This window comes from Erythrobacter donghaensis (assembly GCF_001557325.1).
GTDB classification, from domain to species: Bacteria; Pseudomonadota; Alphaproteobacteria; order Sphingomonadales; family Sphingomonadaceae; genus Erythrobacter; species Erythrobacter donghaensis_B.
The window spans coordinates 1-53,085 of the sequence record NZ_LSJS01000151.1 but is presented as its reverse complement, the minus strand read 5'-3'; the positions used below and the strand labels follow the sequence as shown (position 1 = coordinate 53,085).

Below are 53,085 nucleotides of genomic sequence, written 5' to 3'. Positions count from 1 at the left end.
ATCGTCGAGGCCGGTAACGGCAAGGTCACCAAGACCGAGACTTGGGGCCTCAAGTCGCTCGCCTACAAGATCGAGCGCAACCGCAAGGCGCACTTCGTGCTGCTCAACATCGATGCCCCCGGCAACGTCGTCGCCGAGCTCGAGCGCCAGACCCGCATCAACGAAGACATCATCCGCTACATGACCATCCGCGTGGAAGAGCACGAGGAAGGCCCCAGCGTGATGATGCGCAAGAACGAACGCGAGCGTAAGCGCCGCGAAACCCGTGAGGAGCGCGACTGATGGCCCGCCCGTTTTTCCGCCGCCGCAAGTCCTGCCCCTTCGCGGCCAAGGACGCCCCCAAGATCGATTACAAGGACGTGCGCCTGCTGCAGGGCTTCATGTCCGAGCGTGGCAAGATCGTGCCTTCGCGCATCACCGCCGTCTCGGCGAAGAAGCAGCGTGAACTGGCCCAGGCGATCAAGCGCGCGCGCCAGATCGGCCTGCTGCCGTTCATCGTGAAGTAAGAGGAGAAAGAGACATGGACATCATTCTCCTCGAGCGCATCGAAAAGCTCGGCTCGATCGGTGACGTCGTCACCGTGAAGGACGGCTATGCGCGCAACTTCCTGCTGCCGCAGAAGAAGGCCCTTCGCGCCAACGAAGCCAACCGCAAGGTCTTCGAGGCTAACCGCGAGCGTCTCGAAAAGGAAAACGCCGAGCGTCGCACCGTCGCCGAAGCCCAGGGCGAGAAGGTCGCGGGCGCGGAAGTGGTGCTGATCCGCGCCGCCTCGAACGCCGGCCAGCTCTATGGTTCGGTCAGCGTGCGCGACATCGTCGCCGGGCTTTCGGAACAGGGCCATAGCGTCGACAAGCGCATGGTCATCCTCGGCGCGCCGATCAAGACCATCGGCATGCATGACGTGACGATCGCTCTCCACCCCGAAGTGCGCGTCACGGTCAAGGCCAACGTTGCCCGCTCGGACGACGAAGCCAAGCTCCAGAGCGAAGGCGTCGACGTGCTGGCGGCGATGTTCGCCGACGAACAGCGCGAGATTGAGGAACAGGCCGAAGCGACCCGCATCGACACCAGCCTCGAGCCCGGCGAGATCCCGGCCGAGCTGCTCGAAGGCGGCGAGGACGCGTAAGACATTCGGTCCCAACCGGCCCCACACACAGCAAGGGCGCGAAGATCACCTCGATCTTCGCGCCCTTCTTGTAAACGGCGTCCGCAATCGCGAAGATGCTGCCACACAACGATAACAAGAAAGGAGCAGAGAAAACTGCCATGATCGACATTCCCGCTATCCTCAGCCAGCTTCAGCAGCACTATGACGACGCGGTGCGCACCTTGCGCGAGGACGTCATCGCCTTCGGGAAGAACGGCACTCTGCCGGCCCCCGCCAAGCGCGCCGACGGCTCTTATGCCTATCCGCAGATCACCTTGCGCTACGCCGGCGTGGGCGAGCCGAAGGATCGTAGCCGCGCTTTCGGACGGCTCGAGGCCCCGGGCACCTATTCGACCACCGTCACCCGCCCCGATCGCTTCGCGCAATACCTGACCGAGCAGCTTGCGCTGATCGCGGAGGAATACGAGGTCGAGGTCACCGTCAGCCGCTCGCGCCAGGAAATCCCTTTCCCCTATGTGCTCGACGGCGAGGCGGGCGCAGCGATGGTCGGCATCGCCCCGCGCGAGATCGCGGCGCACTTCCCCGCGACCGATCTCGCCCTGATCGGCGATGAACTGGCCGACGGGATCGAGGTCGACGGCGACCATGACATGCCGCTTTCGCTGTTCGATGGCCTGCGCACCGATTACTCGCTCGCGCGGCTGAAGCACTACACCGGGAGCGAGGTCAGCGACTTCCAGGACTTCGTGCTGTTCACCAATTATCACCGCTATGTCGATGAGTTCGTGAACTGGGGCGCGCAGGCGATCGGCACCGACGGCTATGTCGCGCTGACAGGCGCAGCCGGGCTCGATATCCGCCAGCCCACGCCCCACGCGCAGGATCAGCTCAACGACACCGCCTGGCGCAAGCACCAGATGCCCGCCTATCACCTGATCCGTGAGGACGGGAGCGGGATCACGCTGGTCAACATCGGCGTCGGCCCCTCCAATGCCAAGAACATCTGCGATCACCTCGCGGTGCTGCGTCCGCATGCGTGGATGATGATCGGCCACTGCGGGGGGCTGCGCTCGACCCAGAAGATCGGCGACTTCGTGCTCGCCCACGCCTACCTGCGCGACGATCACGTGCTCGACGCGGTGCTGCCGCCCGAAATCCCGATCCCGCCGATTGCCGAAGTCCAGCAGGCGATGGCGCTCGCGGCCGAGCAGGTCTCGGGCGTGCAGGGCGCCAACCTCAAGCAGCGCATGCGCACCGGGACGGTCGTCACCACCGACGATCGCAACTGGGAGCTGCGCTATTCCTCGTCAGCGACCCGCTTCTCGCAGAGCCGCGCGATCGCGATCGACATGGAGAGCGCGACCATCGCCACCCAAGGCTACCGCTTCCGGGTGCCCTACGGGACGCTGCTGTGCGTATCCGACAAGCCGCTCCACGGCGAGATCAAGCTGCCGGGGCAGGCAAACAAGTTCTACGAGGAAACGATCGCCGCGCACCTGCAGATCGGCATCGTCGCGGTCGCCCGCCTGCGCGACGAGGGTGACCGGCTGCACTCGCGCAAGCTGCGCGCGTTCAACGAACCGCCGTTCCGCTAGGCGGAACGGACGGGGGCAACGAACCGCCGTTCCGTTAAGGTGTGTAGGGCGGCGCCCCCCGCGCCGCCCTAACCTCGGCTCACAGGTCGTCCCTGTCGCCCGAGAGCTCGATTTCCTTGTCGTCGGCGGTCTCGGCGGCGATGTCGAGCATGCTCGACAGCTCGCTCGAGGTCGCGCTGTCGAGCACCTTGATGACGAAATAGAGTACGTCGCCGCGGATTTCCCAGCTGCCCATCTTCATTTGGCCCGAGTTGGCGAGCAGCTCGAGCGCAGCCTCGCCGCCGATCCCGTCCTTCTCGACGCGCCCGGCCGGCGAGAACACCTCGCGGATGGTCAGGCCCGACACCGTCTGGGTCGTGCCCGAGACGAACACCAGCTGGGTGCGCCCTTCCTTGGAATAGTTGAAGGTGAGCTTGTAATCGCCGTCATCGTCGACCTCGTACTTGAGGCCCTCGCGGTCGAGCCGCCTCTCAACGCTAGCATCCTCGGCAGCGGCCGGAGCCGCAGTGGCGGCGGCCACGCCCGCCAGGACCGACAGCGACAGGAGACGGCAAATGATCATGAAATTCCCTCCGTTGGTAACCCACAGCCGAGGCATAACCGATTCGCCCCCCGACTGGCTTGGATTAATTGGTCAGCCCTGGTGCGAATCGCGCGCAAGGTGACGCGCCTGTGCCGCTCGGCTAGGCTTGCGGGCCGACGCCCTCGACAGGAGAGCCACCCATGACTCATCCACCACTCTCACGCTCGATCGCGGGGCGCTGTGCGATCGTCACCGGCGCTGCTAGCGGTATTGGCCGGGCGAGTGCGCTGCTGTTCGCCGCCGAGGGCGCGCGTGTCGCCGTAGTCGACCGCGACGGCGAGGCTGCCGCGGCCGTGGCGGCGCAATGCGGCGGGGAGGCGCGCGCCTATGCGCTCGACGTCGCCGACGCCAAGGCGATTGCCGCCACCGTCGCGCGGATCGGTGCGGATTTCGGCGGGATCGACATCCTCGTGAACAACGCGGGCGTCTCGAGCTTCTGCGCGCTCGATGATCCCGTTTACGAGGAGGTGTGGGCCCGCGCGCTCGCCGTCATGCTCACCGCCCACCAGCGCATGGTGCGCGCCGCTTTGCCCTTCCTGCGGCAGAGCGATGCGGCGCGGATCGTCAACATCGCGTCGACCGAGGGCCTCGGCGCGACCCCGGGCGATACGCCCTATGTCGCGGCCAAGACCGGGGTGATCGGCCTGACGCGTGGCCTCGCCGTCGATCTCGGACCGGAGGGGATTACGGTCAACTGCATCTGCCCCGGCCCGATCCGCACCGCGATGACCGACGCCGTATCCGAGGAGCACAAGGTGATCTTCGCGAAACGCCGCACCGCATTGCGGCGCTACGGCGAACCGGAGGAGGTCGCACACATCACCCTGTCGCTGGTGCTGCCGGCGGCGAGCTACATCACCGGCGTCGCGATCCCGGTCGACGGGGGGCTGATGGCGCGGAACGCGTGAGACGCGCCCGAGGCCCCTAGCCCCGCCCCTTGGTCTTGGTCGTCCCACCCGCATTGGCGGCGATGAAGTCGATGATCTGGCCGGCGATGTCCTTGCCCGTCGCGCTCTCGATGCCTTCGAGGCCGGGGGAGGAATTGACCTCCATGATGACGGGGCCGTGGTTCGAGCGCAGCATATCGACGCCGCACACGTTCAGCCCCATCCGCTTGGCTGCGCGCACTGCGGTCGAGCGTTCCTCGGGGGTGATCTTGATCACCTGCGCGCTGCCGCCGCGGTGGAGGTTCGAGCGGAACTCGTCGGCAGCGCCCGTGCGCTTCATCGCCGCGACCACCTTGCCGCCCACCACCAGCGCGCGGATGTCGGTGCCGCCGGCCTCCTTGATGAACTCCTGCACGAGGATGTTGACGTTGGCGCCGCGGAACGCCTCGATCACCGACTTGGCGCTGCTCATCGTCTCGGCGAGCACCACGCCGATGCCCTGCGTCCCCTCGATCAGCTTGATCACGACAGGGGGCCCCTTGACCGCCCTGATGATCTCCTCGGCGGCCTTGGGGTCGTTGGCATAGGCGGTGAGCGGCAGGCCGAGCCCGTGCTTGGCGAGAATCTGCAAGGACCGCAGCTTGTCCCGGCTGCGGCCGATGGCTACGCTCTCGTTCAGCGACCAGATGCCGGTCATCTCGAACTGCCGCAGGATCGCGAGGCCGTAATTGGTGATCGAGGCGCCAATACGCGGGATCACCGCGTCATAGGCGGCGATCGGCGCGCCGTTGTAGAACACCTGCGGGCGGTGGCTGGCGATGTGCACCGTGCAGCGCAGCGTGTTGAGGATGTCGAGGCTGTGCCCCCGCGCCTCGGCGGCCTCCTTCAGCCTCCGGTGCGAATAGAGGTTGGCATTGCGCGCCAGCATCGCGATTTTCATGAAGACCCTTTCAAGACCGGCCCGGACCCTTGTTTGGCGCGCTTTTCCGAACCGCCGGGCAAAGACACCCGGCTGGAAAGCGCGCTACCGGCGGAGGCGCCCCATATGCGCTATCGCAGGTGATTGCAGCCAAGAATGACCACTATCCACCACCATCCGCCGCCGAAGCGCGGTGCGCCCGATCAGCATCGGGAACTGCATCTGGGACCTGTCCGCCAGGCTGATTTCCGCCCGGAAGGTGAGATTACCGATCGAGAGCGGCGTCTTTATGACAAAGCGGGTCTGCTGGTCGCCGTTCGAGGAGGTGATGCCGCGCAGGTCGACATGGATCGCCTCGCAGAAATGCCGCTCCCCGTCCCAGTCGACCGCGAAGCGCACGAAGCGTTCGCCATCGCGCAGGAAATCCTCGAGCACATGGGCATGGAGCGAGGAGGTGCGCGCGCCGGTGTCGATCTTGGCGGGGATGCCGGCGAGCCCCAGTTCGGGCAGGCACACCAGCTCGCGCCAGCCCACGACGAGAGGCGGCCTTGCTGCCATCAGGGCAGGATCGCCATCCCGTCCCCGCCCCCGCTGCCAGGCAGCCGCCGCAGCACCACGCCCGCGACATAGTCGACCTCGGCGACCGTATCGCTGGCGGTTTCGGCGACGTAGATGCGGGTGCCGTCGTCCGACCACAGGATCGTGACCTGAAACCGCGCCTGTGCCTCGGCGGGGCCGGAGACCGCGATGGTGCGGATCACCTTGGCGGTGGCGGTGTCGATGACGCTGAGACTGCCGTCCTGGAGATCGCTGGTCACCGCGACGTCCCCTTGCGGGCGCACCGCGATGCGCAAGGGGAAGCGGCCGGTGGCGATGGTCTCGCGCACCTCCATCGTCTGCGGGTCGAGCGCGAAGGCCTGATTGGAACCCCGCGCAGAGACCCACAGCGTGGTGCCGTCGGGCGAAAGCGCAATGCCCTCGGGCTCCTCGCCCACCATCACCGAAAGTGGGGCGCGGCGGGTGACAAGGTCGATCCGCGTCACCGTGCGCGAGCCGAGGTCGGTCGTCCACGCCGTGCGCGCATCGGGGCTGACCGCGAGCATGTGCGTGCCGATCTTGCCGGAGCCGAACTCGAACAGCGCGCGCGTTTCCGACAGGGGATCGGAGATGCGGAAGATCGACTGGCGGCCCTCGGCTGTCGCATAGATGTCGCCATTCGCGTGCCAGACGATCCCGTGCGGGCGCGCGTTTGTGCCGAGATCGATGCTGGCCACCCGCGCGAGCGTCGTGGCCGCGAAGATATCGACCGTGGTGCCGCCATAGCAGGCGAGCGCCACGTGCTGCCCGTCGGGCGAGGTCGCCAATTCGTGCGGGTTGGTGCAGCTCGGCAGTCGCAGCACCTCCGCGCCCGTCGCCAGATCGACCTTGGCGAGCGTGTTGCCGCGCTTGCCCGCGACGAACAGCGCGCCGTCCGGCGTTTCGGCGGCAGCAGGCATGCCGGCGGCGAGCGCCGCCAGCATCCCGGCCAGGATCAGTCCCCCGCGCCGCATCACCAGCCCGCCGTCTCGCCCTTGTTCTGCTGGTCGAGCCACTTCTTGAGCGGGGCGAAGTACTCGACCATCGCCTTGCCGCTCATCTGCCGCTCGCCGGTGAAGGCCTCGAGCGCGTCGGGCCAGGGCTTGGAGGACCCCAGTTGGAGCATCGCATCGAGCTTTGCGCCCACCTCCTTGTTGCCGTAGAACGAGCAGCGGTGGAGCGGGCCCTTCCACCCGGCGGTTTCGCAGGCGGACTTGTAGAACTGGAACTGGAGCAGCCGCGCGAGGAAGTAGCGGGTGTAGGAGACGTTGGCGGGGATGTGATACTTGGCCCCCGCATCGAACCCGGCCGGATCGCGCGGTACCGGCGGGACGATTCCCTGATAGTCGCGGCGCAGATCGTTCCAGCCGGTGTTGATCGCGCTCTCGGGGATCGAGCCGTCATACAGCCCCCAGCGATAGCGGTCGAGCAGCAGGCCGAAGGGCAGGAAGGCAACCTTGTCCATCGCCTGGCGCAGCAGCAGGCCGATGTCCTTGTCGGCGCTCGGCACCTGGGCAGGATCGAGCATGTCGATCTGCACCAGATATTCGGGCGTGATCGACAGCGCGATCATGTCGCCGATCGCCTCGTGGAAGCCGTCATTCGCGCCGTTGAGATGCAGCGGATCCTGCTGGTTGTAGGCGCGCTGGTAGTAGTTGTGGCCGAGCTCGTGGTGGATCGTCACGAAATCGTCGGCATTGGGCTTGATGCACATCTTGATGCGCAGATCGTCGACATTGTCGATGTTCCAGGCCGAGGCGTGGCACACCACCTCGCGGTCGGCGGGCTTCACGAACTGGCTGCGCTCCCAGAAGGTTTCGGGCAGCGGCGCGAAGCCGAGCGAGGAGAAGAACTGCTCCCCGACCTTGACCATGCCGACCGCGTCGAGGTTCTTCTTGGCGATCAGATCGGTGAGGTCATAGCCGATATCGCCCGCGCCTGCCGGGGCGACCAGCGGGTAGATATTGCCCCATTCCTGCGCCCACATGTTGCCGAGCAGATCGGCGCGGATCGGGCCGGTGCGCGGCTGGACGGCATCGCCGTATTTCTCGTTCAGCTTGCGGCGCACATAGGTGTGGAGCGCGATATAGAGCGGCTTCACTTCCTGCCACATCCGCTCGGTCTCGGCGGCGAACTGTTCGGGGGGCATGTCGTAGCCCGAACGCCACATCGCGCCGTAATCGGCAAAGCCCAGCTCCTTGGCGCCCTCGTTGGCGAGCGCGCTCATGCGGACATAGTCGCCGCGCATCGGGGCGCCGACATTGTCGTGCCAGCTTGCCCACATTTCCTTCAGTTCGTCCGGGGTGCGCTCAAGGTTGCCCATCTCGGCCTCGATGTCGCTGCCGTTGATCGGCTGGCCGTTCAGCGTCCCCTTGCCGCGCCCGTAGGCCGAGCCGAGGCGGGTGGCGATCGCATTGAGCTCCTCGGCCGCGCCGGGGCGGTTCGGGGCGGGAAGCGAAATGCCGTTCCGGAGAATGTCGAGCTTGCGCGCGGTCTCGGCATCGAGCCCGGCCACGCGGGCATAGCGCGCGGCCTCGTTGGCGTAGCCGACCTGCTTGACCGTCAGCTCGGCGCCGTAGCGCGCGGCGAGCGTGTCGCTGTCATGGTTGATGTAGGTGGCGTTGAGCCAGGAGACGTGGCCATATTCCTTCGAGAAGGCGGCGAGATCGGCCTCGACCATGGCAACCCAGGCCGCAGCACCCTCGGGCGTTTCGGGATAGGCGGCGGCGGGGGCTGCGGCCGGCGCGGCCTCCTGCGCGGCGAGCGGCGCGGCAAAGGCGATGGCGAGCGCGGCGGCGGCGCCCTTCAGCAGGGGAGCGGCAGATTTCATTGCGAGGGGTTCCCGTCAGTCATGTGACAATGGTGTCAGGTTTGAACGCGCTTGGCGGCGGAATCAAGCCGCGAGGAAGCCCGCAATCGCCGAGCCGAGTTCGGGCTTCGTCACGCTGCCCATGTGGGTGCCGGGCACCTCGACATAGCGTGCCTCCGGCAGCAGCGCGGCAAGGTCTTCGGCAGAGCCGTTGTCGCGGTCCTCGTCGCCGCAGATCACGGCGGTGGGCATGGTGATGTTGGCGAGGCTCGCGAGGTCGAAATCGTCCATCGCGCCAAGCAACAGCCGCGCGGCCGCCCGGTCGACCCCTTGCGACTTCAGGAACGTCCGCGCGGCATAGACGGGATCGCCGGGGCGGATGGTGTCGAATTCGTCGATCACCCGCTTGAAGAAATCCGCCCGCCGCGCCCAGCCCGCGAGCCCCGCGACCCCCATCCCGCAGATGGCGAGGCGGCGCGGTTCGAGCACCCCGTGGGCCACGGTGTGCACCGCGGTGCGCGCGCCGAGCGAGAAGCCGACCATGTCGAACCCCCCCGGCTCGAGCGCGAAATGCTCGGCGAGCGCGGCGACATCGCGCACCAGCACGCCTGTGGGGTACGCCGCCGCATCGCGCGGCGCGTCGCTCTCACCGTGAACCCGGAAATCGAGCATGATCGCCCGGAACCCCGCCGCCGCGAGCGCCTCGGCATGGCCCCACTTGATCCAGTTCATCTGCGCGCTGGAAAACAGCCCGTGGAGCACCACCACCGGGGGCCCCTCGCCAAGAGTGTGGACGGCGAGATGCGTGCCGTCGAAGCTGGCGAAGCGGGAGGTTTCCGGCGCGCTCACGCCAGCCCCACGAAGGCGACCCATTCCTCGGTGCTGCGCGGCTGTTCGTCCATCACCTTCGCGCCTTCGGGCAGGCCGATCCACGGCTGCTTGCTCTTCACCCACACGTGCCCGGCGGGGACGAAGGACGCGCTGTTGTCGAGCGTGCCGCAGCGCAGGCTCGCCATCCCCTCGCGCGAGTCGTTGGTGGCATAGATGCGCGCCTTGCATCTGGCGCAGCCGTGGATACGCGAGTGCGCCCCGCTCGGCTGGTCATATTCGCCGACATCGAGCTCGCCCGTGATGACGAGATCGGCGAGCGCGAACAGCATGTGCTCGGAAAAGGCGCTTCCGGTGCGGCTCTGGCAATCGGTGCAGTGGCAGGCATAGGCGTTGAGACGCAGGCCCTCACGCAGCGAGTAGCGCACCGCGCCGCACAGGCACCCGCCGGTGAGTTCGCCCTTCATCGCGGTTGCAGTCCCTTCTGCTCCATCCGCCACTTGGCCATGGCGATACGGTCCTGCCCGAAGAAGGGTTCGCCCTCAAACACCAGCGTCGGCACGCCCCAGTGGCCCGCCGCTTCAAGCGCGGCCTGGTTGGCTTCGATCTCCGCGTCGAGCGCCGCCGCATCATCGGCCGCCTCTGCCTCGAGCGCGGCGAAATCGAGGCCTGCCCGTGCGGCGGCCTCAGCGAGGTGATCGCCCTCGTGCCAGTCATCGACCGTGCCCGACCAGATCACCCGCGAGACCTCGTCGGCAAAGGCCAGCCCCCGCCCCGCCCGCTCGGCCGCCTGCCCCATCCGGCACAGGCGGTGGATATGCGGCTGCTCGGCCGCGATCTCGCGCGTCGCGAGGTTCTGCGCAACCGGATCGGGGCGCGGCCAGCGATAGGGGATACCGAGCATCTGCGCCGAGCGGGCGGCGTCGATGAAGATGTAACGCCCGACATTGGGATTGCCGGTGAACAGGATCGAGGGATCGCGGATCGCGATCGGCCACACGGTGCGCAGCGCAATGGCAAGGTCGTATTCCTCGGTCATTGCCCGGTAGCGCCCGACGGCAAGGTAGGAATAGGGCGAGCGGAAGCTGAAGAACAGGTCGGCCCGCAGCGTCATGCCGGCAGGCTCAACGGAAGAAGCACTGGGTTCCGGCATAGAGCATCTCCACTTTGTCGCCGTTGATAAAACCGCCGAGCCTGTCGCCGAGCGCGAATTCCTCGCCCAGCGTGCTGCCTTCGACCTTGGCGAAACCGGGTGCGGCCTCGACCTCGGCGCGCGGGGTGCCGAGCTGCACCTTTCCTGCCAGCGCGACGGTGCCACTCGGCGCGCGGTCGCCGTCCTGCGGCAGGTGCCAGTTCCAGCCAACCAGACGCCCCTCCTGGAAATGCGCGGTGAGCCCGCCCGCGTAATCGGTGAAGGTGATCGGCCCCGCGCCGCATTCGGGGTTCTCGCCGCTGCGCAGCGCCGTGCCCAGCGCGCTGGCGAGCGCAGCCTCGACCTCGGCCTTCCCGGCAGCGAAGAAGAAGCTCTCGGCCCCCGCCGTCAGCCCGTCGCCCCGCAGCGCGACGGCGTTGGCCGCAACCGGCGCTTCCTGCCCCTTGCCCTCGAGCTTTTCGGCCGGGCTCGGCACCCCGCCGCTGTCGCAACCCGCCAGAGCCAAGGCGCCCGCAAGCGCCAGCAGCGCCAGTTCCTTCTTCATTCCGCAATCCCTCTCCACCAGCCCGCGCGGCGCACGAGCGGCACCGTTAGCACGGCACCCAACCCGGCTAGCGCCATATCCTTCTGCGCGTCAAACATGTCGCCCTGTTCGCCGTTGTAGGCCCCGGCATCCTCGGGCGCCAGAGACAGGGTGAGCGACCACTCGAAAATCTCGTAAAGCCCGCCCACCGCCAAGACAAACATCAGCGCGAAGGCCAGCGCCATCCGCGCCGACAGTCCGCCATGGCGCGCGCCCAGTTCCACCATCGGCGGCATCGCCAGCACGCCAAACAGGAAATGCACCAGCCGATCGAAATTGTTGCGATCCGAGCCGAAGACCGCGCTGATCCCCTCGCCCAACCATGCCTCATAGGGGACAAAGCTGTAGGACCAGCGCGCCGCAAACAGATGCAGCAGCACAAATCCGGTCATGCAGGCGGCCGAGGCATTGCTGACCGTCCAGTGCCGCAGCAGCCGGTAGGCGAGCGGCAGCATCAGCGCCACCGGGCCGACCTGCAACCAGGTGTTGGTCGGGTAGATTGCCCCCCACGCGCTCAGCGGCACGGCTAGCGCCACCGCCGCAAGCATCCAGCGCTGCGCTGTCGCAAGCGGCAGCACGCTCGGTGTCTAACCCTTCTTGAGGTGGCGGCGGCCGAGCAGCTCGGCGATCTGCACCGCGTTGAGCGCGGCGCCCTTGCGCAGGTTGTCCGAGACCACCCACATGGTGAGCCCGTTCTCGACCGTCGGATCCTCGCGCACGCGGCTGACGAAGGTCGCGGCGTCTCCCACGCATTCGACGGGCGTGATGTAGCCGCCATCCTCGCGCTTATCGATCAGCATCACGCCGGGCGCCTCGCGCAGGATGTCCATCGCGGCTTCGGCGCTGAGTTCGTTCTCGAACTCGATGTTGACCGCCTCGGAGTGGCCCACGAACACCGGCACGCGCACGCAGGTCGCGCTCAGTTTGATCTTCGGGTCGAGGATCTTCTTGGTCTCGACCACCATCTTCCACTCTTCCTTGGTCGAACCATCGTCGAGGAAGACGTCGATATGCGGGATGACGTTGAAGGCGATCTGCTTGGTGAACTTCTGCGGCTCAACCGGATCGCCGACGAAGATCGCGCGGGATTGAGCGAAGAGCTCGTCCATGCCCGCCTTCCCGGCGCCCGAGGTCGACTGATAGGTGCTGACCACCACGCGCTTGATCGTCGCGGCATCATGCAACGGCTTCAGCGCCACCACCAGCTGCGCGGTCGAGCAGTTGGGGTTGGCGATGATGTTGCGCGCGGTGTAGCCGTCGATCGCGTCTGGGTTCACCTCGGGCACCACCAGCGGGACATCGGGGTCCATGCGGTAGAGCGAGGAATTGTCGATCACGATGCACCCGGCAGCCGCCGCCTTGGGGGCATATTCCTTGGCCGGGCCGCTTCCGGCCGCGAACAGCGCAATGTCCCATCCGGCCCAGTCGAAATGCTCGATGTTCCTGCACTTGAGCATCTTGCCGGTGTCACCGAATTCGACCTCGCTCCCGGTGGAGCGCGACGAGGCAACCGCGGCGACCTCGTCGCACGGAAACTCGCGCTCGGCCAAGACCTGCATCATCTCGCGCCCGACATTGCCGGTCGCACCGACCACTGCCACCCGGTAACCCACTTGGCGTTCTCCTATCACTTCGCAGCCGCGAGATAGCGACGGGTGCGCCAAGCGCAACCGCTATCGTCGTCGTGCAGACCTATTCGGGCGGCGCTACGCCGTGCGCCCTCAGGAAGCGGAAGATGCCGTTCCACACGTGCGGCCCGATCTTCGGGCCGGAGACGCGGTGGGTGTAGCCGGGGTAGAGCATCATCTCGAAGGGCGTGTTGCTCTCCTGCATGACGCTGATCAGCTCCGAGGAGTTCTCGAAGATCACGTTGTCGTCGGCCATGCCGTGGATCAGCAGCAGCGGATCGGCGATCTTGGTCGCGTCCGGAATGGCGCTCGCCTTCTCGTAGGCCTCGGGTACCTCGCGCGGATCGCCCATGTAGCGTTCGGTGTAGTGGGTGTCGTAGAGTTCCCAGCGCGTCACCGGCGCGCCCGCGATGCCCGCCGCGTAAAGCCCCGGGTCGGCTTCGAGCATCTTCAGCGTCATGTAACCGCCATAGGACCAGCCATAGGTGGCGATCTTGGCCGGATCGACATAGTCGAGGCTCTTGAGGAACAGCGCGCCGGCCTTCTGGTCGCGCACCTCGGCCCCGCCCATCGCGCGGTAGAGCGGCTGTTCGAAATCCACCCCGCGATTGGCCGAACCGCGGTTGTCGAGGACGAAATAGATGTAACCACTGTCCACGATCGACTGCGCGAGCGCCCCGCCCCAGCCCTTGGTCACCATCTGCGGGCCCGGCCCGCCGTAATGGCTGAAGAACACCGGGTAGCGCTTGCCTGGCTCCATCTTCGGCTTGAGCATCATCCAGTGGAGCGGTGTGCCGTCCTCGGCGGCGATGGTGCCGTATTCGGGCGTGACGTGGCCGGCGAGGAAGGGCGCATAGGGGTGCTCGCCCTCGACGCGGTTCTCCTCGATCCACGCCACGCGGTTGCCGTCGGGGGTGGCGAGGTAGGACTGGGGGGGCTGGTTCGGGCCCGAGCGGGTGACGTAGAGCAGGCGGGCTGCGCCATCCATGCTGGCGCTGTTGGTGAAGGCGGGGTCGGTCAGCAGCTCGGGCTCCCCCGTCCCGTCCAGCCGCGCCCGATAGATCTGCTGTGTCAGGACATCGCGGGTCGCCTGATAGGTGAAGGTGCCGGCCGCCTCGTCCACGCCGACAAGCGCGGTGGTCGGCGTGGTGCCACGCGTGAGCTGCTGCCACCGGCCGTTGTTGTAGATCACCGGCTCACCCGCCGCCTCGGCTGCAAGCACTTCCGCGGCAACCTTGGAACCGCCGAAGCGATAGAAGTGACCATAGCCGTCACGCTCGGACCACCACAGCAGGCTACCGTCCTTGAGGAAGCGGTAATTGTCGCTGAGGTTGATCCAGTAGTCGGGGCGCGCGGCAGTCTCGGTGAACCAGACCGTGCTCGCGCCGGTCACGGGATCGACCTTGAGCACGTCGATTTTCGTCTGCGCGCGATCCTGCCGCTGGACATAGATCGCGCTGCCATCGGGCGCCCAGTCGACGCGGGCGACATAGATGTCGAGATCGAGCCCGAGGTCGATCTTGACGCTGCCCGAGCCATCAGGATTCATCACGAACAGTTCGACCACGGCATTGTCGGTGCCCGCTGCCGGGTAGCGCTGGTCGAACACCTTGGTGCCCTTCGCCCCGATCGCCGCGCGGGTGACGACGCCGACGGCGGCCTCGTCGGTGCGCTGGACGACGATGCGGCTGTCGTCGGGGCTCCACCAATAGCCCTGCAGCCGTGCCATTTCCTCCTGCGCGACGAATTCCGCCTCGCCCCAGCGGATGGTCTCGGCCTCGCCAGCAGGCGTGATCGGCTTGGCCTCGCCGCCGACCGGGCCGACCCACAACCGCCGGTCGCGCACGAAGCTGACGTAAGCGCCCTTGCTCGACAGCTTGGGGTTGAGTTCCGTCCCCTCGGTATCGGTGAGCTGCGTCACTGTGCCGTCGAGCTTCGCCAGAAACAGGTCACCATCCAGAGGCACCAGCACGCCGCTGCCGTCGCTCGCCCACTGGTAGCTGATGATCCCCTTGAGGCTGCCGACGCGCGCACGCTCGCGCTGCATCTTCTCGTCTTCCGAGAGTTCGCGGCCCGAGCCGAGCTTCTCCGAATCCACCAGCATCCGCCACTCGCGGGTCTCGATGTCATAGCCCCACAGGTCATAGCGATCGCGATCATCGGCGCGGTTGCGCAGCAGGGTGAGGAAGCGCCCGTCGGGGGAAAGCTTGACCTGCCGCGGCGCGGGGCCATCAAGGCCGGGGGAGCCGAAGACGCGTTCGAAGGTGAGCATGGCGTTCTCTTTCGCAGAAGGGGATGGCGCGGCTTCGCTCTCGATACTGGCGGCCCAACCGATGGTGATCGACCTCGCCGTCGCCGGAAGCGCGCCCACATCCTGCGCAACCGTCACAGCCGCGCCGACCGGGAGGGGGTCCCCTTCGGACGAAAGGGCTTTGCGGAACACGATGCGGCCCTCCCCGTCGCGTGCAATCACGGCCACAGCCGGGACGGGCTTGGCCTTGCCTCCGATATTCTTGATCAGCCCGAACACCGACAGCGCGTTCGTGCCATCCTCCAGCTTGGCCACCTTCTGGATTCGCATGGGAAAATAGAGGCAGAAATCCCGATTCGGCGATCCCTCCTCGCCACGCGGCCAGGCTGAGCTGCAGAACTGCTCGAGCCCCTCGCCCGAGAGCGATGCCGATACGGTCTCGTCCTGTGACGAAGGGGAGCTTGCGGCGGTTTCCTGTGCCTGTGCGGCCGCGATGGGACCGACAAGGGCAAGGGCAAGGATCGCGGCGAGGCGTGAACGCATGAAGGTGGCGGCCTTTCGGTTGTGTCCGCAACCTCCTTGCAACGCCGCCGCGCAAAGGCAAGATGCGCAAACGAAAAGGGCGGCCCCTTGCCGGAGCCGCCCTTCGCGATTTGCTGGCCGAAAAGCCTTACGCCTTGGGCGCGGAGGCCTTGCGCTCGACGATACGCGCGCTCTTGCCGGTGCGGCCGCGCAGGTAATAGAGCTTGGCGCGGCGCACCACGCCGCGGCGGACCACGGTGATGCTCTCGACGATCGGCGAGTAGAGCGGGAAGACGCGCTCGACGCCTTCGCCGAAGCTCATCTTGCGCACGGTGAAGTTCGAACCCATGCCGCGGTTCGAGCGGGCGATCACGACGCCTTCATAGGCCTGGATACGCTCGCGGTTGCCTTCCTTCACCTTCACGCCGACGCGGACGGTGTCGCCTGCGCGGAATTCGGGGATGTCCTTGCCGGACTTGGCGATTTCTTCGGCTTCAATCTGCTGGATCAGGTTCACTGGTCCGGTTCCTTGGTTTTGCGCCGCGCGCCAGAGGCAGGCTGGACCCGAGCGCCCTCATGGCGCTCCCACAAGTCCGGCCTGCGTGACCGTGTGTCATTCTCGCTTTGCAGCTTGCGCCACGCCGCGATCTTCGCATGATCCCCCGATCGCAGCACTTCGGGGATCGTGCGCCCTTCCCATTCGTAAGGTCGGGTGTAGTGCGGGTACTCGAGAAGGCCGTTTTCGTACGACTCCTCGGCCCCGCTGGAAGGGGCGCCCATTACTCCGGGAAGGAGGCGAATGCAAGCGTCAAGGATGGTAAGCGCCGCCATCTCGCCACCGGAAAGCACGATGTCGGCGAGGGAGACCTGTTCGATCTCCGGCCGGGCCTCGAACAGGCGTTCGTCGAAGCCCTCGAAGCGGCCGCAAAGAATGATGACGCCGGGGCCGCTCGCGAGTTCGCGGATGCGGGCTTGGGTGATGGGTTTGCCCCGCGGGGTCATGGCGAGGATGGGGCGTCCGGCGGCAGGCGCGCTGTCGAGCGCCCGCGCCAGCACATCGCACTTGAGCACCATCCCCGCCCCGCCGCCCGCAGGCGTATCATCGACGGTGCGGTGCTTGTCGGTGGCGAAGTCGCGGATCTGCACCGTCTCGCAGGCCCACCTGGCCTCAGCCAGCGCGCGCCCGGCAATGGAGTGCCCGAGCGGCCCGGGGAACATCTCCGGGTAGAGCGTGAGGATGGTGGCGGCGAAGGTCATTCGGTATCGTTGTCTCTCGACTTCGGGCCTATTTTGGGCATTCGAAACAATAGCCACGCAATTGCAAAGGCAATGGGAACAAGAAAAAACAGTAGCGTAGCCACTTCAAAGGTCGGCACCTCAACGGGTCTACTGCAACCATCAAGGCAAGAAAATTCGTTGATGGGCACATCTCGAGCTGAGGTTCGAGCAAAGGCCATCAAATGATGGATGGTCAATTCAGCCAATTTACCCCCTCCTTCGCCCGCGTATCCACTCGCAGTTCAAAAACATCGGGCCGCGCATAATGCCCGTCCGTATCGAGGCTCGTCAGCCCCTCGCCCACCTCGGCAAGGTCAAGCTCCGCGAAAAGCGTCTCCTCCCCCTCGCCCGCCTGCGCGATCACGCGGGTGTCGGGAGCGGCGATCAGGGAGCCGCCGCGGTTGAGCACCTCGCCGGGGATGGCTTCGAGCAACTCGCGCGCGGCGGCATCACCGCCAACCCGCTCCAGCCCATCCAGCAGTTCGTCCTTCATCTGCACCAGCCCCGCCGCCAGAACGAAGCACCGCCCCTCCATCGCATAATGCCTTGAGGCGACCGCGTGGCTCTCGCGCACCGTGGGCCAGGCGGCGATGTGCACGTCCTCGCCGAGGTTGTGCATCGCCGCGCGGGCGAGCGGCATCCAGTGCTCCCAGCAGATCAGCGAGCCGATCCGGCCCCACTCGGCCTGATGCACGCCCAAGGTGGAGCCATCACCCCGCGCCCAGATCAGGCGCTCGCCGTGGGTCGGCACCAGCTTGCGGTGGTCCATCACCGGCAGGCCGGGGCGGAAGGTCAGCTGGTTATTGACGAGGCTCCGCCGCACCCGCTCATGCGCGCCGATGGAGATGATCGCGCCGCTCGCATCGGCCAGTTCCTGCAAGGGCAGCAGCCGCTCGTCATTGGCGACCACCGCTTGCTCCAGCATGATCCGGTGTAGCGCCTTCGCCCCCGGGTGATCCCACAAGGCCGCGCCCGGCGCCTCGTCGAGCCACAGCGGATAGCCCCCCAGAAAGGTCTCTCCGAAGGCGACGACCTTCGCCCCGCTCTCTACCGCCGCGCGGGCGAGAGACACGGCCTTGTCGATCCCGCCCTTAAAATCGAGCGGGACAGGGGCGGCTTGCACGACGGCGACAGGAAGCTTGGTCATTCCCGCCGCTTACGCCGGGAAATCAGCCTCCGCAACCGCCGCAGCCGCCCCCGCCGCAGCCCGAGCCGCCGTCGCTGCTGCTGCCGCCGCAGCCCGAACCGCCGTCACCCTCGGGCTTGCGCATCGCATGAACGGGTTCCCACGGCGTGCCGACCAGCACCGTGGTGCCGAACAGCGCGACCGCCATCGCGGCCTCGTCCGGCATAGGGGCACGCGAGAAGCGGCCGTTTCTCGTGCGCAGATCGCGCACTGCCTCGATCCCGCCAGCGGTGCGCGGATCGACGGTGAAAAAGCGGACCAGCGCCAGCGCGGCGGTCACGAACAGCAGGATCACCAGAAATCCGGTCGGCTCGCCCACCGCATCGCCCGCACGCTGTCGGTAGAGTCCGAGCAGGAACAGCGCCGCGAGCGGCGTGATCGCCAGCCAGCGGAGCCGCGTGTAGTCCGCATCGCGCATCAGCAGCCCGGCGCGCTGAAGCTTGGCGGCGACGCGCTCGGCATGGGCGCCCAGCGCCTTCTTGGCAGCGGCAAGGCTGAGCGGCTCGCCCGCTTCGAGCAGCGCACGGCCCGCGGGCGAGACCGCCACGTTGCGGTGGGTGATGGCGAGCTTGCCTTTCTCGCCCTCGCCCAGCGCGCCATGCACGAAGAGCTCGGCCAGCAGCGAATCGGCCAGCCGTGACCGCCCGCCGGTGAGCACGGCCACGCTCTCGACATCATCGAGGGTGCCGCGGCGCCCGGCATCGCGCAAAAGGTGCGGGATCCACCATGCGCCGGCGGCGGCAAACACCAGCAAGACGCTGTAGAAGAGCAGGAAATCGCTGCCCGTCCAGGACGAGAACAGCTCCATCACATCATCCTTCCCGCAAGCCACCCCATGGTAACCGGGGTGAGGCCCAGCGCCAGCGCGACCCGGCGTGTCAGCACAATATCACGCCAAAGGTTAACGCGCACTCCCCGCGGATCGACGGCAAAGCGCCGATGCGCGCCCGGCCAGATGTCGGCGGGCGGCGCGGTGCCGAAGGCGGTTTCGTAGGCGGCAAGCGTCGCGGCATATTGGCGGTAGAAGCGATCGCGCTCGGTCGGCCCGCCCTGTGTCGGGCCGTGGTGGAGATCGCGCCCGAGAACCTCAGGGCAGAACACCTGCCAGTAATCGCGGCTGTAGGTGAGGTGGAGATGCCAGGCCTGGTCGACCGCGTCGGACGGCGTCACCTCATGGCCGGCGGTCAGCGCGAGATAGCAGAAGCGCCTGTATTCACCGATCACGCGCTCGGCGTGCGCGGGGCTCCAGCGGTTTTCGCGGGCAAGGCGGGCGGCGAAGGAAAGCGATGCATCCGCCGGGCCAATGTGGTGGTCGGCGATGCGCTGCCAGAGAGTCTCGTCGAAGGGCGAACTCACGTCGTCAATTATCGGCGAAATCCGCGGCTATCACAAGCCGATTGTCGTCCCATTCGATCACCGCCGCGGGGATCATCGGAACCATGAAGGTCTTCGGCCCCTTCGCGGGGGCGGGGTCGAGAGTGATCTCGATGATGTCGGTCGCGCCGAAGTTCTCGATCGCGAGCACGGTGCCGATCATCGCTCCGGCATCGGTGACGACCGGGAGGCCGAGCAGGTCGGCATGGTAGAATTCGCCCTCGCCCAGCGGCGGGAGCGCCTCGCGCGGGACGGTCAGCACCGTGCCGCGCAGCTTCTCGGCATCGGCGCGGGAGGTGCTTTCGGCAAGGCGGGCGATGGCCCCGCCCTTCCCGTCCTCGCGGATCTTCACGAGGGTGAGCGCGCCGTCGTTGAAGCTCTTGTGCTGCGCGAGCGTGGCGACGCCCTCGCCGAACAGCTTCAGACGCACCTCGCCCGCCACCCCGTGCGCGCCGGCGATGGCGGCAAGGGTGACGGGCTTGGAGCTCATCGCGGCTTAGCCTTCGGCCTGCTCTTCGGTGGCAGCTTCCTCGGCAGCAGGCGCTTCCTCGGCGGCAGCTTCTTCAGCGGCGGGCGCTTCCTCGGCCGGGGCAGCGGCAGCGGCCTTGGCTTCTTCCTCGGCAGCGCGCGCGGCTTCCTCGGCCTCGGCGATCTTGGCGGCACGCTCTTCGGCGCGCTCCTTGGCCTTCTCGCCCGGTTCGCCCTTCTTGGGGTTCACGCGGGCGGCACGCTCCTTGATGCCGGCGGCATCGAGGAAGCGGGCGACACGGTCGGTCGGCTGCGCGCCGACGCCGAGCCAGTAGCGGGCGCGGTCCTCGACGAGCTTCACGCGCTCGGGGCTGTCCTTGGCGAGCAGCGGGTTATAGGTGCCGATCTGCTCGAGATACTTGCCGTCGCGGGGCGAGCGGCTGTTGGCGACGACGATGCGGTAATAGGGGCGCTTCTTGGCACCGCCGCGCGAGAGCCGGATGGAGATAGACATGAGGTGTTACCTTTCGAGAGAATTGAACCTTTGAACCGAAACTTCTGACTTGAAACTATTTCTTGAACCGCGGAGGGCCGCCGAGGCCGGGCAGGCCACCCATCGGACCGGGACCGCCGAGGCCCGGGAGGCCGCCTGCGCCGCCGCCCATGCCGCCCATCGGTCCGCCGCCGCCGCCGAACATGGCGGCGAGCCCTTTGAGGCCGCCCATCTTCTTGATCTGCTTCATCGCGCGGGCCATTTCCTGGTGCATCTTGAGCACCTTGTTGACCGTCTGCACGTCGGTCCCGCTGCCCGCCGCAACGCGCTTCTTGCGCTTGGCGTTCATCAGGTCGGGGTTGGCGCGTTCCTTGGCGGTCATCGAGGAGATGATCGCCTCCATGTGGATCAGCACCTTGTCGTCCATGCCCGAGTTGGCCATGGCGGCCTTGGCCTTCTTCATGCCCGGCATCATGCCGGCGAGCATCCCGAGGCCGCCCATGCTGCGCATCTGGCGCAGCTGCATGGCGAGATCGTCGAGATCGAACTTGCCCTTCTCGAGGTTGCGGGCGAGCTTTTCGGCATCCTCTTCCTTGATCGTCGCTGCGGCCTTCTCGACCAGGCTGACAACGTCGCCCATGCCGAGGATGCGGTCGGCGACCGAGCCGGGACGGAAGGGCTCGATTGCGTCGAGCTTTTCACCGGTGCCCGCGAACTTGATCGGCTTGCCAGTGACCGCGCGCATCGAGAGCGCCGCACCGCCGCGGGCGTCACCGTCCATTCGGGTCAGCACCACGCCGGTGAGCGGCACCTCCCCGCTGAAGGACTGGGCGACGTTGACCGCGTCCTGGCCGGTGAGCGAGTCGACCACCAGCAGCACTTCATTGGGGGCCGAAACGCTGGCGACGGCCTTCATCTCGGCCATCAGCGCATCGTCGACATGCAGGCGGCCCGCGGTGTCGAGCAGCAGGACGTCGAAATTCTGGAGCTTGGCCGATTCCATCGCGCGCCGGGCGATATCGACCGGCTGCTGGCCCGCGACGATCGGCAGGGTGGCCACATCGACCTGCCCGCCCAGCACCGCCAGCTGCTCCTGCGCAGCCGGACGGTTGACGTCGAGCGAGGCCATCAGCGCCTTCTTGCCGTGGCGTTCGCGGATCAGCTTGGCGAGCTTGGCGGTGGTAGTGGTCTTGCCTGAGCCTTGCAGGCCGACCATCATGATCACGACCGGGGGCTTCGCTTCGAGCTTGAGGCCTTCGACCTCCATCCCGCCGAGCGTCTCGACCAGTTCGTCATGGACGATCTTGATGACCATCTGGCCGGGAGTGACCGACTTCAGGACATCCTGGCCGACGGCCTTCTCGGTGACGGCATCGATGAAGCGGCGGGCGACGGGGAGCGCGACGTCGGCTTCGAGCAGCGCGATGCGCACTTCGCGCATGGCATCGCGCACGTCCTGCTCACGCAGCGCGCCGCGGCCTTTCAGCTTGTCGAATACGCCCCCGAGACGGTCAGACAGCGTGTCGAACATCGCTCACTTCTCCTCGCGCGCGCCGAAGCCCCGCGCATCATGCGAAAAACGCCGGCGGACGAAACCTCGTCGGCCAGCGTTGCGGAAGGTGTCCCCTCAAGGGGATGCGCCTTTCGACTTTGATCAATGGTGACTGGTGGAGCCTAGCGGGATCGAACCGCTGACCTCAACACTGCCAGTGTTGCGCTCTCCCAGCTGAGCTAAGGCCCCGAGCCAGTCATCATGCGAGGCAGGGCGGGTGCCCTGCTCGCGGGAGGCGGCCATTATAAGGGCCTCCTCCCCCTTGCAAGCGAAATTTGATCGGCACGACTCAAAATCCGAAGATCGGATTGCAAGGGCTGCATCGGTCGCATAGCGACCGCGAGGCCACGGGGCCGAGCCGCAGGTGCCCCGCCGCATCGCGGCGGGAACAGCGCCGAGGACGCTCGCCCGGACGGGCGAGCGCTACACTCAGGAATCATCCTCGTCGTCGTCGCCGGTGCCGGTCGACACGCCGAGATCGTCGTCGCCGCCGAGGTCGACATCGTTATCGGGCGAATCGCCGTCCTCGTCGATATCCTCGATGTCCTCGAGATCGCCCAGATCATCGTCACCGCCCAGATCGGCGTCGGCTTCGGCATCGACCTTCTTCTCGACTTCCTCGAAGGGAATCGGCTGCTTGGACTTGAGCACCGGCTCCGGCGTCCAGGTCTCGCCGCATTCGATGCAGGCGACCGGGTCTTCCTTGCCGAGATCGTAGAAGCGGGTCCCGCATTTCGGGCAGGTACGCTTGGTACCCCATTCGGGCTTGGCCATGTGTATTCCTCGATTGAGGCCGACCCTCGGCGAAGGGCGGGCCTTGTCAGTGTCACGAAATTCGAAGGGCGATTGATCGCAAAAATTGGTCCCGGCAAGCTCTTTATCAAGAGCCGGGCGGGCAAACGCGGCGCGCCTTGCCAGAAGCGCGGGGCGCTGTCAAAGACCGCCGCCTTATGACCAGCCACCGCTTTGCCCCCATCGGCCCGCTGACCGGCACGATCCGCGTTCCCGGCGACAAGTCGATCAGCCACCGCTCGCTGATGTTCGCCGGGCTTGCGGTGGGCCGCAGCCGGATCACCGGGCTGCTCGAGGGCGAGGATGTACTCGCCACCGCCGCCGCGATGCGTGCCTTCGGAGCGCAGGTGGCGCGCGGCGAGGACGGCGTGTGGACCGTCGACGGCGTCGGCGTGGGCAGCCTGCTCGAACCCAAGCAGGCGCTCGACATGGGCAATTCGGGCACATCGACGCGGCTCCTCATGGGCCTCGTGGCGAGCCACGCGATCACCGCCACCTTCACGGGCGATGCGAGCCTGTCGGGCCGCCCGATGAAGCGCGTGATCGACCCGCTCTCGATGATGGGCGCCAGCTTCGAGGCGAGCGCGGGCGGCACGCTGCCCCTGATGCTGCGCGGTGCCAGCCCGGCCGTGCCCATCATATACCGCCTCCCCGTGGCGAGCGCGCAGGTCAAGAGCGCTGTGCTGCTCGCGGGGCTGAACACCCCCGGCATGACCCGCGTGATCGAGCCCGTCCCCACCCGCGACCATACCGAGCGGATGCTCACCGGCTTCGGCGCGAAGCTCGAAGTGGGCGAGGAGAACGGCGAGACCGTGATCGCCGTCCACGGCGAGGCGGAACTCACCCCGATGGACGTGACCGTCCCCGGCGATCCCTCCTCGGCCGCCTTCTACATGGTGGCTGCCACGCTGGTGCCGGGGAGCGACCTCACGATCATGAATGTCGGCCTCAACCCGACCCGTGCCGGGCTGCTTCACGTGCTGCGCCAGATGGGCGCGGATATCGAGGAGGTGAACCCCCGCGAGGTCGGCGGCGAGCCGGTCGCCGATCTGCGGGTGCGCCATGCGCAGCTCAGCGGCGTCGAGGTGGACCCGGCCATCGCGCCCGCCATGATCGACGAGTTTCCGGTGCTCTTCGTCGCAGCCACGCTCGCCAGCGGCACCACCCGCACCACCGGCCTCGAGGAACTGCGCGTCAAGGAAAGCGACCGCCTCGCCGCCATGGCCGCCGCGCTCACGGCTGCGGGCGCGCGGGTCGAGGAGCACGAGGACGGCCTCACCATCCACGGCACCGGCGGCGAGCCGCTCAGGGGCACGGCCAACGGACGCGTCAAGTCGCTGCTCGATCACCGCATAGCCATGAGCATGGCGGTCGCGGGTCTTGTCAGCGCAGAGGGGGTCGAGGTCGACGACATCAGCCCGATCAACACCAGCTTCCCCACCTTCATGGGGCTTCTGCAAGAGGCGACGGCGTGAACACCCCGCTCGACTGGCCCAGCATCGTCGGCCTGTTCGGCACGGCCTGCATCATCGGCGCCTATGCCTATCTGACACTTGCCAAGGCGACCAACCCCTTCCTGCTCCACGGCACCAACCTACTCGGCGCCGCGCTGCTTACGGTCTCGCTGATCTACCACACCAACTGGGCGAGCCTCGTGCTGGAGTTCTTCTGGGCCTCCATCGCGCTGGTCGGCCTGGTGAAAGCCTGGCGCGGACGCAGGGAGGCGGCGGAATGATCATCGCAGTCGACGGCCCCACGGCTTCAGGCAAGGGCACCATCGCCAAGGCGCTGGCGGCGCATTTCGCGCTGCCGCATCTCGATACCGGGCTGCTCTACCGCGCGGTCGGGCGGCAGGTGCAGTTGAACGGCGGCAACCCCGACGATCCGGCCGAAGCGCTGGCGGCTTGCGACTTTCCCGAAGGCCTGCTGGAGGACGACATCCTGCGCTCGGAGGAGGTCGGCGGCTATGCGAGCCGCGTGTCCGTCCATCCGCAGGTGCGCCGCGCGCTCTACGAACGCCAGCGCGCCTTCGCCCGGCAGGAGGGCGGCGCAGTGCTCGACGGGCGCGATATCGGCACGGTGATCGCGCCCGAGGCACAGGTGAAGCTATTCGTCACCGCCAGCGTCGCCACACGCGCGCGGCGGCGCTGGCTGGAGATGACCGGGCGCGGGATCGCGGTGGAGCTCGCTGCAATCGAGGCCGATATCGCCGCCCGAGACGAACGCGACATGAACCGCGCCGATGCGCCACTGATTGCCGCCCCCGGCGCGGTTTTGCTCGACACCACTACGCTCGGCCCTGACGAGGCCATCGCTGCGGCGATCGAGGCGGTGCTGGCACGGTTCGACTGAGGGCGGTTTTCCTTGCATTTCGCAAGGCTCTCGCCTAGGCGCGGCCCCGTTCTCGCAATCATCCACGGTTGAAGGAACCTTCGTGCTGGCATGGGGCCACGCGGAGAAGTCTGCCTCTTGCCCCGCCAGCCCGCGCAATGGTGCACGGGAAGCGGTGAAAGACCCCGGAAAAACCGGTGGCCGGTAGCACAACGAAACAGGACTTTTTGAGCCTATGGCAACCCAAATGCCCACTCGCGCCGATTTCGAGGCGCTCCTCAACGAACAGCTCGGCGGCGCCGGCGACGAAGGCTTCGAGGGCCGCGTCGTCAAGGGCACCGTCACCGCGATCGAGAACGGCTTTGCCGTGATCGACGTCGGCCTCAAGAGCGAAGGCCGCATCTCCCTGAAAGAATTCGCCCGCGGCGATGACGACCACGGCCTGACCGTCGGCGGCGAAGTCGAAGTCTATGTCGACCGCGTCGAGAACGCCGATGGCGAAGCCATGCTCTCGCGTGACCGCGCCCGCCGCGAAGCCGCCTGGGACAAGCTCGAAAGCGAATTCGGCGAAGGCAAGCGCGTCGAGGGCCGCATCTTCGGCCGCGTCAAGGGCGGCTTCACCGTCGATCTCGACGGCGCCGTGGCCTTCCTCCCCGGCTCGCAGGTCGACATCCGCCCCGTGCGCGACGTCACCCCGCTGATGGACGTGCCGCAGCCCTTCCAGATCCTCAAGATGGACCGTCGCCGCGGCAACATCGTGGTCTCGCGTCGTGCCGTCCTCGAAGAAACCCGCGCCGAACAGCGCAGCGAGCTCATCAATGACCTGGTCGAAGGCCAGATCATCGACGGCGTGGTCAAGAACATCACCGATTACGGTGCCTTCGTGGATCTCGGCGGCATCGACGGCCTGCTGCATGTCACCGACATGAGCTACAAGCGCGTCAACCACCCGAGCGAAGTGATCGCCATCGGCGACACCGTGACCGTGCAGATCGTGCGCATCAACGCCGAAACGCAGCGCATCAGCCTCGGCATGAAGCAGCTCGAGAGCGATCCGTGGGATGGCGTCGCGGCCAAGTACCCGGTCGGCATGAAGCTGCAGGGCCAGGTCACCAACATCACCGAATATGGCGCCTTCGTCGAGCTCGAGCCGGGCATCGAAGGCCTCGTCCACGTCTCGGAAATGAGCTGGACCAAGAAGAACGTCCACCCGGGCAAGATCGTCTCGACCTCGCAGGAAGTCGACGTGATGGTGCTCGAGGTCGACAGCGACAAGCGCCGCATCAGCCTCGGCCTCAAGCAGGCCCAGCGCAATCCGTGGGACGAGTTCGCCGAGAAGCACCCGGTCGGCAGCGAAGTCGAGGGCGAAGTCAAGAACGCCACCGAATTCGGCCTGTTCATCGGTCTCGATGGCGACGTGGACGGCATGGTCCACATGTCGGACATCGCCTGGGGCATCTCGGGCGAGGACGCGCTGGCGCTCCACCGCAAGGGCGAAATGGTCAAGGCCATCGTGCTCGACGTGGACGTCGACAAGGAGCGCATCAGCCTCGGCATGAAGCAGCTCGAAAAGGGCGCGCCTTCGGCTGAAGCGGCCTCGACCGGCTCGAACCTGCGCAAGAACCAGACCGTCACCGTCACCGTGCTCGAAGTGCGCGACGGCGGCCTCGAAGTGCAGGTCGGCGAAGATGGCGCGACCGGCTTCATCAAGCGCTCCGACCTCGGCCGCGACCGCGACGAGCAGCGCCCGGACCGCTTCCAGGTCGGCCAGAAGGTCGATGCCATGGTGATCGGCTTCGACCGTTCGAAGAAGCCCAACTTCTCCATCAAGGCGCGCCAGATCGCCGAAGAGAAGGAAGCGGTTGCGCAGTTCGGCTCGTCGGATTCGGGCGCTTCGCTCGGCGACATCCTTGGCGCCGCGCTCAAGAAGGGCAGCGAGTAATTCCGGCAAGGCTCGCCCCCGCGCGGGGCGGGCCTCCTCGGCCAATTCGAAAGGCCCGCCCGCTCAACCGAGCAGGCGGGCCTTTTCACGTCTGCCGCATGGGCGTAAGGTCGCGCCCATGATCCACGTTCACCAGTTCCCCTGTCTCAGCGACAATTACGGCTATCTCGTCCACGACACCGAGAGCCACGAAACCGTCGCCATCGATACGCCCGACGCCAGGCAGTACCTGCTCGAGGCCGAGCTTAAGGGCTGGCGTATCACCCAGATCTGGAACACCCACTGGCACCCCGACCACGCGGGCGGCAACGCACATATCCAGGAGGCGACCGGCTGCACCATCCTCGGGCCCGCCGAGGTCGCGGGCAAGTTCCCGCTCGACCGGACGGTGACACATGGCGAGACGGTGATGATCGGCGAGGTCGCTGCGCAGGTGATCGACGTGTCGGGCCACACCAACGGCCACATCGCCTTCCATTTCCCCGAAGCCGGCATCGCCTTTGTCGGCGATTCGGTCTTCGCGCTCGGCTGCGGGCGGATGTTCGAGGGCGAGCCCGGGCAGTTCTGGGACAGCCTGTCGCGGATAAAGGCCCTGCCGCCCGAAACCCTGCTTTACTGCGCGCACGAATACACCGCCTCGAATGCGAAGTTCGCGGCCCATGCCGATCCCGACAACGTCGCGCTCAAGGACTATATCGACGAGATCACCGCCAAGCGCGCGAAGGACGAGCCGACCGTGCCGACCACGCTTCGGCGCGAGCTTGCCACCAACCCCTTCCTGCGCGCCGACGATCCCGACATGATGGCCCGCTGGGGCGGCAGCATCCCGGCCGAAACCTTCGCCGCGCTGCGGGCGGCAAAGGACACCTTCTGACCGATGCAGAACCCGGGGGCGATCCGGGGCTTTCACGCCCACATCTACTATGACGCGGACCAGGTCGGGGAGGCGCAGGCCTTTGCCGAGCGCGCGCGGGCGCATTTCAGGATCGCGGTCGGGCGCTTCCACCTCGCGGCCGTCGGCCCCCATCCGCGCGGGTCGTGCCAGCTGTCGATGTCGCCGGAGACCTTCGCGGCCTTCACCCTGTGGGCAATGCACGAGCGCGGCGACCTGACGATCTTCTGCCACGGCCTGTCGGGCAACGACCTTGCCGATCACACCCGCTACGTCCTGTGGCTGGGCCCCTCGGAACCGCTCGACCTGTCGATCTTCGGCTGATGCAGGCGCTGATCGTCGAACGCCTCTCGGGCGACCTGTCGGGCGTGGTGCTCGCCGATGTGGCGGAGCCGGCGCGCGGCGCGGGCGAGGTCAAGGTGCGTGTGGCCGCCGCTTCGCTCAACTTCCCCGACCTCCTGATGACCCGAGGCGAATACCAGTTCAAGCCGGCGGTGCCCTTCACCAGCGGCCTCGAATTCGCGGGGCAAGTGCTTGAGGCGGACGCCGGCAGCGGCTTCGCGCCCGGCGACCGCGTGATGGGCGGCAACAAGACCGGCGCCTTCGCCGAAATCGCCTGCGTGCCGGCAGACAAGCTTTCGCCCATGCCCGCCGGGATGGATTTTCCCGCCGCCGCCGCGATGGGCGCGGCCTATGCGACCGCCTTCACCGGGCTCGTCGAGCTGGGCGGCCTTGAGGAGGGCCAGTGGGTGCTGGTTCATGGCGCGAGCGGCGGCGTGGGCCTTGCAGCCTGCGACCTCGCGCGGGCACTGGGCGCGCGGGTGATCGCCACCACCGGCTCGCCCGCCAAGGCCGACCGGATCGCCGCTCTAGCCCACCCCGAGGCCGTAATCACCGCCGAGGGGCGCTTTCGCGAGGAGGTCGCGCAGCTCACCGGCGGAGCGCTCGCCGACATCGTCTTCGATCCCGTGGGCGGCGACGTGTTCGACGAGTCCACCCGCTGCGTCGCATTCGGCGGCAAGCTCATCGTGGTGGGCTTCACCAGCGGGCGGATCGCCGAGGTTTCGACCAACATCCCGCTGATCAAGGGCTTCAGCATCGTCGGCCTGCGCGCCGGAGAATACGCCCGCCGCTTTCCCGAGCGGGGCGCGGCGATCACCCGCGCCATCGCCCGGCTTGCCGAAGCGGGGGCGATCACCCCCGCGATCGACCGCACGCTTCCCCTCTCGCGCTGGCGCGAGGGCTTCGAGGCGATGGCGCGGCGCGAGCTGGTGGGCAAGGTGGTGTTTCAGCCCGGATAGGGCGCGTCCTTCAGCAGCCGCGCCAGATGCGCCGCGTTGCTGGCGACCATCTCCGCGGTCTTGGTCACATTTTCGGGAGCCGCGTCGAGATCCTTGAAGTCGGTGCTCCCCATCGCCTCGCCGACCCAATAGCAGGCCGCGACGGCGGGAATGGTCCAGCCCGTGTCGTTCAAGGACTGGAACAGCTGCGAGGACGCCCAATGCGCGCCGTCCTCATTGCCGACGATCGCCGCGACCGCGACCTTGCCGTAGCTCGGCATCCGGCCTTTGTCGTCGGTCTCCGACAGGAAGGCGTCCATTCGTTCGAGCACCCGCTTGGCGATGGACGAGGCCTGCCCCAGCCAGATCGGCGTGCCGAACACGAGAATGTCGGCGGCAAGGATCGTCTGGCGGATGCGCGGCCAATCGTCGCCCTCGCCCTCATCCGAAGTGACCCCCGGCTTGACGTTGTGATCGGCGATGCGGATCGGTTCGCCCAGCGCCACTTCATGCCCTGCGAAAGCCTCGCGCAGCACCGCGATCATCGCGTCGGTCGAGCTCTCGCGGCTGCCCGAGCGGGCGAGCGAGCAGTTGATGGCGCAGGCGGTGAGCGTCATGGGCGATCTCCTTGCGAAAAGAAGGAGAAGCTGGGCCGGGGCCCCGATGTTTCACCCGCCCCGCCGATCCGCCCCGCTTCCGCGACCGACTGACCAACCAAAACAGGAAGGGCGGCCACAGCGGGCCGCCCTCTCGATCACCGTATGGTCGGCAAGCCTCAAAGCGAGGCGATGACCTCGTCGGCGAGCTTGCGGTCGGCCTCGCCATCATGCGCCTTGGCGATCAGCGCCTTCGAAGCGGCAGCGGCGGCGGTGACCGCGCGGGCCTTGACCTCGGCGACTGCGGCGCGCTCGGCCGCGGCGATCTTCTCTTCGGCCATCTTCTGGCGGCGGGCGACCATCACTTCGCCATCGGCCTCTGCCCTGGCGAGGATCGCGTCGGCTTCCTTACGAGCACCCGCCAGCATCGCCTCGGCGTCCTTCTCGGCGCCCGCGATCTTGGCGGCATATTCGGCGCGCAGCGCTTCGGCCTCGGCGCGCAGGGTCTTGGCTTCATCGAGTGCGGCGCGGATCGCGGCGATCTTGGCATCGAGCCCGCCGGTGATGATCCCGGGGACCTTCTTCCAGATGAACACGCCGATCAGCACGGCCATCGCCAGCGCGACCCACTGATAGGTGTCGATCCCGAAGACGCTGGGTTCGGCGTGGTGAGCGCCTTCAGCACCGCCGGCGAGCAGGGTCAGGATGTCAGCCATGCGCCATCACCTTCTTGACCGCAGCCTTGGCGGTTGCGGGTTTGATATTGGCCCCGGCGACGCGGGCGACGATGTCGCGCGCGGCGTCGGCGGCAACGCCCTCGATCTCGGCCATGGCGCTGCTGCGGGCGGCCTCGATCGCGGCCTCGGCCTCGGCGAGGTGGGCGTCGAGACGGCCCTGCGCTGCGGCGAGCTTGGCGGCGGTGGCGGCGGCCGCCTTGGCCTTGGCCTCGCCGATCAGCGCCTGCGCGGCGGCACGGTTGGCATTCTCGCGGGTGCGCCAGGCCTCTTCCTCAGCTGTCGCCGCATCGCGCGCAGCCTGAGCCGCGGCGAGATCGCCGGCTATCTGGTTGTCGCGCATCTCCACCGTGCCGAGGATCTTGGGCACCATCCCCAGTCCGACAAGGACGAAGGTGAGGCCGAAGAACACCAGCAGCCAGAAGACCTGGCTGGTCAGGGTTTCGGAGAGTTGATCGATCTGAGGCATGTTGAACCCTTGGTCGCGAGCGCCGCGTGATCGGCCCCGCCGGGCCGGAGCGCTTGGCTCCGGCCCGGCGTGAGGCCACGTTCCGTCTTAGCTGAAGATCAGCAGGACGGCGATCACGAAGGCCAGCAGGCCGAGAAGTTCGGCGGCCGCGAAGCCGATGAACAGGCGGCCCTGCTGACCGTCGGCGGCACCCGGATTGCGCAGCGCGCCTTCGAGGAACGATGCGAAGACGTTGCCCACGCCGAGCGCGGCAAGGCCCGCGCCGATCGCCGCGAGACCGGCACCGAGAAGAGCTGCAGCTTGTGCGTCCATGGTATTAAACTCCGTTGAAATTCTGATTGTTGGCGATGGTAGTGAAGAGCGCTTCGTAAAGCCCTCAGTGAAGGTTTTCCGCGTCGTTGATGTAGAGCGAGGTCAGGAGCGCGAAGACATAGGCCTGAATGCCCGCAACGAGGATTTCGAGCGCGCTGATCGCGACCATCAGCGCGAAGCTCGGCACGCCGACCAGCACGCCAAGCCCGAGGCCCGCGCCGCCGCCGGCGATGACGAAGCTCGCGAGCACCTTGAGCAGGACGTGGCCGGCCATCATCGCCACGAACAGTCGCAGCGCGAGGCTGAAGGGGCGGACCATGAAGCTGACGAGCTCGATCAGGCTGATCGGCGCAGCGAGAAACACGGGGGTGTTCGCGGGCCAGAACAGCGAGAAGAAGTGCAGGCCGTGCTTCCAGAAGCCGACGATCAGCACGATCGAGAAGCTCATGATCGCGAGCACGCCGGTCGCGGTGAAGTGGCTGGTGAAGGTGAAGGCGTGGATGCCCGGGATCAGCCCCACCGGCACGAGGCCGAGCAGATTGCCGAACAGGATGAACATGAACAGCGTGAAGATGTAGGGCACATATTTGCGCCCGGCCTTGCCCACGTTGGCTTCGAGCAGGTCGTCGATGAAGCCGGTCATGGTCTCGACCGCCATCTGCCAGCGGCCCGGAACCAGCTCGCGCCGCATGCCGCCCGCGACGAACACCCAGACGAGGACGGCGGTGATCGCCATCCACAGCGCGGAATTGGTGAACGCGATGTTGATCCCGTCGGCCAGTTGCCAATCGGACCCCAGCAGGGGTTCGATGGTGAACTGCTTCATCGGATCGACCTTGCCTTCTTCGGCTGCCACGATCGAAAGATCCCTAAATGTTTCACGTGGAACACGCCCCTCGCCGGGCCTGAAGCGGGTAGTACCGGGCCAATACCCGCCTAAACCCCGCCATCAGCCTCGTCTTCGGGGCGCGTATTCGCGCTCAGGATGATGCTTCTGAAAGCCGATGCCGTTCCGAGGAACAACCCGCCTAACAGACCCCAGGGCGCGATGCCCAGCAATGCGTCGATCGCAAAGCCGATCACCAGGCCGCCGATGACCCCGCCCAGAAGGTTGGCCAGAGCGCGGTTGCCGCTGCGGTAATTCGCATCGACACCCTTCACCTGCGGCCGGTTGCGCTGCTCTTCGCGCTCGCGTGCGGCCTTGAGCCGCGCTTCGAGCGCGTCGATCCGCGCATCCTCGTGAATGGGTTCTCGGGCGGGTTTCTCGTCGCTCATGGCATTGTCCCTAAACGCAAGGCCAAGCCACATGCAACAAGGTGCCCGCCGAGGGCGCCGCCCCCTTAGAAGGGGGCTAGATATGTGTCAACATCGGCAGGCGTGAGTTTTGTGCAGCTGCACAAAGCTCACGGGCACTTGGGGTGGCGCTGCGGGGGCGCGCCGGTGCGGGTCTGCCAGGAGCCGTCGGGCGCCTGGTACTTTTCCCCCGGCGCGGTCTTGAGGATCTGCTGGCAGCCGATCGTCAGGGCATATTCCTCGATCGTCGCGTTCTTGGCCTGCGCGCGTTCGGCATAGACGGCCTTGCGCTTGATGTTGATGTCGTCGACGATCCGGCGCAGGTCGGGCGTCTCGGCCCCGACGATGCCGACATAGCCGTCGACCCTTTCGCCGACCTTGCCCGAGGCGCGCGCGGCATCGAAAGCCGGATCGCGCTGCGCCGCGGCGGGCACCGCAAGCGCCGCGACCGCGAGCAGCGCGGCCAGACGTGTGGATTTGGCACTCAGCATCAGCTTTCCTCCAGACCGCCGGCCACCTTCAGAAGATGTCCGGGTTCTCTTCAATCGTGTTGGCCGCGTCCTCCGCGAGCCGGTAGATCACTTCCTGCCGGATGTTGATGTTGAGCTCGATCACGATCGGCTTCTCGGGCGCGGCGATGTTGATGCATCCGCCAAGGCTCCCCGCAAGCATCGCCGCTCCCGCCATCATGGCCCGGTGTCGTCCTGTCATCTGCCGCCCCCTGTGCGCCCCGCTTCCCGGGCCTGTCCCGGAGGATGTGGCAGCGCCGCCGGGAGCGGTCAATTCACGATGCATCATGGCTGGCTTTCGCTTTCGGCAGGTTGAACGGGCCCGTTAGCGCGCGGCAAGGTCGGGCGTGCGGGATTGGCGGGCACGAAGCGGCCATCTTCGGCCTTGAGCAGCCCGCGATCGACCGGACTGCCGAGGTAGTCGATATCCCAGAACGAGCGGATCATCGTCGCGAGCTGGTGGAAGTTCTCCGATCGCACGTTGACCTTGAACAGGATCGGCAGCCTCGCGAGGCGGCGCGTCACGAAATTGCGGCTGGTTCCCGCGCCCTGGCGGACCCCGTCGAATTCGAAGCTGGTGACGATCTCGCCGTCGAGCTGCCCGCCCAGCCCCACGCGCATCTGGCGATAGTCGAGCGAACGCAGCGCGGAGAAGGCGTAGTTGCCCATCGTCCCGAGGTCTTCGTAGGTGAGGTCGCCGATATAGGCGACGTTCCCCCCGCCCGCGCGCGCCACCAGCACGCCGCTGTCGATCCGGCCATGGCCCTCCTTGTCGAACACGATCGGCACGGTGCCGTCGAAGATGCCGGTGGCCGAGAGATTGGTGAGCTCCATCTGCGCGACGAACTTGGCGGCATCGAGGCCGGTGATCTCGAAGACGTAACGGCGTTCCTCGGGCTGGCTGAAGTCCATCGCCAGCGGGCGCATCGTCAGCGTGCCGCCCATGAAGGGGAAGCGCGCGTCCTCGAGCGAAAGGAGCGTGCCGTCCTTCACCTCGAACTGCACCGTGCCTGCGAGCACCTCGATTCCGGGGTTGATCGCGGCGATGGTCAGGCGCTGGTCGGGGGCGGTGGTGAGGTTGAGGAGGTCGGTGAACACCACCTCGCCCGCAAGCCCGCGCACCGGACCGAAGGCGGCGGCGAAATCGAGCCCCTTGGTGCCGAAGGTGCCCGAACTGGTGAGCGTCTCGCCCTGCCAGTCGATCCGCCCGCTGCCGGTCACCGCGCCATCGGCCAGCGCGATCACGCCCTTGGCGAGGGGCGAGAGGTTCTCGGGCTGGAAATCCTTGTCGAACACCAGCGCGGGCACCGCGAGGCGCGCGCTGCCAGCGGCGGTGTCGAGATCGTGGAGGATGGCCACCTCGCCCACGGCGCGGCCCGATTCGCGGTGGGCGAGCCGGGCATCGGCGGTGATGCGGTTGTCCTCGAGCCGCAGCGCTGCGCCATTGGCAACCAGCGGGGTGAAACGCGGCTCGGGGTGATCCGCGTTCGGGCGGTCGGTCAGGGTGAAGCTGGCGTCTGTGAGGCTGAGGACACCATCGGCGAAGGACCAGCCCCCCGCGATCGCGTCGAGATCGAAGGGCACGGCGGCGAGCCTTGCGGTGCCCCCGGCAAAATCGCCCGCAAAGGCTTCGCCGAAGCTGCCGGTGAGGCTGGCGGCCGACAGGCGCACCTCGCTGTCCCCTTCGCCGATGCGGGCGGCAAGGCCCTCGACCGCGAAAGGCTGCGGATAGCGCAGGCTTACGCCCCCCGCGGCGAAGTTCGCCGGGCTCTCGCCGAGCGTGCCGGCGAGCTTCAGCGGCCCGGTGCGCGCGGCGAGGCGCAAGCCTTTGCCATAGGCGAGGATCGGCGCGCGCCCCTCCGGGCAGAGGGTCACCTGCTGCCCCGCCAGCGTCAGACCCGACAGCGCGAGCCTGGCGAAGCGCAGCGGCGTGCAAGCCGTGCCGAGCGCGAGGCCGGAGGCTTGCGACCACGTGCCCTCGATCGGCACGGTCAGGTCATTGACCCCGCCCCCGGGCAGGTCGCCGCTGGCCTTGACCAGCCCCTCGAAGGCGAGCGCCCCGCCCGCGCGGCTCGTCAACGTCAGGCGCGGGATCGCAAGGCGGTTCGCCCCGGCGGCGTAATCGGCCATGGCGAGCCGCGCGCTCCACCCGCCGCCGCGCTCCTGCGCGATCCGGCCGTTGATCGAAGGGAGCCCCTCGCCGCCCGCCAGCAGATTGCCCGCAAGCCCGCTCACGCCCTGCGCGCCGAGCTTCGCATTGACGCGCGAGAGCGCCAGCACCCGCGTCCCGCGCGCGCTGGCAAGGATCGCCTCCGGAACCACCAGCGAGGCCTCGCCGCCGCGGTGGCGGATGATCGCATCGCCGCGGAAGGTCGCCCCTTGCAGCGCTGCGCCGAGTCCGGTGCGTGCGCGCGCGGCGAGCGGCGCGATCAGCGTGCCCGCTGCGCCCCGTTCGATTGCGGCAAGGCCCTCGGTGAGGTCGCTCGCGGGGGCGAGGCCCGCGCCGCGCAGGGTGCCCTCCCACTGCCCGCTCGAACCGTCCGCCGCGCCGCGCCAGTCGCCTGTCGCCGCGAGCCGCGCAAGGCGGCCCTGCGGCGCGGCAAGCCCGGTCAGCGCCAGATCGTGCCCGATCGCGAGGCGCCCCCCGGACCAGCCGAGTTCCGCCGTCCCGCCGAGGCCTGCCGCAGTGAGATCGGCCAACCGCGCACCGCCGCCCTCGACCTTGAAGTCCGCCTCGGCCGCGGCGAAATCGGGGGCAAGCCTCGCCCTTGTGCCGATGTCCGCCCGCTCGAGGCTCGCCCCGCCGCAGGAGAGATCGGCGAGGCGCAGCGGGCCATCGAGCGTGGGCGCGCCGCTTGCCGTCGTCAGCCTGGCGTAGAGCGTCGCCTTGCCCGCCCGGCAATCGGCGGTGCCGATCCCCGGCGCGCTCGCGGCGAGGACCCCGGCAAAGCCGTCGTCGAGCCGGCCTTTGCCATCGAGCTTGAACCCGGCGCGGCCGTAATCGCTCTCCAGCAGCCCGCGTGCATCGGTCAGCACCACGTCGATGGCGGGAAGCGCGGGCGGTGCGTCACCGCCGGTGAAGACCAGCGGATCGAGCTTGCCGAGGCTGAGCCTGCCGCCCCTGAAGGAAGCGAAGATCCGTGCGCCTTCGACCGACACGCGCCGCAGCTCGGGCCCCTGCCAGCCGACGCCCATCTCGATCACCATGCGCCGGACAGTGAGATCGGGCCGCGCCGGATCGCCGATGACGAGGTTTGCGATCACCTGCCGGTTCGGCGCGAGGCTGACGATGTCGTAGCTCGCCGGAACGCCGCGCTGGCCGAGATAGTCGTCGATCACGTCGCGGGCGATTCGCTCGCGGGCGAGCCAGGCGGTGCCGCCGCCCGCCAGCGCGAGGGCGGCGACGCCCAGCATGACCGGGCTGCGCCAGAAGCGCCGCGCGCGCCCGCGCCCGCTCCCGCCGTCCTGCGGCCCCTCCGCCGTCTCCGCATCCGCCTGCCGCATCGTCTCCAACTCTTGCGCGTATCCCCTTCCAAAGGCAATGAGACACGCAGGGCCAACGCTTTTCCGGAGGGTCGCATTGCCGGAAGCTGAAGACAGTTTCGATTTTCTCGACGGTGCCGTGCCCGATTTCGACGCCGGCAAGGCCGCAGGCGACGGGCACCGCGCCCGCCTCAGGCACCGCCTCCTGACGGGAGGCGCCGAGGCGCTCGCCGATTACGAGGTGCTCGAATATCTGCTCTATGCCGCAATCCCGCGCGGCAACACCAAGCCGATCGCCAAGGCGCTGCTCGCCCAGTTCGGGAGCCTTGGCGGGGTGATCAATGCCGATCCCAAGGCGCTCCAGCGGGTCAAGGGGATCGGCGAGAATTCGGCCGCCGCCTTGAAGGCGGTTGCCACGGCGGCGCGGCGCATGGCGCGCGGCGAGATCATGGGCAAGCCGGTGCTCTCCAGCTGGCAGGCGCTGATCGACTACCTCACCACCGACATGGCGCACCTCACCATCGAGCGGGTGCGGGTGCTGTATCTCGACACCAAGAACCGCCTGATCGAGGATCATCACGTGGGTGACGGCAGCATCGATGAAGCCGCGATCCACCCGCGCGAGGTGATCCGCCGGGCGATGGACGTGGGCGCCTCCGCGATGATCCTCGTCCACAACCACCCCTCGGGCAGCCCCGAGCCCTCCCGCGCCGACATCCAGATCACCCAGCGCCTTGCCGAGGCGGGGCGGCACATGGGCGTGACCGTCCACGATCACGTGATCATCGGACGCGAGGGTCACACCAGCCTGCGCGCCAAGGGCCTGATCTGACCCGATCCGGACATCTCGTGCCCATCATGCTCGGCAATGGTGATCTGCCGAAAGCGGCGCGGCGCCGCGCATGGCACCCGGATGGTCGGCGACACGGGGAGACAGCACGACATGAGCAAGGCGACAAGCGCAGCGAGGCTGACGGCAGAAGGCCTCGGCACGGCCCTGCTCGTCGCCACGGTGATCGGGCCGGGGATCATGGCCGAGACGCTGGCCGCAGGGAACATCGCCCTTGCCCTGCTCGCCAACACCGCCGCCACCGGGGCGATGCTGTTCGTGCTGATCACCATGCTGGGTCCGGTGTCGGGCGCGCATTTCAATCCGGTGGTGAGCTGCGTCTTCGCGCTGCGGGGCGAGCTGGACGCGAGGCAGTTGGCGGCGTTTGCGGTGGTGCAGATCGCCGGCGGGGTGGCAGGCACGCTGCTGGCGCACGCGATGTTCGATCAGCCGATCATGCAGGTCTCGCTGCACCAGCGCACCGGCGCGTCGCAATGGCTGTCCGAAGCGGTCGCCACCTTCGCCCTCGTGCTGACCATTCTCGGCACCCTGGCGGCAAGGCCCGCAGCGGTTCCGGCGGCGGTCGCGCTGGTGATCGTGGCGGGATACTGGTTCACCGCCTCGACCGCCTTTGCCAACCCTGCCGTCACCCTCGCCCGCACCCTGTCGGACACCTTCGCGGGGATCGCGCCGGGCGACGCGGCCCTGTTCATCGCCGCGCAGTTCTGCGGCGGCATCGCCGCCTGGCTGGTCGGCGAAAAGGCCTTCGACTGGCGCGGCAAAACGGCCTGACGCTTGCCTTCGCGGCCGCGCCCGCCTAGCCGCTGGGCCACGTTCACGCCCCTCACCCGGAGCCGCCCGATGGTCCCCCGCTACGCCCGCCCCGCCATGACCGCCCTGTGGGAGCCGGAGGCGAAGTATCGCATCTGGTTCGAGATCGAGGCCCACGCGACCCAGAAGCTCGCCGATCTCGGCGTCGTGCCGCAATCGGCGGCCAAGGCGCTGTGGGACTGGTGGGCGACCAACCCGGCGATCGACGTCGCCGCGATCGACGCGATCGAGGCCGTCACCAAGCATGACGTGATCGCCTTCCTCGATTGGGTGGCGCAGCAGGTCGGCGAGGAAGCGCGCTTCATGCACCAGGGCATGACCAGCTCCGACGTGCTCGACACCACGCTTTCGGTGCAATTGGCGCGGGCGAGCGACATCCTGCTCGCCGATCTCGACGCGCTGCTCGCTGCGATCCGCACCCGCGCCGAGGAGCACAAGTACACCCCCACCATCGGCCGCAGCCACGGCATCCATGCCGAGCCGGTGACCTTCGGCCTGAAGCTTGCCGAGGCCTATGCCGAATTCAGCCGCTGCCGCACCCGGCTGGTCGCGGCGCGCGCGGAGATCGCGACCTGCGCGATCTCGGGTGCGGTCGGGACCTTTGCCAATGTCGATCCGGCGGTCGAAGCCTATGTCGCGGATAAGCTGGGCCTCGCCATCGAGCCGGTCTCGACGCAGGTCATCCCCCGCGATCGCCACGCGATGTTCTTCGCCACGCTCGGCGTCATCGCCAGCTCGATCGAGCGCCTCGCCACCGAGATCCGCCACCTGCAGCGCACCGAGGTGCTCGAGGCCGAGGAGTATTTCTCGCCCGGCCAGAAGGGCTCCAGCGCCATGCCGCACAAGCGCAATCCGGTGCTGACCGAGAACCTCACCGGCTTGGCGCGGGTGGTGCGCAGCGCCGTCACCCCCGCGCTCGAGAACGTCGCTCTGTGGCACGAGCGCGATATCTCGCACTCCTCGGTGGAGCGCTACATCGGCCCCGATGCGACGATCACGCTCGACTTCGCGCTCGCGCGGCTGACCGGGGTGGTCGAGAAGCTGCTGGTCTATCCTGGGCGCATGGAGAAGAACATGAACCGCATGGGCGGGCTGATCCATTCGCAGCGCGTGCTGCTGGCGCTGACGCAGGCGGGCCTGACCCGCGACGAGAGCTACCGTCTTGTCCAGCGCAACGCGATGAAGGTGTGGGAATCGGACGGCGCGCTGTCGCTGCTCGATCTGCTCAAGGCCGATCCCGAGGTCACCGCCGCCCTCAGCCCCGAGCAGCTCGAGGAGAAGTTCGACCTCGGCTACCACTTCAAGCATGTCGACACGATCTTCGCGCGCGTCTTCGGATGAGGGCGCCGGTGCTGGACAAGGGACGCGAATGGCTTAGGTTCGCCGCCACAAGGGGCCATCGGGAGACACCACCTTCGTGAAAGTCCTTCGCACCATCATCTGGGTTCTGGCCGCGCTCGGCTTCCTGGTCTTCGCCATCTACAACTGGCAGCCGGTCGAACTGCGGCTGTGGCAGAACCTCGTGCTCGAGACCAAGGTGCCGGTGCTGGCGCTGCTCGCCTTCACCGCCGGCTTCCTGCCGATGTGGGCGGTGCACCGCAGCGTTCTGTGGAGCATGGGGCGGCGGGTGCGCACGCTCGAGAATTCGCTCAAGAACAATGCCATGGCGCACCGTGCCGACATGACGGCGGCGGCGAGCGCCTCGCATGCGTCGGACAACCCTGTGGAAAGCCTGCGCGAAAGCGGGGGAGAGGGGCCTGAGCCCTTCGACATTTCCGATGCGGGCGACGGGGCAAGCGGCCCGGGTGACGGCGGGGGGAGCGCAGGCGAATGAGCAATCCGGTCTATCTGGCGCTGGACGTGCCCCAGCTCGAACCCGCGCGCGCGCTGGTCGAGAAGGTCAAGGCGCATGTCGGCGGGGTCAAGCTCGGGCTCGAGTTCTTCTGCGCCCACGGCGCGCACGGCGTGCACGAGATCGCCCATTGCGGGTTGCCGATCTTCCTCGACCTGAAGTTCCACGACATCCCCAACACCGTCGCTGCCGCGATGCAGGCGATCCACGTCTATGAACCCGCGATCGTCACCGTCCATGCCAGCGGCGGGCGGGCGATGATGGAGGATGCCAAGGCCGCCGCCGCCGCGGGGACCAAGGTGGTCGCGGTGACCATGCTCACCAGCCTCGATGCGAGCGACCTCACCGCGACCGGCGTCTATGGCAGCGCCGAGACGCAGGTGATGCGCCTTGCCGAGCTTGCCCATGCGGCCGGGCTCGACGGGATCGTGTGCTCCGGCCAGGAGGTCGGGATGGTCAAGAAGGCGTGGAGGGACGGCTTCTTCGTCGTCCCCGGCCTGCGTCCCACGGGCGGCGGCACCGGCGACCAGAAGCGCGTCGTCACGCCGCGCGCGGCGCGCGACAACGGCGCAAGCGTGCTCGTCATCGGCCGCCCGATCAGCCGCGCGGAAGATCCGGCCGCGGCCGCGCGGGCGATCGAGGCGACGCTTTGATCTGCATGCGCGCCGAAGACATCCTCGCCATTCTCGACCGGGCGGCGCAGGACTTCTCCTTCCCGATGCTCGACAACGGCTATGTCTATCCGGCCGCCGCGCGCATGTCGCTCTATCGCTCGCCTGAGGATTGGGCGATCGTGCTGGAGACCTTCGGCTACTCGCCGCGCGCGGGCGAGCCTGACTGCATGATCACGACCTTTGCGAGCCGCCCGGCCAATCGCCGACCTCCGAGCGCCTTCATCACCGCGGCGGCCCACGCCGATTACCTCGCCGAAAACCCGCATCTGGAGCAACGCTTCGTCCAGGTCATCGATCAGGACAGCCTCTACGACGAGGACTGCCCCGACTATGTCGCCGCGGACGCCGAGCGCCTCGCGCTGCGCGATCAGGTCATCCCCGTCCCGGATCTCGACGCCGTCAGGGCAGCCGGGATCGAGCCGGAGGACAATCGCCTGCTGGTCTTCGAGCTGGCGCGCTATCTTGCCCATCACCACCGCGAACTCGTCCTCGCCACGCCGGCCGAGCGAACCGCGAACCTTCCGCCCGGCATCGTGCAGGTCGGGCTGTTCGATGACTGGCGTCACCCCGATCTCGCCCGCGAGGAATGGCCGAGCGAGACGGCCAGCTTTCGCGCCGTGGCCGCCCTGCTCGCCGGCGATCCGCACGACCCCGAGGCAATCACGGCGGGGGCGAACACGCATTGGTCCAACTGGCCCGAGGGCGGGCGGCTGTGACCGACCACGCCACTCCCAACCTGCCCTCCCGCGATTTCGCCGCGACCGCCGCATTCTATGCCAGGCTCGGGTTCGCGGAGGATTACCGCTCGGACGGCTGGATGATCCTCTCGCGCGGCGCACTGAAGCTCGAGTTCTTCCTCTGGCCCGACTTCGATCCTTACAGCTCGTCTTTCGGCAGCTGCCTGAGGCTCGACGACCTCAATGCAATGATGGCCGAGATTGAGGCGAGCGGGATCCCCGACGCGAGGACCGGACAGCCGCGCTATCACCCGCCCCGGCTGGAGGAGAGCGGGCTCACCATCGCCTATCTGATCGACCCCGACGGGACGCTGCTGCGCCTGATCCAGAACGACTGACGACCATGCACGAAACCTTGGCAATCACCGCCGCCGCCCCTGCCGACGCGCCCGTGCTGAAGGCACTGCTCGAAGCCGCCTATCGCGGCGATTCGGCGCGGCAGGGGTGGAACCACGAGGCCGACATCCTCGACGATGAACGCATCGGGCGGGACGAGCTCGACGCGCTGCTCGCCGATCCGGCGGTGACGATCCTGACCGCGCGGGATGGCGGCGATCTGGTCGGCTGCGTCGCGGTGACGCGCAAGAACGAGAGCCTCGCCTATCTCGGGATGCTCTGCGTGCTGCCCACCCTGCAATCGGGCGGGCTCGGGCGGCGGTTGCTCGATGCGGCGGAGGATCACGGCCGCGCCATCGGCATCGCGCGCATGGAAATGACCGTGATCGACAGCCGCGAAAGCCTGATCGCGTGGTACGTGCGGCGCGGCTATGCCCTGACCGGCGAGACCCGCCCTTTCCACGAACTGCGCCCCGCCGATGCCGAGACCGGCCCGCAGATCACCTTCGTGGTGCTGGAAAAGACGCTCTAGCGGGCGGCTTTGCCCTCATCCTCGGTCAGCTTCTTGATATCCTCGGGGCTCAGTTCGAGCAGCGGCGAAGTGACGTTCCAGTTCAGCAGCTTCATGTCCTTGCCCGACCCGGTGAATATGTAGGTCTCGGTCGCCTCGCCGCGTTCAAAGCGGGTCTGCATCACGATCGTGGTGGTCGTGGTGCCGTTGTTGAACCCGGTGTTGAAGCCGGTCTGCTTGCTCGACTCGACCTTGCCGAGCCGCTTGGAGAACAGCGTCATCAGCCCCTGCACCTGTTCTTCGGTCACGACCTTGCGGAACTCGACCCCGGTCTCCTGGTAGAAGCGCTTGGCGTTGCCCTGATCGTAAAGCGCGTGGAATTTGTCGATCTGCGCACGCGCACCCTCGACCTGCGCGCCCGGATTGCATGCTGTCAGCGCCAGGGCACCGGCAGTGGCGAGGAAGATGCGGAATTTCATGGACGATTGCTTCCCTGTTGCGCCCGCCAGACTGCCGCGCCTTTCCCGCCCGATCAAGCACTTCGCGCTTCACGCGGCGGCTACGGCGGCGTAGAGCGCCGCGTATGGCAGGCACCCTCGTCAAGATATGCGGAATTTCGACCCCCGAAACGCTCGCCGCCTGCATCGCGGGGCGGGCCGAGTGGGTGGGGCTGAACTTCTTCGCGCCCTCCCCCCGCTTTGTCACGAGTGCGGTGGCCGCGCGGCTTGCAGGCCATGCGGGTGACGCGATCCGCAAGGCCGGGGTGTTCGTCGATGCCGATGACGCCGCGCTGGCCGAGGCGGTGGCGGCGGGCAGGCTCGATGCGATCCAGCTCCACGGCCACGAGGCGCCCGAGCGCGTCGCGCAGGTCAAGGCGCGCTTCGGCCTGCCGGTTTGGAAAGTGCTCTCGGTCGCCAGCGCGGATGACGTCGCCAAGGCCGCGGCCTACGCCGGAGCCGCCGATTTCCTGCTGTTCGACGCCAAGACCCCCAAGGGCCAGCTGCCCGGCGGCATGGGCCTCGCCTTCGACTGGGCCCTGCTCGCCGCCTACAAGGGCCCGCTCGCCTGGGGCCTCGCCGGCGGCCTCACCCCCGCCAATGTCGGCGAGGCGGTCCGCCTGACGGGCGCGGCGCTGGTCGACACCTCGAGCGGGGTCGAGAGCGCGCCCGGCCTCAAGGACGTGGACAAGATCGCCGCCTTCTGCAAAGCCGCACGGCTATGAACACACCTCTCAACTCCTTCCGCAACCAGCCGGACGAGCGCGGCCATTTCGGCCAGTTCGGCGGGCGCTATGTCGCCGAGACGCTGATGCCGCTGGTGCTCGATCTCGAGCGCGAATACCGGAAGGCACAGGCTGACCCCGCGTTCCAGGCGGAATTCGACGACCTGCTCGAGCATTACGTCGGCCGCCCCTCGCCGCTCTATTTCGCGCCCCGGCTGACCGAGGCGCTGGGCGGCGCACAGGTGTGGTTCAAGCGCGACGAGCTCAACCACACCGGCGCGCACAAGATCAACAACTGCATCGGCCAGATCCTGCTGGCGATCCGGATGGGCAAGAAGCGCATCATCGCCGAGACCGGCGCGGGCCAGCACGGCGTGGCGACCGCGACGGTCTGCGCGCGCTTCGGCCTGCCTTGCGTCATCTACATGGGCGCCGAGGACGTGAAGCGCCAGTCGCCCAACGTGTTCCGCATGAAGCTCCTGGGCGCCGAGGTGGTGCCCGTCACCAGCGGCGGGGCGACGCTCAAGGACGCGATGAACGAGGGCCTGCGCGACTGGGTCGCCAATGTCCACGACACCTTCTACATCATCGGCACCGCGGCGGGCCCCCACCCCTATCCCGAGATGGTGCGCAACTTCCAGAGTGTGATCGGCAAGGAGGCCCGCGCGCAGATGCTAGCGAGGACGGGCCGCTTGCCCGACCTGCTGGTCGCCGCGATCGGCGGCGGATCGAACGCGCTGGGGCTGTTCCATCCCTTCCTCGATGATCCGAGCGTGAAGATGCTCGGCGTCGAAGCAGCGGGGCATGGGTTGGACGGTAATGAACACGCTGCGAGCCTGCTCGGCGGCACCCCCGGCGTGCTCCACGGCAACCGCACCTATCTGCTGCAGGACGCCGACGGCCAGATCACCGAGGGCCACTCGATCAGTGCCGGGCTCGACTACCCCGGCATCGGCCCCGAGCACGCGTGGCTCAAGGAGAGCGGCCGCGTCGATTACACCGCCGTCACCGACGAGGAGGCGCTGGACGCCTTCCAGCTGCTCTGCGCGACCGAGGGGATCATCCCCGCGCTCGAACCCTCGCACGCCATCGCGGCGGTGAAGAAGGTCGCGCCGACGATGCCGAAGGACAGCATCATCCTCGCCAACCTGTGCGGGCGCGGGGACAAGGACATCTTTACCGTGGCTGAGAGGCTGGGGGTGGAGCTTTGAAGCGGTTTCTTGGAAATGTCTGCTACGGAATGGCGACAGGTTTTGTCGTCATGCTTGTCGCTGGTTCAATTGCCTTATTTCTGGGCGGCACTTACCGAGCAGGCCAAGAGCATCTTCCGCTAACATTTCGAGTAGTCCTTGAAGCTGCATTATTTGGCTCGGTCTTTTTAGGGCTCTTCGGTGCCCTAATGACGCTTCCTAAACGTCATTCGGTGATCAAGAAATCAAATGATAATGACTAGTCGCCTCACCGCCACCTTCGCCGCCCCACGCCCCGCGCTCGTCTGCTTCATCACCGCAGGCGATGGCGACACGGCGGCCAATCTCGATGCGCTGGTGGAAGCCGGGGCGGATGTGATCGAGCTGGGCATGCCCTTCACCGATCCGATGGCCGATGGCCCCGCGATCCAGAGCGCCAATCTGCGCTCGCTCGGCGCGGGCACGACCACGGCAGACGTGCTGCGCTACGCCACCGACTTCCGCGCCCGGCACCCCGATGTGCCGCTGGTGCTGATGGGCTATGCGAACCCGATGGTGCGTCGCGGCCCGGAGTGGTTCGCCGAGGCCGCCGCCGCCGCTGGCGTTGACGGCGTCATCTGCGTCGACATTCCGCCCGAGGAGGACGACGCGCTCGGCCCGGCGCTGCGCGCGAAGGGCATCGCGCCGATCCGCCTCGCCACCCCCACCACCGACGCCGCGCGCCTGCCACAGGTGCTCGAAGGGTCGGAGGGCTTCCTCTACTACGTCTCGGTCGCCGGGATCACCGGCAAGCAGCAGGCCCAGATCGCCAGCATCGAGGCGAATGTGGCGCGCATCAAGCAATCGACCGACATTCCGGTCGCGGTCGGCTTCGGCGTGCGCACGCCCGAGCAGGCCTCGGCCATCGCCCGGGTGGCGGACGGCGTGGTGGTCGGCTCGGCCCTGGTGGAAATCTGCGGCCAATATGGCGCCGAGGCCCCGGCCAAGCTAAGGGAGTTGACCTCGGCGCTCGCCGCCGCCGTCCACTCCGCCCGTCAGGAGCACGCCGCATGAACTGGTTCACCCGCGTCCGCAATTCGCTCGGCTTCTCCTCGGAGAAGAAGACCACCGAGAAAGACCTGTGGATCAAGTGCCCCTCGTGCCAGGAGCTGCTGTTCGCCGCCGATTACGAGGCGAACCTCTCGGTCTGCCCCAAGTGCGAGCATCACGGCCGGATCGGGGCGGACGCGCGGCTCGCGCTGCTGCTCGATCCGGGGTTCGAGGTCCTGCCGCTGCCCAAGGTCACCGAGGACCCGCTGCAGTTCAAGGACACCAAGAAATACACCGACCGCCTCAAGGCCGCGCGCGCCGCGAACCCGCATGAGGATGCCTTCGTGGTCGGCTCGGGCTTCATCGACACGCAGCCCGCGGTGGTCGGCGTGCAGGACTTCGGCTTCATGGGCGGCTCGATGGGGATGGCCGTGGGGCAGGCCTTCTGCAACGGCGCGCAGAAGGCGCTGGATCGCGGCTGCGCCTATGTCGTGGTGACCGCCGCGGGCGGCGCGCGGATGCAGGAGGGGATCCTCTCGCTCATGCAGATGCCCCGCGCGACGGTGATGACCCGGCGGCTGAAGCAGGCCGGGCTGCCCTACATCGTGGTGCTGTCCGACCCCACCACCGGCGGGGTCACCGCGAGCTACGCCATGCTCGGCGACATCCATATCGCCGAGCCGGGCGCGCTGATCGGCTTTGCCGGCCAGCGGGTGATCCAGGACACGATCCGCGAACAGCTGCCCGAAGGCTTCCAGCGCGCCGAGTATCTCCACAAGCACGGCATGGTCGACATGGTGGTGCCGCGTCGCGAGTTGCGGGCGACGCTGGCGCAGGTGCTGGATTACCTTGCTCCCGCGAAGGCGGCGTGAAGCCGAAGTCCGCCCTCCTCTTCAGAGGAGGGCCGCGAGACTTGCTGAGCGCAGCGAAGCTAGTCGCAGCGGGGTGGTGCCTGCGATCATGCTCGCTTCGCTCGCTACCACCCCCAACCCCCTCCTCTCAAGAGGAGGGGGCTTGAGCATGCGCGATTTCGGCACATCCGACGACCCGCGCGTGCAGGCGCAGCTTGACCGCCTCGCCGCGCTGAGCCTGCCGCAGGGGCGACTTGGGCTGGAGACGATCCGTGCGCTGATGGAGCGCCTCGGCAACCCGCATCGCCAGCTGCCGCCGGTGTTCCATGTGGCGGGCACCAACGGCAAGGGATCGACCTGCGCCTTCCTGCGCGCCATGCTGGAGGCGCAAGGCTACAAGGTCCACGTGACCACCTCCCCCCATCTGGTGCGCTACAACGAGCGCATCCGGCTGGCGGGAGAACTGATTTCTGACGGCATGCTGGCCGATGTACTGGAAGAAGTGCTGGACGCAGGCGAGGACCTCGGCCCGAGCTTCTTCGAAGTCACCATCGCCGCCGCCTTCCTCGCCTTCAGCCGCACCCCTGCCGATGCCTGCGTGGTCGAGGTCGGCATGGGCGGGCGCTTCGATGCGACCAATGTGCTGGAGCCCGAGGCGCTGGCGGCCTGCGGGATTGCGGCGCTGGGCCTCGATCACGAACGCTTCCTGCTCGCGCCCGAGGAGGGCGTTCCGACGGAGCCGATGGCGCGAATCGCGTTCGAGAAGGCGGGCATCGCCAAAAAAGGAGTGCCTCTGATAGTGCGCACGCCGAACGAACCCGAAGCGAATTGGGCTATCGAGGAGGTCGCCGAAAAAGTCGGTGCTCCGTCCTATTTCGGTGGACACGCCGACGCATGGGCCATCAAGGCGAATTGGCGAGCACCAGAAAAAGTCCGCTACGCCGATTGGCAGGAAAGCAGCGGCAAGCAAACGTCGTTTGTTTTGCTTCGGCCCAACCTTGCCGGCGATCATCAGATCGAGAATGCCGGGCTCGCCATAGCCATGCTGCGCCACCAGCGGCAGGTGAAGATTACGATGGAAGCGATCGCCAAGGGGATTGTATCGGCGCAGTGGCCCGCCCGGTTGCAGCGCCTTTCGCCTGGGCCTTTGACCGGGCGCCGCGAAGTATGGCTTGATGGCGGCCATAACCCGAGTGCGGCGCAGCGGTTGTTCAGCTTCCTGAACAGGCACATCTATGCTGATCGAATACTCGCGACAGGCGAATTGCGGCCAATCCACCTCATCATCGGGATGATCGAGGGCAAGAATCCCGCCGCGCTGACCGCCCCGCTCGCTTCGCTTCTGGAGAGCATCACGGCTGTACCGGTGCCGGGGCATGACTGGCACCCGGCAAGCGCCTTCGGCCCCTCGGCACGCGCCGCGCTCGATGTGCCGACGGCCCTCGCAATGATCCCCGATGACGGCCTGCCCATCCTCATCGCAGGCTCGCTCTACCTCGCGGGCGAGGTGCTGCGGCTGAACGACGAGCTGCCCGATTAGATCTCCGGCTCCGGCGGGGGCGCGTTCTCTGCCCGCCCCGAGCGCGCCTGCCGCACCCACTCGATCACACACAGCACCACGGCAAAGGCGCCGATCCCGGTGGTCAGCAGGAACACGTCGTAATAGCCGCGCTCCTCGATCATCTGGCCGAGCGCCGGGCGGCCCAGCGTCCCCACCAGCATCGTCAGCGAGGACAAGAGCGCATATTGCACCGCGCTGTAACCCTTCGCGACCACACTCGAGAGATAGGCGACGAAGGCCGCCCCCGCGATGCCGACGGCGATGTTCTCCATCCCGATGGTCAGCATCAGCCGCGCCATTCGGTCATCCGCCCCGAACAGACCGGCCAGCGCGGTGAAGCCGGTCAGATCGCTCGCCAGCTGCATCCGCGCGCCGCCTACGGCAAGGTCGGCGTAGAGCAGGTTGGTCAGCGCCGCGATGACAGCGCCCAGCGTCAGCGTCGTCATGCGGCCGATGACAGTCAGCAGCGTGCCGCCCAGCGCCAGCCCCAAGATCAGCGCGCCGACACCGAAGAACTTGGAGGCAATCGCCACCTCGTCCTTGGTGTATTGCAGCTCGCCCAGATAGAAGGGGTAGGCAAAGCTCCCCCAGATCGCATCGGTGATGCGGTAGGACAGCACCAGCGCGATCACCAGCACCGCGGCCCATTTCAAGCGTCCGATGATCTCCGCGAGCGGCAGGATCAGCGCGCGGTAGCCGTGATCGAGCGCGGTATCGAGCGCGCTGCTTGCGGGCACATCGGCGGTGAGCACGTGGCGCCCGGACTTGCGCATCGCCTCGAGCCAGCCTGCGATGGCGCCGGGGATCACCACGGTCGCGATCACGATCAGCGGGCCCATCTGGCTGACGAAGGCGGTGGAATCGGGCCGCGTCTCGGGCGTGGCGGTGAGCGAATCCACCATGAAAGCGAGCACCGTCACCAGCGCCCAGCCCCACAGCACGGCGACCGCGCCCAGCGCATAGGCGCGCACGCGGGGCACTATCTGCCCCGCCTGCCGCAGAGTGCCGAGATTGGCGCGCTCGCTCTCCAGCGCGGCGGCGCTGCGTTCGGCGTCGGGGGCAAACAGGCCCAGGAAGCCCACGATGAGGAGGATGCCGCCCATGCTCGCGAAGACCGTCGGCCAGCCCAGCCGCTCGGCCATGAACAGCGCCAGCGCCCCGCCCACCAGCGCCGCGACGCGGTAGCCCATCTGGAACACGGTCGAGAGGATGTCGATGGTCGCCACCTCGTCCGCGACATCCACCCGCCACGCGTCGATCACCACGTCCTGCGTGGCGCTGGCAAAGGCGCCGATCCCGGCCAGCAGCGAGAAGACTCCCAGCGAGGACAGCGGATCGAGCAGCGAGAGGATCACCAGGATCGCCCCCAGCAATAACTGCGCCGTCACGATCCACTGCTTGCGCTTGCCGAGCTTCCTCAGCCCCGGCAGATCGACCCGGTCCAAGGCGGGCGACCACAGGAACTTGAACGCATAGGCAAGCCCCACCAGCGAGAACACGCCCATCGTCTCGACATCGACCTTGGCGTCGGTCAGCCAGGCGTAGAGCGTTCCGAGCAGCAGCGCATAGGGTAGCCCGCTGGCAAAGCCGAACAGCAGGACATAGGCGGTCTTGGGATGCCGCAGCGCCGCCATCAGCGCGATCCAGCGCGACAGGCGCGTAGCAGTTTGGGGTGCGGCTGTGGCCATTGACGATCCCATGCTGTCGGGGCGGATTTGCTCCGGCCCGGTTTCGTGTCACACTAGGCCGGGACGAGAGGATGAGAAAAGAGCGATGAACGCTGCCACAACAGATTTGCGTAGAGAAGATTCGGGTTTGTCGCCCACCCCGGGCCAGCTCGCCCTTGCCGAGGCCATCCGCGAAGGGCGCGCCAAGGTTGCGGGCGGGATCCAGCGGGTGCCAGCGAGCAACTACACCTGCCCCGATCACTTCGCGCGCGAGAAGGCGGCGTTGTTCGATCGCCTGCCGCAGGTCATCGCCCCGAGCGCTCTGCTGCCCGAACCCGGCATGGCCGTGCCGCACGACGCCACCGGCCGACCGCTGCTGATCACCCGCGACAATGACGGCAAGGCCCACGTCTTCCTCAACGTCTGCCGCCACAGGGGCACGCGGCTGGTGGAGGGGAATGAAGTGCAATGCGCCAAGCGGCTGGTGTGCCCCTATCACGCCTGGACCTACCGGCTCGACGGGGGCCTCCTTGCCCTCCCCCGGCCGGAGACCTTTCCGGGGCTCGACAAGGGCGACTTCGGGCTGGTGGAACTGCCGAGCGTGGAGGCAGGCGGCCTGATCTGGTTCGCGCCGGACCAAAGCGCCGATTTCAGCGCTGCACAGGAACTGGGGAGCGACTTCGATGCCTTCGGCCTCAGGGCTGCGCACCTGTTCCGGCGTAAGCTCCACAGCGTGAAGGGCAACTGGAAGCTGATCATGGATGCCTTCCTCGAAAGCTACCATGTCACCCGGCTCCACGCAGCGACGATCGGCCCCTTCTTCAAGGACGGGATCACCGCCGGGGACACGATCGGCCCGCACCAGCGCAGCGCCGTCGGGCGGCTCCAGGAGATGGAGGGCGTCGACCTCACCGACATGGCCGCTCTGCGCCGGGTGGTGACCTTCGCCTACCAGCTGCTCCCCGCGACGGTGATCGTGCCCAGCCCCGACTACGTCAACGTGATGGTGCTGATGCCGCAGGCCCATGACCTGACGCTGGTCGAGGACTTCATGCTCATCCCCGAGGCACCCGCGACCGAGAAGGCGCTGGCGCATTGGGAGAAGAGCTGGAACCTGCTCGACGGGGGCGTATTCGCGTCGGAGGATTTCCGGGCGGCGGAGCTCGGCCAGCAAGGGCTGGCGTCGGGGGCGGTCGATCACCTCACCCTCGGTACGCTCGAAGGCGGGATCGCGCGCTTCGACCAGATCGTGAGCGAAGCCTTGCGGGCGGCCCCGTGACGGCCTAGGCGCGGCCCCCATGCCCACCCAGCCTCCCCGCTCCGAAAATCGCCCCGAAGGCGACCGTATCGCCAAGCTGCTCGCCCGCGCCGGGATCGCCAGCCGCCGCGAGGTAGAGCGGATGATCGCCGAGGGGCGCGTCGCGCTCGACGGCAAGGTGCTGGAGACGCCTGCGACGATCCTCGCGAGCCTCAGGGGCGTGACGGTCGACGGCAAGCCCGTCTCTGCCGCCGAGGCGACCCGGCTGTTCGCCTTCCACAAGCCCACCGGCCTCATCACCGCCGAGCGCGACCCGGCCGGGCGCCCGACGATCTACACTGCGCTCAGGAACGCCCTGCCCAAGAATGCCGGGCGGGTGATGCCGGTCGGGCGGCTCGACCTCAATACCGAGGGGCTGCTGCTGCTCACCAATGACGGCGCGGTGAAGCGGACGCTCGAACTGCCCGCCAGCCGCGTGCCGCGCACCTACCGCGCGCGCGCCTTCGGCGAGGTCTCGCAAGCGCAGCTCGAGGACCTGATCGAGGGCGTCACCATCGACGGCATGCGCTATGGTTCGATCAACGCCAACCTCGAACGCTCTTCGGGCCGCAACCTGTGGATCGAGATGACCATCACCGAGGGCAAGAACCGCGAGGTTCGGCGCGTGCTCGAACATCTGGGATTGCAGGTCAACCGCCTGATCCGCGTCGGCTACGGCCCGTTCAACCTCGGCGATCTGCCGAGGGGGCAGGCGGTGGAGCTCAAGGGCAAGCCGGTCGACCGGTTTCTGGCGGAGCTGGCGAAAGGCCCGCTCAAGTGAGGATCATCGCCGGGGAGTGGCGCGGGCGCAAGCTCGCCGCGCCCAAGGGCGACGGCACGCGCCCGACCGCGGACCGTGCCCGTGAAACGCTGTTCGCGATGCTCACCAGCCGGCTGGGCGATTTCGAGGGATTGCAGGTCGCCGACCTCTTCGCAGGCTCGGGCGCGCTGGGGCTCGAGGCCCTCTCGCGCGGGGCGGAAAGCTGCCTGTTCGTCGAGCAGGACCGCGCGGCGGTCGAGGTGATCCGCGCCAATATCGCCACGCTCGGCGCAGGAACGCGGGCGCGGGTCGAGGCGGGCTCGGTGATGGCGCTGCGCGCAGCTGCGAAGCCGCTCGACCTGATCCTCGCCGATCCGCCCTACCGCTCGGGCGCCGGCGAGGTGGCCCTCGACCGCCTGCTGCGCCTCGGCTGGATCGGCCCGGAGACGTGGATCGCGCTCGAGACCGCGTTCAACGAGGACATCGCGATCAAGGGGCTGGTGGCCGAGACCGAACGCCGGGTCGGCAAGGGGAAGCTCCACCTCTTGCGGCTGGATGCTTCCCCCGATGCTGGCCCGGAGGCAGGTCCCGATCCGTTGGTTTAGCCGCGCGGCGGCGTCAGGCGGGTTTCGATCTGCGCCCAGGTCGCCTCGCGCTGCGCCTCGGGCATCTGGCTGAGCGTGACCTTGTCGCTGTCCGACAGCGCCCAGAAGATTTCCTGACGCTGCGGGTTCAATGACCAGAAATAGGTCTGGGTGTCGGCCGGCCAGGCCTTGAACCCGGCCTGACGGTCGGCGGGCCAGGACTGCATCATCGCGTCCTGATCGGCCGCAGGCGGCGGGGTGGTGGTGGTGGTGGCAGGGGCGTCAGGCGTGCCGGTGGTGGTGGTCGTGGTGTCCGTGTCCCACTCCTGCTCGGTCGACGGCGCGGTGTCCGGCATCGAGGGCGGCGTGGTTTCCGGCATGCCGTCGGTAGGCATGGTGTCGGTCGTCTGTCCCGGCATCGTCGTGCCGGGAGTCTGGCCCGGGGCCGCATCCGGCGTCTGTTCCTGCGCAACGGCAAAGGTGCCGGTCATGGCAAGCGTCATGGCTGAACCGGCCAGAGCGAGGGTTTTGAAAGACTTGTGCATGGGTAACTCCATCATTGATTGACCCAAGCACGACGAACGCGGCTGCTGTCCCGGCCGCATGACCCCTCACGAACCGGACAATTCGAATATGGGCCTCGTCCGGTCCGGGGCAATCACGCCGCTGCCCGGGCGTCCCGCCCTCGCCCCGCCCGGGCGGCAAATGTGGCTGAAAGACGGCAGCCC

63 protein-coding genes and 1 tRNA gene (1 of these 64 only partly in view) are annotated in these 53,085 nt (G+C 67.7%); 29 read left to right on the top strand and 35 right to left on the bottom strand.

From position 1 onward, the window contains the following. The 4 genes from rpsF to AX692_RS08445 form a co-directional block, all read left to right on the top strand. Positions 1-282, top strand: the 3' portion of a protein-coding gene (rpsF, locus tag AX692_RS08460; protein WP_073974632.1) for a 30S ribosomal protein S6. 84 nt of this gene lie to the left of the window's left edge; 282 of the gene's 366 nt are visible here — the last part of the coding sequence; its start codon lies beyond the left edge, outside the window; its stop codon occupies positions 280-282. Next, positions 282-506, top strand: a complete 225-nt coding sequence (rpsR, locus tag AX692_RS08455; RefSeq protein WP_017665523.1) for a 30S ribosomal protein S18 — start codon at positions 282-284, stop codon at positions 504-506. The genes rpsF and rpsR overlap by 1 nt, the downstream gene beginning before the upstream one ends. Before the next feature lie 14 nt (positions 507-520). Beyond that, a complete protein-coding gene (rplI, locus tag AX692_RS08450) occupies positions 521-1,126 on the top strand; it encodes a 50S ribosomal protein L9 (protein WP_073974633.1) in 606 nt (201 codons plus the stop codon). A gap of 95 nt (positions 1,127-1,221) precedes the next feature. Next, positions 1,222-2,703, top strand: coding sequence for an AMP nucleosidase (locus AX692_RS08445; RefSeq protein WP_081095215.1), 1,482 nt, complete (start codon positions 1,222-1,224; stop codon positions 2,701-2,703). A gap of 79 nt (positions 2,704-2,782) precedes the next feature. On the opposite strand, the gene AX692_RS08440 is transcribed toward AX692_RS08445, so the two are convergent. Next, positions 2,783-3,265, bottom strand: coding sequence for a hypothetical protein (locus AX692_RS08440; RefSeq protein WP_073974635.1), 483 nt, complete (start codon positions 3,263-3,265; stop codon positions 2,783-2,785). Positions 3,266-3,426: 161 nt separating this feature from the next. Between AX692_RS08440 and AX692_RS08435 the strand changes: the two genes are divergently transcribed. Further along, the gene (locus AX692_RS08435) at positions 3,427-4,194 is read left to right on the top strand and encodes an SDR family NAD(P)-dependent oxidoreductase (protein ID WP_073974636.1); all 768 of its coding nucleotides are present in this window, start codon (positions 3,427-3,429) and stop codon (positions 4,192-4,194) included. Positions 4,195-4,210: 16 nt separating this feature from the next. On the opposite strand, the gene rimK is transcribed toward AX692_RS08435, so the two are convergent. The 22 genes from rimK to AX692_RS08330 all read right to left on the bottom strand — a co-directional run bounded on the left by rimK (position 4,211) and on the right by AX692_RS08330 (position 22,567). Continuing rightward, entirely contained in the window at positions 4,211-5,113 is a 903-nt protein-coding gene (gene rimK, locus AX692_RS08430; RefSeq protein ID WP_073977634.1) for a 30S ribosomal protein S6--L-glutamate ligase, read from the bottom strand. A gap of 84 nt (positions 5,114-5,197) precedes the next feature. After that, entirely contained in the window at positions 5,198-5,650 is a 453-nt protein-coding gene (locus tag AX692_RS08425) for an ATP-dependent zinc protease (RefSeq protein ID WP_073975226.1), read from the bottom strand. Further along, positions 5,650-6,642 carry a YncE family protein gene (locus AX692_RS08420; RefSeq protein ID WP_155644811.1) on the bottom strand — a complete coding sequence of 331 codons (993 nt, stop codon included), beginning with the start codon at positions 6,640-6,642 and terminating at the stop codon, positions 5,650-5,652. The genes AX692_RS08425 and AX692_RS08420 overlap by 1 nt, the downstream gene beginning before the upstream one ends. Next, entirely contained in the window at positions 6,642-8,498 is a 1,857-nt protein-coding gene (locus tag AX692_RS08415; RefSeq protein WP_073975227.1) for a M2 family metallopeptidase, read from the bottom strand. Before AX692_RS08415 ends, AX692_RS08420 begins: the two co-directional genes overlap by 1 nt. Before the next feature lie 63 nt (positions 8,499-8,561). Beyond that, positions 8,562-9,350: an alpha/beta fold hydrolase gene (locus AX692_RS08410; protein ID WP_073975229.1), complete on the bottom strand. Its 789-nt coding sequence runs from the start codon at positions 9,348-9,350 to the stop codon at positions 8,562-8,564. Further along, on the bottom strand, positions 9,323-9,772 hold the full coding sequence (locus AX692_RS08405; RefSeq protein ID WP_073975231.1) for a GFA family protein: 450 nt from the start codon (positions 9,770-9,772) through the stop codon (positions 9,323-9,325). Before AX692_RS08405 ends, AX692_RS08410 begins: the two co-directional genes overlap by 28 nt. Beyond that, on the bottom strand, positions 9,769-10,419 hold the full coding sequence (locus AX692_RS08400; RefSeq protein WP_073975233.1) for a 2-hydroxychromene-2-carboxylate isomerase: 651 nt from the start codon (positions 10,417-10,419) through the stop codon (positions 9,769-9,771). The genes AX692_RS08405 and AX692_RS08400 overlap by 4 nt, the downstream gene beginning before the upstream one ends. Before the next feature lie 10 nt (positions 10,420-10,429). Next, entirely contained in the window at positions 10,430-11,002 is a 573-nt protein-coding gene (locus AX692_RS08395) for a hypothetical protein (RefSeq protein ID WP_073975234.1), read from the bottom strand. Then, a complete protein-coding gene (locus tag AX692_RS08390; RefSeq protein WP_155644808.1) occupies positions 10,999-11,619 on the bottom strand; it encodes a DUF2238 domain-containing protein in 621 nt (206 codons plus the stop codon). Before AX692_RS08390 ends, AX692_RS08395 begins: the two co-directional genes overlap by 4 nt. Positions 11,620-11,628: 9 nt before the next feature. After that, positions 11,629-12,654: an aspartate-semialdehyde dehydrogenase gene (locus tag AX692_RS08385; protein ID WP_073975238.1), complete on the bottom strand. Its 1,026-nt coding sequence runs from the start codon at positions 12,652-12,654 to the stop codon at positions 11,629-11,631. A gap of 79 nt (positions 12,655-12,733) precedes the next feature. Beyond that, positions 12,734-14,941 (bottom strand): DPP IV N-terminal domain-containing protein, encoded by a 2,208-nt coding sequence (locus AX692_RS08380; RefSeq protein ID WP_419470491.1) that lies wholly within the window; start codon positions 14,939-14,941, stop codon positions 12,734-12,736. A gap of 649 nt (positions 14,942-15,590) precedes the next feature. After that, positions 15,591-15,959 (bottom strand): 50S ribosomal protein L19, encoded by a 369-nt coding sequence (rplS, locus tag AX692_RS08375; RefSeq protein ID WP_017665507.1) that lies wholly within the window; start codon positions 15,957-15,959, stop codon positions 15,591-15,593. Beyond that, positions 15,956-16,699 (bottom strand): tRNA (guanosine(37)-N1)-methyltransferase TrmD, encoded by a 744-nt coding sequence (gene trmD, locus AX692_RS08370; protein WP_073975240.1) that lies wholly within the window; start codon positions 16,697-16,699, stop codon positions 15,956-15,958. The genes rplS and trmD overlap by 4 nt, the downstream gene beginning before the upstream one ends. Then, entirely contained in the window at positions 16,696-16,926 is a 231-nt protein-coding gene (locus AX692_RS19600) for a hypothetical protein (protein WP_155644807.1), read from the bottom strand. Before AX692_RS19600 ends, trmD begins: the two co-directional genes overlap by 4 nt. Then, entirely contained in the window at positions 16,914-17,867 is a 954-nt protein-coding gene (locus tag AX692_RS08365; RefSeq protein WP_073975242.1) for a carbon-nitrogen hydrolase family protein, read from the bottom strand. The genes AX692_RS19600 and AX692_RS08365 overlap by 13 nt, the downstream gene beginning before the upstream one ends. Positions 17,868-17,889: 22 nt before the next feature. After that, positions 17,890-18,714: a TIGR04222 domain-containing membrane protein gene (locus AX692_RS08360; protein WP_073975244.1), complete on the bottom strand. Its 825-nt coding sequence runs from the start codon at positions 18,712-18,714 to the stop codon at positions 17,890-17,892. Then, a complete protein-coding gene (locus AX692_RS08355) occupies positions 18,714-19,262 on the bottom strand; it encodes a glycine-rich domain-containing protein (protein WP_073975246.1) in 549 nt (182 codons plus the stop codon). The genes AX692_RS08360 and AX692_RS08355 overlap by 1 nt, the downstream gene beginning before the upstream one ends. A gap of 4 nt (positions 19,263-19,266) precedes the next feature. Continuing rightward, entirely contained in the window at positions 19,267-19,770 is a 504-nt protein-coding gene (gene rimM, locus AX692_RS08350) for a ribosome maturation factor RimM (RefSeq protein ID WP_073975248.1), read from the bottom strand. A 6-nt stretch (positions 19,771-19,776) separates the two neighbouring features. Then, positions 19,777-20,262 (bottom strand): 30S ribosomal protein S16, encoded by a 486-nt coding sequence (gene rpsP / locus AX692_RS08345; RefSeq protein WP_073975249.1) that lies wholly within the window; start codon positions 20,260-20,262, stop codon positions 19,777-19,779. Between the two features lie 55 nt (positions 20,263-20,317). Then, positions 20,318-21,772, bottom strand: coding sequence for a signal recognition particle protein (gene ffh / locus AX692_RS08340; protein ID WP_073975250.1), 1,455 nt, complete (start codon positions 21,770-21,772; stop codon positions 20,318-20,320). Positions 21,773-21,906: 134 nt separating this feature from the next. Then, positions 21,907-21,982: transfer RNA gene (locus tag AX692_RS08335), tRNA-Ala, on the bottom strand. Positions 21,983-22,222: 240 nt separating this feature from the next. Then, entirely contained in the window at positions 22,223-22,567 is a 345-nt protein-coding gene (locus tag AX692_RS08330) for a TIGR02300 family protein (protein WP_073975252.1), read from the bottom strand. Between the two features lie 176 nt (positions 22,568-22,743). On the opposite strand from AX692_RS08330, the gene aroA reads away from it, so the two are divergent. The 7 genes from aroA to AX692_RS08295 all read left to right on the top strand — a co-directional run bounded on the left by aroA (position 22,744) and on the right by AX692_RS08295 (position 29,051). Continuing rightward, on the top strand, positions 22,744-24,060 hold the full coding sequence (gene aroA / locus AX692_RS08325; RefSeq protein WP_073975254.1) for a 3-phosphoshikimate 1-carboxyvinyltransferase: 1,317 nt from the start codon (positions 22,744-22,746) through the stop codon (positions 24,058-24,060). Next, positions 24,057-24,320 carry a CBU_0592 family membrane protein gene (locus AX692_RS08320; RefSeq protein WP_073975255.1) on the top strand — a complete coding sequence of 88 codons (264 nt, stop codon included), beginning with the start codon at positions 24,057-24,059 and terminating at the stop codon, positions 24,318-24,320. Before aroA ends, AX692_RS08320 begins: the two co-directional genes overlap by 4 nt. Beyond that, positions 24,317-24,937: a (d)CMP kinase gene (locus tag AX692_RS08315; protein ID WP_073975261.1), complete on the top strand. Its 621-nt coding sequence runs from the start codon at positions 24,317-24,319 to the stop codon at positions 24,935-24,937. The genes AX692_RS08320 and AX692_RS08315 overlap by 4 nt, the downstream gene beginning before the upstream one ends. Before the next feature lie 214 nt (positions 24,938-25,151). Beyond that, positions 25,152-26,858: a 30S ribosomal protein S1 gene (gene rpsA, locus AX692_RS08310; protein WP_073975263.1), complete on the top strand. Its 1,707-nt coding sequence runs from the start codon at positions 25,152-25,154 to the stop codon at positions 26,856-26,858. A gap of 118 nt (positions 26,859-26,976) precedes the next feature. Beyond that, positions 26,977-27,732 carry a hydroxyacylglutathione hydrolase gene (gloB, locus tag AX692_RS08305; protein ID WP_073975264.1) on the top strand — a complete coding sequence of 252 codons (756 nt, stop codon included), beginning with the start codon at positions 26,977-26,979 and terminating at the stop codon, positions 27,730-27,732. A 3-nt stretch (positions 27,733-27,735) separates the two neighbouring features. Then, a complete protein-coding gene (locus AX692_RS08300; protein ID WP_073975265.1) occupies positions 27,736-28,074 on the top strand; it encodes a DOPA 4,5-dioxygenase family protein in 339 nt (112 codons plus the stop codon). After that, positions 28,074-29,051 carry an NADPH:quinone oxidoreductase family protein gene (locus AX692_RS08295; protein ID WP_073975266.1) on the top strand — a complete coding sequence of 326 codons (978 nt, stop codon included), beginning with the start codon at positions 28,074-28,076 and terminating at the stop codon, positions 29,049-29,051. Before AX692_RS08300 ends, AX692_RS08295 begins: the two co-directional genes overlap by 1 nt. Here AX692_RS08295 and AX692_RS08290 read toward each other — a convergent pair. From AX692_RS08290 to AX692_RS08255, 9 genes are all read right to left on the bottom strand, one after another. After that, a complete protein-coding gene (locus tag AX692_RS08290) occupies positions 29,039-29,647 on the bottom strand; it encodes a flavodoxin family protein (RefSeq protein ID WP_073975267.1) in 609 nt (202 codons plus the stop codon). The genes AX692_RS08295 and AX692_RS08290 overlap by 13 nt on opposite strands. A gap of 158 nt (positions 29,648-29,805) precedes the next feature. After that, positions 29,806-30,342 carry an ATP synthase subunit B gene (locus tag AX692_RS08285; protein ID WP_073975268.1) on the bottom strand — a complete coding sequence of 179 codons (537 nt, stop codon included), beginning with the start codon at positions 30,340-30,342 and terminating at the stop codon, positions 29,806-29,808. Next, entirely contained in the window at positions 30,335-30,829 is a 495-nt protein-coding gene (locus AX692_RS08280; protein ID WP_073975269.1) for an ATPase, read from the bottom strand. The genes AX692_RS08285 and AX692_RS08280 overlap by 8 nt, the downstream gene beginning before the upstream one ends. An 87-nt stretch (positions 30,830-30,916) precedes the next feature. Continuing rightward, positions 30,917-31,141 (bottom strand): F0F1 ATP synthase subunit C, encoded by a 225-nt coding sequence (locus AX692_RS08275; protein ID WP_066530046.1) that lies wholly within the window; start codon positions 31,139-31,141, stop codon positions 30,917-30,919. A gap of 64 nt (positions 31,142-31,205) precedes the next feature. Further along, complete coding sequence (locus AX692_RS08270) at positions 31,206-31,967, bottom strand: F0F1 ATP synthase subunit A (RefSeq protein ID WP_073975277.1); 762 nt, start codon at positions 31,965-31,967, stop codon at positions 31,206-31,208. A gap of 110 nt (positions 31,968-32,077) precedes the next feature. Then, complete coding sequence (locus AX692_RS08265; RefSeq protein WP_073975270.1) at positions 32,078-32,416, bottom strand: AtpZ/AtpI family protein; 339 nt, start codon at positions 32,414-32,416, stop codon at positions 32,078-32,080. A 128-nt stretch (positions 32,417-32,544) separates the two neighbouring features. Next, positions 32,545-32,925 carry a YdbL family protein gene (locus AX692_RS08260; RefSeq protein ID WP_073975271.1) on the bottom strand — a complete coding sequence of 127 codons (381 nt, stop codon included), beginning with the start codon at positions 32,923-32,925 and terminating at the stop codon, positions 32,545-32,547. Positions 32,926-32,953: 28 nt separating this feature from the next. Beyond that, a complete protein-coding gene (locus AX692_RS18990) occupies positions 32,954-33,145 on the bottom strand; it encodes a YnbE family lipoprotein (RefSeq protein ID WP_230959595.1) in 192 nt (63 codons plus the stop codon). 83 nt (positions 33,146-33,228) lie between these two features. Further along, complete coding sequence (locus AX692_RS08255; protein ID WP_073975272.1) at positions 33,229-36,447, bottom strand: intermembrane phospholipid transport protein YdbH family protein; 3,219 nt, start codon at positions 36,445-36,447, stop codon at positions 33,229-33,231. A 76-nt stretch (positions 36,448-36,523) separates the two neighbouring features. On the opposite strand from AX692_RS08255, the gene radC reads away from it, so the two are divergent. The 8 genes from radC to AX692_RS08215 all read left to right on the top strand — a co-directional run bounded on the left by radC (position 36,524) and on the right by AX692_RS08215 (position 42,217). Further along, the gene (gene radC / locus AX692_RS08250; RefSeq protein WP_073975273.1) at positions 36,524-37,258 is read left to right on the top strand and encodes a RadC family protein; all 735 of its coding nucleotides are present in this window, start codon (positions 36,524-36,526) and stop codon (positions 37,256-37,258) included. A 111-nt stretch (positions 37,259-37,369) separates the two neighbouring features. Then, positions 37,370-38,047: an aquaporin gene (locus AX692_RS08245; protein ID WP_073977403.1), complete on the top strand. Its 678-nt coding sequence runs from the start codon at positions 37,370-37,372 to the stop codon at positions 38,045-38,047. A gap of 69 nt (positions 38,048-38,116) precedes the next feature. Continuing rightward, the gene (gene purB, locus AX692_RS08240) at positions 38,117-39,427 is read left to right on the top strand and encodes an adenylosuccinate lyase (protein ID WP_073974242.1); all 1,311 of its coding nucleotides are present in this window, start codon (positions 38,117-38,119) and stop codon (positions 39,425-39,427) included. 76 nt (positions 39,428-39,503) lie between these two features. Next, positions 39,504-39,920, top strand: coding sequence for a hypothetical protein (locus tag AX692_RS08235; protein WP_073974243.1), 417 nt, complete (start codon positions 39,504-39,506; stop codon positions 39,918-39,920). Continuing rightward, on the top strand, positions 39,917-40,591 hold the full coding sequence (pyrF, locus tag AX692_RS08230; RefSeq protein WP_073974244.1) for an orotidine-5'-phosphate decarboxylase: 675 nt from the start codon (positions 39,917-39,919) through the stop codon (positions 40,589-40,591). The genes AX692_RS08235 and pyrF overlap by 4 nt, the downstream gene beginning before the upstream one ends. A 5-nt stretch (positions 40,592-40,596) precedes the next feature. Further along, positions 40,597-41,328 carry a DUF7003 family protein gene (locus AX692_RS08225; RefSeq protein WP_073974245.1) on the top strand — a complete coding sequence of 244 codons (732 nt, stop codon included), beginning with the start codon at positions 40,597-40,599 and terminating at the stop codon, positions 41,326-41,328. Continuing rightward, positions 41,325-41,687 (top strand): bleomycin resistance protein, encoded by a 363-nt coding sequence (locus tag AX692_RS08220; RefSeq protein WP_073974246.1) that lies wholly within the window; start codon positions 41,325-41,327, stop codon positions 41,685-41,687. Before AX692_RS08225 ends, AX692_RS08220 begins: the two co-directional genes overlap by 4 nt. A 5-nt stretch (positions 41,688-41,692) precedes the next feature. Beyond that, positions 41,693-42,217, top strand: coding sequence for a GNAT family N-acetyltransferase (locus AX692_RS08215; RefSeq protein ID WP_073974247.1), 525 nt, complete (start codon positions 41,693-41,695; stop codon positions 42,215-42,217). Here AX692_RS08215 and AX692_RS08210 read toward each other — a convergent pair. Continuing rightward, complete coding sequence (locus AX692_RS08210) at positions 42,214-42,675, bottom strand: hypothetical protein (RefSeq protein WP_073974248.1); 462 nt, start codon at positions 42,673-42,675, stop codon at positions 42,214-42,216. The genes AX692_RS08215 and AX692_RS08210 overlap by 4 nt on opposite strands. Positions 42,676-42,779: 104 nt before the next feature. Between AX692_RS08210 and AX692_RS08205 the strand changes: the two genes are divergently transcribed. The 6 genes from AX692_RS08205 (at position 42,780) to AX692_RS08185 (ending at position 48,028) form a co-directional block, all read left to right on the top strand. Then, positions 42,780-43,418, top strand: coding sequence for a phosphoribosylanthranilate isomerase (locus AX692_RS08205; RefSeq protein ID WP_073977402.1), 639 nt, complete (start codon positions 42,780-42,782; stop codon positions 43,416-43,418). Then, positions 43,415-44,629, top strand: a complete 1,215-nt coding sequence (gene trpB / locus AX692_RS08200; RefSeq protein WP_073975687.1) for a tryptophan synthase subunit beta — start codon at positions 43,415-43,417, stop codon at positions 44,627-44,629. The genes AX692_RS08205 and trpB overlap by 4 nt, the downstream gene beginning before the upstream one ends. Before the next feature lie 29 nt (positions 44,630-44,658). Next, positions 44,659-44,871 carry a hypothetical protein gene (locus AX692_RS19595; protein ID WP_155644806.1) on the top strand — a complete coding sequence of 71 codons (213 nt, stop codon included), beginning with the start codon at positions 44,659-44,661 and terminating at the stop codon, positions 44,869-44,871. After that, positions 44,864-45,661: a tryptophan synthase subunit alpha gene (gene trpA, locus AX692_RS08195; protein ID WP_073975688.1), complete on the top strand. Its 798-nt coding sequence runs from the start codon at positions 44,864-44,866 to the stop codon at positions 45,659-45,661. The genes AX692_RS19595 and trpA overlap by 8 nt, the downstream gene beginning before the upstream one ends. Then, the gene (gene accD, locus AX692_RS08190) at positions 45,658-46,509 is read left to right on the top strand and encodes an acetyl-CoA carboxylase, carboxyltransferase subunit beta (RefSeq protein ID WP_073975689.1); all 852 of its coding nucleotides are present in this window, start codon (positions 45,658-45,660) and stop codon (positions 46,507-46,509) included. Before trpA ends, accD begins: the two co-directional genes overlap by 4 nt. A gap of 148 nt (positions 46,510-46,657) precedes the next feature. Further along, positions 46,658-48,028, top strand: a complete 1,371-nt coding sequence (locus tag AX692_RS08185; protein WP_073975690.1) for a bifunctional folylpolyglutamate synthase/dihydrofolate synthase — start codon at positions 46,658-46,660, stop codon at positions 48,026-48,028. Here AX692_RS08185 and AX692_RS08180 read toward each other — a convergent pair. Beyond that, positions 48,025-49,737: an AmpG family muropeptide MFS transporter gene (locus AX692_RS08180; RefSeq protein WP_073977633.1), complete on the bottom strand. Its 1,713-nt coding sequence runs from the start codon at positions 49,735-49,737 to the stop codon at positions 48,025-48,027. The genes AX692_RS08185 and AX692_RS08180 overlap by 4 nt on opposite strands. A gap of 127 nt (positions 49,738-49,864) precedes the next feature. On the opposite strand from AX692_RS08180, the gene AX692_RS08175 reads away from it, so the two are divergent. Genes AX692_RS08175 through rsmD form a run of 3 tightly spaced genes read left to right on the top strand, consistent with a single transcriptional unit; the run spans position 49,865 to position 52,378 of the window. Beyond that, a complete protein-coding gene (locus AX692_RS08175) occupies positions 49,865-50,995 on the top strand; it encodes an aromatic ring-hydroxylating oxygenase subunit alpha (RefSeq protein WP_230959596.1) in 1,131 nt (376 codons plus the stop codon). 19 nt (positions 50,996-51,014) lie between these two features. Then, on the top strand, positions 51,015-51,794 hold the full coding sequence (locus AX692_RS08170) for a pseudouridine synthase (RefSeq protein WP_073974332.1): 780 nt from the start codon (positions 51,015-51,017) through the stop codon (positions 51,792-51,794). Beyond that, positions 51,791-52,378, top strand: a complete 588-nt coding sequence (rsmD, locus tag AX692_RS08165; RefSeq protein WP_073974333.1) for a 16S rRNA (guanine(966)-N(2))-methyltransferase RsmD — start codon at positions 51,791-51,793, stop codon at positions 52,376-52,378. The genes AX692_RS08170 and rsmD overlap by 4 nt, the downstream gene beginning before the upstream one ends. Here rsmD and AX692_RS08160 read toward each other — a convergent pair. Next, positions 52,375-52,902, bottom strand: a complete 528-nt coding sequence (locus AX692_RS08160) for a hypothetical protein (RefSeq protein ID WP_155644805.1) — start codon at positions 52,900-52,902, stop codon at positions 52,375-52,377. The two genes, rsmD and AX692_RS08160, sit on opposite strands and share 4 nt — an antisense overlap. Positions 52,903-53,085 lie beyond the last annotated feature (183 nt).

What these genes read in the sequence shown, in the direction of transcription:
- rpsR (WP_017665523.1), top strand. Translation starts at nt 282, where the DNA reads ATGGCCCGCCCGTTTTTCCGCCGCCGCAAGTCCTGCCCCTTCGCGGCC.
- rplI (WP_073974633.1), top strand. Translation starts at nt 521, where the DNA reads ATGGACATCATTCTCCTCGAGCGCATCGAAAAGCTCGGCTCGATCGGT.
- AX692_RS08445 (WP_081095215.1), top strand. Translation starts at nt 1,222, where the DNA reads ATGCTGCCACACAACGATAACAAGAAAGGAGCAGAGAAAACTGCCATG.
- AX692_RS08440 (WP_073974635.1), bottom strand. Translation starts at nt 3,265, where the DNA reads ATGATCATTTGCCGTCTCCTGTCGCTGTCGGTCCTGGCGGGCGTGGCC.
- AX692_RS08435 (WP_073974636.1), top strand. Translation starts at nt 3,427, where the DNA reads ATGACTCATCCACCACTCTCACGCTCGATCGCGGGGCGCTGTGCGATC.
- rimK (WP_073977634.1), bottom strand. Translation starts at nt 5,113, where the DNA reads ATGAAAATCGCGATGCTGGCGCGCAATGCCAACCTCTATTCGCACCGG.
- AX692_RS08425 (WP_073975226.1), bottom strand. Translation starts at nt 5,650, where the DNA reads ATGGCAGCAAGGCCGCCTCTCGTCGTGGGCTGGCGCGAGCTGGTGTGC.
- AX692_RS08420 (WP_155644811.1), bottom strand. Translation starts at nt 6,642, where the DNA reads ATGCGGCGCGGGGGACTGATCCTGGCCGGGATGCTGGCGGCGCTCGCC.
- AX692_RS08415 (WP_073975227.1), bottom strand. Translation starts at nt 8,498, where the DNA reads ATGAAATCTGCCGCTCCCCTGCTGAAGGGCGCCGCCGCCGCGCTCGCC.
- AX692_RS08410 (WP_073975229.1), bottom strand. Translation starts at nt 9,350, where the DNA reads ATGGGTCGCCTTCGTGGGGCTGGCGTGAGCGCGCCGGAAACCTCCCGC.
- AX692_RS08405 (WP_073975231.1), bottom strand. Translation starts at nt 9,772, where the DNA reads ATGAAGGGCGAACTCACCGGCGGGTGCCTGTGCGGCGCGGTGCGCTAC.
- AX692_RS08400 (WP_073975233.1), bottom strand. Translation starts at nt 10,419, where the DNA reads ATGACGCTGCGGGCCGACCTGTTCTTCAGCTTCCGCTCGCCCTATTCC.
- AX692_RS08395 (WP_073975234.1), bottom strand. Translation starts at nt 11,002, where the DNA reads ATGAAGAAGGAACTGGCGCTGCTGGCGCTTGCGGGCGCCTTGGCTCTG.
- AX692_RS08380 (WP_419470491.1), bottom strand. Translation starts at nt 14,941, where the DNA reads ATGCTCACCTTCGAACGCGTCTTCGGCTCCCCCGGCCTTGATGGCCCC.
- trmD (WP_073975240.1), bottom strand. Translation starts at nt 16,699, where the DNA reads ATGACCTTCGCCGCCACCATCCTCACGCTCTACCCGGAGATGTTCCCC.
- AX692_RS08365 (WP_073975242.1), bottom strand. Translation starts at nt 17,867, where the DNA reads ATGACCAAGCTTCCTGTCGCCGTCGTGCAAGCCGCCCCTGTCCCGCTC.
- AX692_RS08360 (WP_073975244.1), bottom strand. Translation starts at nt 18,714, where the DNA reads ATGGAGCTGTTCTCGTCCTGGACGGGCAGCGATTTCCTGCTCTTCTAC.
- rimM (WP_073975248.1), bottom strand. Translation starts at nt 19,770, where the DNA reads ATGAGCTCCAAGCCCGTCACCCTTGCCGCCATCGCCGGCGCGCACGGG.
- rpsP (WP_073975249.1), bottom strand. Translation starts at nt 20,262, where the DNA reads ATGTCTATCTCCATCCGGCTCTCGCGCGGCGGTGCCAAGAAGCGCCCC.
- ffh (WP_073975250.1), bottom strand. Translation starts at nt 21,772, where the DNA reads ATGTTCGACACGCTGTCTGACCGTCTCGGGGGCGTATTCGACAAGCTG.
- AX692_RS08330 (WP_073975252.1), bottom strand. Translation starts at nt 22,567, where the DNA reads ATGGCCAAGCCCGAATGGGGTACCAAGCGTACCTGCCCGAAATGCGGG.
- aroA (WP_073975254.1), top strand. Translation starts at nt 22,744, where the DNA reads ATGACCAGCCACCGCTTTGCCCCCATCGGCCCGCTGACCGGCACGATC.
- AX692_RS08315 (WP_073975261.1), top strand. Translation starts at nt 24,317, where the DNA reads ATGATCATCGCAGTCGACGGCCCCACGGCTTCAGGCAAGGGCACCATC.
- rpsA (WP_073975263.1), top strand. Translation starts at nt 25,152, where the DNA reads ATGGCAACCCAAATGCCCACTCGCGCCGATTTCGAGGCGCTCCTCAAC.
- gloB (WP_073975264.1), top strand. Translation starts at nt 26,977, where the DNA reads ATGATCCACGTTCACCAGTTCCCCTGTCTCAGCGACAATTACGGCTAT.
- AX692_RS08300 (WP_073975265.1), top strand. Translation starts at nt 27,736, where the DNA reads ATGCAGAACCCGGGGGCGATCCGGGGCTTTCACGCCCACATCTACTAT.
- AX692_RS08295 (WP_073975266.1), top strand. Translation starts at nt 28,074, where the DNA reads ATGCAGGCGCTGATCGTCGAACGCCTCTCGGGCGACCTGTCGGGCGTG.
- AX692_RS08290 (WP_073975267.1), bottom strand. Translation starts at nt 29,647, where the DNA reads ATGACGCTCACCGCCTGCGCCATCAACTGCTCGCTCGCCCGCTCGGGC.
- AX692_RS08285 (WP_073975268.1), bottom strand. Translation starts at nt 30,342, where the DNA reads ATGGCTGACATCCTGACCCTGCTCGCCGGCGGTGCTGAAGGCGCTCAC.
- AX692_RS08280 (WP_073975269.1), bottom strand. Translation starts at nt 30,829, where the DNA reads ATGCCTCAGATCGATCAACTCTCCGAAACCCTGACCAGCCAGGTCTTC.
- AX692_RS08275 (WP_066530046.1), bottom strand. Translation starts at nt 31,141, where the DNA reads ATGGACGCACAAGCTGCAGCTCTTCTCGGTGCCGGTCTCGCGGCGATC.
- AX692_RS08270 (WP_073975277.1), bottom strand. Translation starts at nt 31,967, where the DNA reads ATGAAGCAGTTCACCATCGAACCCCTGCTGGGGTCCGATTGGCAACTG.
- AX692_RS08265 (WP_073975270.1), bottom strand. Translation starts at nt 32,416, where the DNA reads ATGAGCGACGAGAAACCCGCCCGAGAACCCATTCACGAGGATGCGCGG.
- AX692_RS08260 (WP_073975271.1), bottom strand. Translation starts at nt 32,925, where the DNA reads ATGCTGAGTGCCAAATCCACACGTCTGGCCGCGCTGCTCGCGGTCGCG.
- AX692_RS18990 (WP_230959595.1), bottom strand. Translation starts at nt 33,145, where the DNA reads ATGACAGGACGACACCGGGCCATGATGGCGGGAGCGGCGATGCTTGCG.
- AX692_RS08255 (WP_073975272.1), bottom strand. Translation starts at nt 36,447, where the DNA reads ATGCGGCAGGCGGATGCGGAGACGGCGGAGGGGCCGCAGGACGGCGGG.
- AX692_RS08245 (WP_073977403.1), top strand. Translation starts at nt 37,370, where the DNA reads ATGAGCAAGGCGACAAGCGCAGCGAGGCTGACGGCAGAAGGCCTCGGC.
- purB (WP_073974242.1), top strand. Translation starts at nt 38,117, where the DNA reads ATGGTCCCCCGCTACGCCCGCCCCGCCATGACCGCCCTGTGGGAGCCG.
- pyrF (WP_073974244.1), top strand. Translation starts at nt 39,917, where the DNA reads ATGAGCAATCCGGTCTATCTGGCGCTGGACGTGCCCCAGCTCGAACCC.
- AX692_RS08225 (WP_073974245.1), top strand. Translation starts at nt 40,597, where the DNA reads ATGCGCGCCGAAGACATCCTCGCCATTCTCGACCGGGCGGCGCAGGAC.
- AX692_RS08215 (WP_073974247.1), top strand. Translation starts at nt 41,693, where the DNA reads ATGCACGAAACCTTGGCAATCACCGCCGCCGCCCCTGCCGACGCGCCC.
- AX692_RS08210 (WP_073974248.1), bottom strand. Translation starts at nt 42,675, where the DNA reads ATGAAATTCCGCATCTTCCTCGCCACTGCCGGTGCCCTGGCGCTGACA.
- AX692_RS08205 (WP_073977402.1), top strand. Translation starts at nt 42,780, where the DNA reads ATGGCAGGCACCCTCGTCAAGATATGCGGAATTTCGACCCCCGAAACG.
- trpB (WP_073975687.1), top strand. Translation starts at nt 43,415, where the DNA reads ATGAACACACCTCTCAACTCCTTCCGCAACCAGCCGGACGAGCGCGGC.
- AX692_RS19595 (WP_155644806.1), top strand. Translation starts at nt 44,659, where the DNA reads ATGGCGACAGGTTTTGTCGTCATGCTTGTCGCTGGTTCAATTGCCTTA.
- trpA (WP_073975688.1), top strand. Translation starts at nt 44,864, where the DNA reads ATGACTAGTCGCCTCACCGCCACCTTCGCCGCCCCACGCCCCGCGCTC.
- accD (WP_073975689.1), top strand. Translation starts at nt 45,658, where the DNA reads ATGAACTGGTTCACCCGCGTCCGCAATTCGCTCGGCTTCTCCTCGGAG.
- AX692_RS08185 (WP_073975690.1), top strand. Translation starts at nt 46,658, where the DNA reads ATGCGCGATTTCGGCACATCCGACGACCCGCGCGTGCAGGCGCAGCTT.
- AX692_RS08180 (WP_073977633.1), bottom strand. Translation starts at nt 49,737, where the DNA reads ATGGCCACAGCCGCACCCCAAACTGCTACGCGCCTGTCGCGCTGGATC.
- AX692_RS08170 (WP_073974332.1), top strand. Translation starts at nt 51,015, where the DNA reads ATGCCCACCCAGCCTCCCCGCTCCGAAAATCGCCCCGAAGGCGACCGT.
- AX692_RS08160 (WP_155644805.1), bottom strand. Translation starts at nt 52,902, where the DNA reads ATGCACAAGTCTTTCAAAACCCTCGCTCTGGCCGGTTCAGCCATGACG.